Raw genomic sequence first — 56862 nt, 5'->3', positions numbered from 1 at the left:
GCCTCGGGAAGGCGTGGAGATGGCCCTGGACGCCATGGGCTCCGGCCTTGCCGCCGGCAAGATGTCGGAGCTTGCAGATTTTTCGCAGTGTTTCTAATACTGTCCTGCTAACATTGCAGCCGGACGATCCGGTGGGGAGACCCTTCCAAAACACGCCCACGAGTACGTCCATGTAGGGCTTGACGTCAGCCATCCCTGGCTGACGACAGCTTTGGAAGGGGCTCCCCACCGGCTCTCGCATACTTTTTACGGGCCTGATATGACTGACAGACATTTGGATAAAACTCCCACCATTCTGCGGAAAATCGTCGATCGGAAATGGGAGGAAATTGATGAACGCAAACGCACGGTTTCTATCGGCGACCTGAAAGCCATGGCTGGCGACCAACCGCCGGCGCGGGGCTTTGCTAACGCACTGCATGCCCGCATCGAACAGCGGACCCCAGCGGTCATCGCCGAGATCAAGAAAGCCTCCCCCAGCAAGGGCATCCTCCGCGATCCGTTTGTGCCCGAAGCCATCGCCGAAAGCTACGAAAAAGGCGGCGCGGCCTGCCTGTCAGTGCTCACCGACAAAGACTTCTTCCAGGGCCATGAGGACTACCTCAAAGCAGCCCGCGCTGCCTGCAGTCTGCCGGTAATCCGCAAGGACTTCATGGTGGCGCCGTATCAGGTCTACGAAAGCCGGGCCATTGGTGCGGACTGCATCCTGCTGATCGCCGCCTGCCTGACCAGGGACCAGATGCAGGAACTGGAAGGCATCGCCCACGAAATCGGGCTGGGTGTACTGGTGGAAGTGCACGACGGCGAGGAACTGGACGACGCCCTGACCCTGTCCACGCCACTGGTGGGCATCAACAACCGCAACCTGCACACCTTCGACGTCTCTCTGGATACCACTTTCGACCTGCACGAAAGGATCTCTGCCGACCGCCTGACCATCACCGAGAGCGGTATCATGACCCGGGCTGATGTGGAGACCATGACCGACCGGGGCATCTACGGCTTCCTGGTGGGCGAGTCTTTCATGCGGGCCGAGGAGCCTGGCAAGAAACTGGAAGAGCTGTTTTTTTAGGAATGCTGACTCAAATGCCGATCCAGGCCAGAGTCACTTCCCAGGTTCAGCCAACGCCTCCTGCAATAACGCCAGCAAATGCGCCGGCATCCCTTCGGCCAGCTTCAGTGCCGCCTCATGCCCTCGCGGCGACATCTTGCCCCAGGTGCGGCGGACAATTCGCAGCCACTTCTCCCGGTCATAGTCGGCATTCTGCTCATAGAAATCCGCAAAATAACGCTCAAGGAACACCATACAGGCCACATCTTCCAGTAACTGGGTGTCCTCATCCCTGCGCAGCTCCCGCTTGGTAAGGATGGTTTCAACCCGCTCACACTCGGCCTGCGGATAACCACACTCCGCCATGATCTCGGCTGCCCTGCGACCGTGCATGCGGCCACAGGCCTGGCGCCATTCGTAGTAGGCCTTGCGGCCTTCCGGGAAATCCCTACGGGGCATAGTCCAGCGCTCGATGTGCTGGGCCCGGCAGGCAATCTGCATACGCCCGGAGGGTTGCGGCTCAAGCTCGAACAGCCAGCGGGTCATGTGCTGGCTGTAGGCATACTCCTTGGGCAGGGATTCACCGTCCCATTGCTCGGTGTTGGGATCCGCCAGGTTGGCGGTATCAATCTTGTCCAGAGCACAGACCAGGCGATCGGGTTGTGTCATCGGATCACACCTGGGCAGAGGGACGCTGCTTGATGCGATCGTACCAGGCCTGGAGGTTGCTCTGTTCCGGCTTGATGCGGATATCTACCACGCGGGCGAAGGCCACGGTGGTAAAGGCATTGATGTCGGCAGCGGTAAAACGATCGCAACAGATGTAGTCCTTGCCCTCCAGCTGCTTGTCGAGGAAGTGCATGAACTTTTCCACGGTGTTTCGACATTCCTCGCCCCATTCGCTGATCGGGTTCATACGGTCCTTGAAGTAACCGCTGGTGTGCTGAAAACACATCCCGGTGGGCATGAAGAAGGAAAATTCGATCCAGCGCAGCCATTGCTCTATCAGCGCTTTCTCAAGGGGCGTATCCCCCAGCAGGGTTGGAGAATCCGGATAACTTTCCTCAAAGAAGCGGCAGATGGCCATGGTTTCGGAAATGCAGGTGCCGTCATCCAGCTCCATCACCGGCACCTTCTTCATCGGATTCTTGGCGACGTATTCCGGTGTCAGGTTCTCACCCTTCAGGATATCGATCTCCACGAACTCGGCCCGATCCAGCAACCCCTTTTCAGACATGAACATGCGCACCCGGCGAGGGTTCGGGGCGGTTTTGGTCTCAAGAATTTTCATTGTTATTGGCTCCATACGTCGTCATCGGAAGTCAGTGATAAATCCTATGGCAGACTGCCGCGGAACACCTGTTGCGTCAAGCAACCCCGGTTACCGGGGCAGCCAGCGTTTCATCTGACGGATGATCCATTCCGGATCATCCAGGGGAAGGTCGTGGCCGGCGGAGGGATGTACTTTCAGCGTCCACTGCCATCGCTGCTCGAGCACCCTGCTGCATTTCCAGTGAACAATGCGGTCACCCTCGCTGGCCAGCAGCAGCGCATCGGTCAGGGGCCGGTCGGGCAGCGGCCTGAAAGCGACAGCGGCTTTCAGCTGGGCCCAGGCCGTTCGGCGCCTGACCGGGCGCTGGCGCTGGATGCTATACCAGTGTTTCATGGTCTGCAGACTCACTGGCCGGTTACAGCTCAGTCTCAGGATGTCCGCTTCACGATCGAACAGTTCGCGGCGGCATAACAATCGTACGATACGGGGCCATGCGCCCGGCTTCATCCTGTGCCACGGCGGGCTGAAGCCGGAGCTGGTGTTGATCAGAACCAGGTTCTGGATTTCCCCCTCAAGCGCATGCTGCGCCCAGTCCAGTGCCACCATGCCCCCCATGGAGAGCGCCAGCAGGCTGTAAGGGCGCGGAATATGGCGAACACTGTGCCTGACACTCTCGCGAATGGCAGCGATACTCTCGGGACAGGGGTCATTGAAGTGCACGCCGGTGCCCGGGAGATCCACCCGATGAAAATGTTGCTCCGGAAAAGCATCTGCGAGCAGCCTTGGAAACTCTCCCCAGTGCGACTGCTCCCGGGTGAGCCCCCGTAACAGAATCCAGTGCATTGTCAGTGGTGGTCCCTGTACCAATGGGCGATAGCGGCTTCTTTAAGCATGGACTCCTCATCGTCCCTCGGCAACCAGTTTTGATGGTTGGCGGCGGCGCTGACCAGAAAATCGATAAAGCTCAGGTGACTTCGCAACACCCTCCGATGCCGGTGAGGAGCCAACGGGTTAAAAAATCCGTCCAGGCGCAACAACTGTCGTGGCCGTTTCCGGATCCAGCGCCAGGAACCCAGTTCCAGCGTAAGCGGAATGAATGCGCCATCACCGCTGCGGTTAATCTTCTTGTAGAAATAATCCCACAGGTCACCGTGAGTCAGATAGTGCCGGGACTGAGGCTCGAAGCGATAGTTGTGCTCCGGCCACGCCTGTTCCCAGATCAGCTTCAACGCCATCACCGATGCGATCCGTCGCATGGGACGACGGCGATAGGCATAGGGGAACCAGATCTGGTCCTGCCAGCCAAAACCCGAGTGGCAGTCCAGGGCCACACTGAAGGGTCGGCCTGGCAGCAGTCCGGAGATCACTGATTCCAATGCCCGGTTTTCCGCTTCCATACCCTGCTCCGGGTCCCCGATAAACCACGGCAGGCGCGGCGACAACCTCTGGCCGCCAAGCAGAAACGCACTGCGGTCCTGGGCCGTGATCGGCGCGTTGCGCATCAGGTCGACCCCGCTGGGATTGCTGCGCTGATTCAGGTACATGCCGCCGGGGTTCAGTATTGGCAGCAGGGTAACCCGCACCTTTTCCAGCAGCGCCTGAAGGTTATCATCCCAGGCGACCCGGGCCAGCAGGTTGCGCAGCCATGCCATCACCACCTCGCTGCCAATACGCTCGAGCCCGTGGACGCCACCCACCAGCAAAACCACCGGCACATCGGGGGAATCACTGCCCAGATCAACCCGGTAGATGGGCAAGTCAATCTCCTTCAGGGGCACCCGCGCAAGCGCATTCACCGAGACCAGCTCCGGCGCTTCCGCCAGCATCCGCTCCAGCCGAACCATCTCCGGCAAATAGGTTCTCAGCAGTTGCCTTTGGCGGCTATCCCTGCGCTCCTGTTCTGTCGAAATGGCGGAATGGGGGGTCAGTTCACGCAATTCGGTCATGGGGCTCTCCAGTTCCAGGTGACCCTTCAAACTACTGCAGAATTGCTTCATTTTGTTGACAAAACGGTCGCATTTTCAGGCATGGATTGGCACTTCCCCAACGCGGTTTTACATTAATCGCTTGTAACTCAGGCTCAGAGCGTTACCCTTGAAGGTACGTAATAACCGAGGCCATAGCGTTTCTCTTGTCCTTTGATGACGCAGTACCAACAAAGCATGTCACTTCTCGAGGGGTCGTCCCGGCCTCTCTTGCGGACCTGTGTCCGCGTATTTTTAAACCCGATAAGGAGAACCAATCATGCGAAAGCTAACGCCTGTCGCGCTGCTTTGCGCGATGTCTGTTCCCGCCGTTGCCCAGGCTGAATGTGGCGAAGTCTCAATCACTGAAATGGGCTGGGCTTCGAATGCCGTTGTTACCGGCGTTGCCAAATTCATCATGGAGCAGGGCTATGGTTGCGACGTAACCGTGGTTCCCTCGGATACCGTTCCGGCTGTCACCTCGGTTGCAGAGAACGGTGAGCCCGATATTGTCACCGAGCTGTGGCTCAACTCTGCCGGTGAGGCTTATCTTGAGCTGGAAGAACAGGGCAAAATCGAGCGTGTCGCAGAAGTACTGGACCCCGGCGGTGTCGAAGGCTGGTGGATTCCCACCTATCTGGCCGAGGAACACCCGGAGCTGACCACCATCGAAGGGGTCATGGAAAATCCTGAACTGGTAGGCAGTCGGTTTCACAACTGCCCAAGTGGCTGGGGCTGCCGGGTTGTCAGTGACAATCTGATTGAAGCCCTCGACCTGGAAGAATCCGGGATTGAAGTGTTCAATCATGGATCCGGTGAGACCCTTGCCTCCTCCATGGCGTCAGCGGTTCAGTCTGAAGAGCCCTGGTTCGGCTATTACTGGGGTCCGACCGTGCCGCTCGGCAAGTACGACATGACCCGGGTTGAGCTGGGAGAGTACAAGCCCGAAGTCCACACCCGCAACCAGACCCAGGATGTAGAGAACCCGGGGGTGTCGGAGTTCCCCGCCGCGACGATCCTCACGTCCATTACCACCGACTTCAAGGAGCGTCAGCCGGAAGTGGCAGAAATGCTCAGCAATCTGACCTTCAAGACGGAAACCATGAGCCAACTGCTGGCCTGGATGGATTCCAACAACGCCTCTGCCGAGGAAGCGGCGGTGTATTACCTGAGCAACAACAGCGATGAATGGTCAAGCTGGCTCAACGATTCCGCCAGGGAACGCCTGGCTGCGGCAATGGGAGAGTAATCTTCTGCCTACCCTGACAGGGGCCGGCCCTCCCCGGCCCCTGTCAACTCCGATAGCGGAGAACTCGAAACGAGCCTTTAACATCTGATTGCGACGGGAACCAACCGCCCATGGCTACCTACGATTTCATATTTTCAGCGCTGGGACTGGAAGACTGGTGCGCAGAAGGGCAAAGCGACGCGCCCATGTCCATGGCAGCGCTACTGCAAAAAACCCAGGGAACAACCGGCGAACCGGAATCTCTCTGGGATACGCCTTTTCCTTCCATGGACGCGCTCAACGAATCCTGCGCGGCTTTTCCGCAATCCCGGGATCTTACAAAGGGTCTTGAAGAGGGCTTCCTGTCCATCAAGGATAGTCTGAGCGTTGTTCTGGATCCTTTGACCCAGCCCCTGAGCTGGGCCCTGGACGGCACACTCTACGGCATGCTCAACACGCCCTGGTGGATCGTCATACCAGTACTCCTGGCGGTGGTTTTCTTTGTCACCAAGTCCTGGAAACTGGTCGGTTTTGTTGCGGTAAGCCTGTGCCTGCTGGCTTTCATCGACTACTACCGATACGCAATGGAGACGCTATCGATCATTTTTGTCTGCGCCTTCATTTGCGTTCTGCTGGGCGTGCCCATTGGCATCGCCATGTCCCGCAACGATATGATGCAGCGTCTGACCGTTCCGGTTCTGGACATGCTGCAGACGTTGCCGCCTTTCGTATACCTGATTCCACTGATCTTCCTGTTCAGTGTGACCGAATCCAAGCTCTACGGCATCGCCATTATTCTTTACGCCATCGTGCCGGTTATCCGCCTGACCAACCTCGGCATACGACTGGTGGATAAAGACGTGATTGAGGCTGCCGACGCCTTCGGCATGACCAGCCACCAGAAACTGTTCAAGGTCCAGATTCCCCTGGCACTGCCCAATATCATGGCAGGTGTGAACCAGACCATCATGATGAGTCTCGCCATGGTCGTTATCGCTTCCCTGGTTTCGGCCCCGGGCCTCGGGGTCCTGGTACTCCAGGGCATCCGTAATCTGGAACTGGGTGTCGGCCTGGTTGCCGGACTCGGTATCGTGATTCTGGCGGTGATCCTTGACCGGGTAACCAAGGCCTCACTGGCGCGCATCAACGCCTCACAGAACCAATAAGGGAGCGAACCGTGGACCGGAATATCAAGATTTCCATCCGCAACCTCTACAAGATTTTCGGCCCAACCCCCGACATTGCCCTTGCACATGTTCGCAAGGGCATGGGGAAAGCCGAGTTACTGGAAAAGCACAATCATGTGCTGGGCCTACAGGATATCAATGTGGATATCCATGAAGGCGAGATCACCGTCATCATGGGGCTGTCCGGCTCCGGCAAGTCGACTCTCATCCGTCATCTCAACCGGCTCATTGAACCTACCGCCGGGGAAGTAGAGGTGGATGGTGAAAATGTGCTGGCCTACGACGAGGACAAACTGAGGAAACTGAGACGGGAACAGATGTCCATGGTTTTCCAGAAGTTTGCCCTGCTCCCCCACAAAACCGTGCTGGAAAATGCCGGTATGGCGCTGCTGGTTCGGGGTTACTCGGTGCAGGATTTCGAGGGCGAAGCGAAAAAATGGCTCGCCCGGGTGGGGCTGGAAGGCAATGAATACCAGTATCCGCACCAGCTCTCCGGCGGCATGCAACAGCGCGTGGGCATTGCCCGTGCGCTAGCATCGAACTCGCCCATTATGCTGATGGACGAGGCCTTCTCCGCGCTGGACCCGTTGATCCGGTCCGACATGCAGGACCTGCTGCTGGAACTGCAGGACGAGCTGCAGAAAACCGTCGTGTTCATCACCCACGATCTGGACGAGTCTCTGAAACTGGCGGATCACCTGGTCATCCTCAAAGAAGGCCATATCGTCCAGCAGGGGGAGCCCCAGGAGATCCTGATGAACCCCAACGACTCCTACATCACCGACTTTATCAGCGACATTAACCGCGCCCGGGTTCTGCGGGTGCGCTCGATCATGGAAAAAACCAAGGCAGCACCGGAAGAGTGCGCTGGCGATATTTCGGAACGCGATAACCTGGAATCGGTGATCGCCCGCTCCAACGGCGATACCAGTCTTACCTATCGTGTGGTCAGAAAAGGAAACCAGGTGGGCATCCTCAAGATGGAAGAACTCGTAAAAGCGCTGGTACCACTGGATGCCTCCGAGGGTGACGCGCGAAGCCGTTATTGACCGGGCCGCGAACGCATGGCGCGCCGAACTGAAACAGATGACAGGATTGTAAACAAGGGACTATGCTTTAACGGTTGCCGTAACTCCACGGCTTACCGGACAACGATGATGTCCAGACTTGTCATTACAGTGTTTGCGGTGCTGTTTTTCATGGGCTGCTCCCAGCCGGACGGCAGCTCGGGTGAGGCGGTTGCGGAAACCTCCGGCGGGGTATCCGCCGGTGAAGCGGCCCTCCCGCCCCTCATCGACAGCCAGCGGCGGGCAGACACCATCGTGATCGCCGCAGACCCGTGGTGCCCTCACAACTGCGAAGCCGGCAGTGATCACGAGGGCTATATGGTGGATCTGACCCGGGATATCCTTGGCGAGTCGGGGTACACCGTGGAGTACGTCAACCTCAGTTGGGCCAGAGCTCTTCAGATGACCCGGGATGGCCAGCTGGACGGGGTAGTCGGAGCCTTTGTCACCGATGCACCGGACTTCGTTTTCCCCGACACTCCCCAGGGCCACTCATCCATAGCAGTGTTTACCCACCCGGACAACAGCTGGCGTTATGCCGGCATCGAATCCCTTTATGACCAGCAGCTGCTGGTAATTAATGGTTACTCGTACACCCCGGAGCTGGATCGCTACATTGACCAGTATCAGGCCGACCAGAACAAGGTATGGGTGATTTCCGGCACATCCCCCCTGGACCGCGCCATTGAAATGCTGGAGCAGGACCGTACCGACCTTTATGTCGAAGACGAGTACGTCATGGCCTGGTGGGCCAGGAGCACCGGGAACACCGCAAGCCAGCCCCGCGGGGCGGGACGTATCGGCGAGATCAACACCTTTGTGGCGTTCTCCCCTACCCGAAAGGATTCACAGGAACTGGCAGCGCTGTTGTCGCAGGGCACACGCCAGCGAATCAATGATGGTCGCGCGCAGCAGATCCTCGACAACTACGGTCTCACTCTGTGGATTGAAAAGCCCTGAGGGTTGCGGCAACCTGTTTCGACCAGTGCCGGTTTTGATGCACAGCGGTTACCATTTCCTGCCTCAAAGCATTACCCTTGGCCCATTAAACAGGCAGGAGAACACTGCACTATGGCCATCAGACTTTACCAGTTTGCGATATCCCATTACTGCGAAAAGGCTCGCTGGGCGCTGGATTACAAAGGGCTGAGCTATGAGAGCATCAGCCTGCTGCCCGGGCAGCACGTCAAAACCATCCGCAAGCTCACCGGCAGGGATTCATCAGTCCCGGTGCTGGACCATGACGGCCACCGGGTGCAGGGATCCAGGGAAATCATCGACTACCTTGACGACACCTTCCCCGATCACCCACTGACACCGGCCGACCCCCAGGCACGCGAAGCTGCGCTGGCCTGGGAGCAGCGACTGGACGACGAGGTCGGCCCTGCAGTGCGCTGTTATTCTTACCACCATTTTTTGCAGCGTCCCAAGGTGGTGGTTCCCCTGCTGGCGGCAGGCACTCCCTTCTATAACCGGATTTTGCTGAAACTGGCTTTCAGCCGCGTCGACGAGATCATGCGCACGTGGATGAAAATCAATGAAAAGACATCAGAGCGATCGCGGGAAACCATGGAGGCCTACCTGACGGAACTGGCCCAAGCCTACCAGCAAAAACCCTATCTGGCCGGCGACAGCTTCTCCCGCGCTGATCTCACCGCTGCCGCGCTGTTTGCACCCATGTTTCAACCGGAACAGTATCCGGTGCCCTGGCCCAAACCCACAAAAATCCCTCGCGAAATCAAGGCCTGGCTGGCCAAGTGGCAGCCACAGATCCAGCCTTTGGAGAAGGTTTACGCCGCTAATCGCTGAGCGCCTGCCGCCGTTCCCTGCCCGGGGGTTTGCCGGTCCAGCGTCGATAGGCCCGGGTAAAAGCGCTCTGCTCGGAGAAGCCCAGCAACAGGGCGATGTCTGTCAGGGTCAGTGACGGATCCGCCAGATATTGCCGGGCCAGCTGTTCCCGGCTGCGGTCCAGCCACTGTTGCCAGCTCAGCTGGTGCCTGGCCAGCCGCCGCTGCAGGGTACGCGGCGCCATGTGCATATCGCTCGCCGCTCTGGCCAGGGTAGGCTCGCCGTCAGTCAGCAGCTTGAGCAACACCTGCTGTAACTGGCGATCGGTGCCGGAGTTGTTTCCGCGCCTCTGGCCAGGCTTAGCGTCAACTTCTGCAGGCAGTACCCGCACCAGCGCCCTTGCCTGCCGGTCCAGCAACTCCCGCAAAGTGGGATCCCGCCGGGGCATCGGGATACTCAGATGATGCAGCGGAAACCGCACCCGCACGTGGCTGTCTTTCCAGGTCACCGGGCAGCCAAAAAATGCCTCATAGGCCCTGGCGGTTTCGCCATCAACGCTCTCGAGAAAACTCACCGCGGAAGGCGGAGGTGGCTGATCAATCTGACGGCGCATGAACGTCACCAGCGCTGCAATGGCTGCGCCATCCGCCTGCTGGCCCAGTTTGGTGTCCAAGGGTGGCCAGCGCATCTCGACGGTATCGCCGATCACCTCGATCTCTGCAAGGCTGGCACCATAGAACAGGGCTTCATAACGCTGGTAAGCCAGCAGGGCTTCCCCCAGCGTATCAGACGCCAGCACCAGGTAGCCCAGAACGCCGACATGGCCCGGGAGCACGCAGGTTCCCACGCCCAGCTCCGGCGCAACCCGACCCGGCATCAGCGCCAGTCCCTGGGACAGCAGATTCCGCCACACTGGTACCGGGACACTGTCCCGTGATGCCCAGCGTGCCAGTGCTATTCGCAACGGGGCAGCGTCAAGTCCCTCCCGGTCCAGCCAGTCCCCAAGCAATCCGGTCCAGGCGCCGGTTACCCGGATCACCCTGGCCACTGTTGATCCACCATCAAGCTCCTGACCTCCACAATAATGGCGTCGATGATCAATTTAATGGCGTAGATTGTCAATTTTTACCCGGGCGATCGGAACAGAATAAACGTCGGCCAACAAATACAATACGGATAGAGCATGGCTTTGAAAGACATGGTGGTGTCGGTTCTGGAGGGCAGCGGCCTGCTACCGCTCTGGAATATGCTGGCCCCCTGGCTGGCACTGGATGAACGACAACTGATCTTTGTGGCAGCAACACCTGTGTTCATTGCTGTCACCCTATGGGAATACCTGCGCATTCGCCATGACCCCGCGCGCATGGACCTGCCGGAAGCCATCCGCAACTTTGCCCTGGGTGCCGGTTATCAGGTGACAGAACTGCTGTTCGCCGGCCTGATCGCCTTTCCCGTGTACGCCTTTGTCTATCATCACCGGCTTCTGGATCTGGAGCTGACCTGGGTGACCGGCTTCCTGACCTTTGTGGGCGTGGACTTCTGTTTCTACTGGATGCATCGCTCCAGCCATCGCATACGCTGGTTCTGGGCTGCCCACGTGGTACATCATTCGTCGGAGCGGATGAATTTCTCCACCGCCATGCGCCAGAACGCCACCAACATTTTCAACGGCATGTGGATGTTCTATCTTCCCCTGGCGCTTCTCGGTTTCAACCCGGTTTGGATTGGCATTGCCTATGCTCTGTCGCTGGTTTACCAGTTTTTCATCCATACCACCCTCGTGGGCCAATTGCCGCGCTGGGTGGAAGGGGTGTTCAACACCCCCAGCCACCACCGGGTTCACCATGGCCGCAATCCGGGCTATATTGATCGCAACTACGGTGGCACGCTTATCCTCTGGGACCGGCTGTTCGGAACCTTCGTGGCCGAGGATGAACAGGCCCCGCCGGAATACGGCATTACCCGTCCGGTGCATTCCCATAATCTGCTGGTGTTGTGGACCCATGAATACGTGGATCTGTTTCGGGCCATGGCCCGGCCTGGCGGTGGCCTGCTTTCCCGCCTGAAACATCTGTGGAAACCACCGGAATGGGACCGGGACAGGGAGTGAGCAGACCCATGCCATCAACCGGGGCATGACGTCACCCGGCCAGGAGCGGTATGATCACGGCTCATCTATCGAATGACAGGAGTGAGCCTCCTCCGTGAAGATCATCATCCTTTCATTACTGGCCCTGAGCCTGCCAATGACCGCTGCAACGGCCCGCGCCGGAGAAGTCAGGCTGGCCATTGCCACCAATTTTCACGATGCCGCCGAACGCCTCGCCGCGCACTTTTCAGAGACGACGGGCCATAGCACCCGAATCAGCTACGGCTCTACCGGCAAGCTTTACGCCCAGATTCGCCATGGTGCGCCATTTGATGCCTACCTGGCAGCGGACGAGGAGCGGCCGCACCTGATGGAGCGGGAGGGTTCCGGAGTGCCTGGCACACGTTTCACCTATGCCATCGGCAAACTGGTGCTCTGGAGCCCGGACGCGGAAGCCTTCAGAGAGCCGCAGGCGCTCCTTGAAGCAGATACCCTGCGCCGCCTCGCCATTGCCAACCCGAAAACCGCTCCCTACGGCCTGGCCGCCAAACAGACCCTGGAACACCTCGGACTCTGGAAAACACTGGAAAGCCGGCTGGTCAGGGGGGAATCCATCGCCCAAACCTTCCAGTTTGTGGCCACCGGCAACGCAAAAGCTGGGTTCGTGGCGCTGGCCCAGCTCCGGGATGACCATCAAGGCGGTGCCCGCTGGGAAGTCCCCAACACGCATCATGAGCCCATCGCACAGCAGGCCATACTTTTGGACCGGGGCCGCAGCAACGAGGCAGCCAGGGCATGGCTGAACTTCCTTGCCAGTGCTGAAGCACAGGACATAATCCGGGAATACGGCTACGATATCCCGGACCTGCCTGAATAACCCATGGAGCATTAATGAGCCCGGAATGGCAAACCGTCTGGCTGACTCTTAAACTCGCCGGCATTACGACCACCGTTCTGATGGTTATCGGCACACCTATTGCGTGGTGGCTTGCCCGCAGCAGCCATTGGCTGAAGCAGCCGGTAGCTGCCATTGTAGCGCTGCCTCTGGTTCTACCCCCGACGGTGCTGGGTTTTTATCTGCTCTTGCTGATGGGTCCGGAAGGCATTGTAGGCACGCTGACACAAACCCTGGGGCTGGGCACCCTGCCCTTCACCTTTGCCGGACTGGTCGTCGCTTCGGTGATCTATTCGCTGCCTTTCACTGTGCAGCCATTGCAGAACGTATTTGCCACCGTCAACGAACGCATGCTGGAAGTGGCCGCCACCCTGCGGGCGTCCCCGCTGGATCGCTTTTTCTCCGTAGTCATTCCCCTGGCCCGTCCCGGCTTTCTCACCGCGGCGGTGCTCACCTTCGCCCATACACTGGGTGAATTCGGCGTGGTACTGATGATTGGCGGAAATATTCCTGGCGAAACACGGGTGCTGTCGGTGGCCATCTACGACCACGTGGAAACCCTGGAATATGGCAAGGCCCACCTGCTGGCCGGGGGCATGCTGGTGTTTTCCTTTATCGTTTTACTGGCCCTCTATCTGATCAACGGACGCCTGAATAACGGGAACCTGAAGTCATGAAAGTACCCGGAATCCATGCCCGTCTGAGCACCGGTTTCGAGCGCTTCCAGCTGGATGTGGCCCTGGAATTGCCGGGCGATGGGGTTACCGCCCTGTTCGGCCATTCCGGCTGCGGCAAAACCACCTTGCTGCGATGCATTGCCGGCCTGCAGCCGTGCACCGGGCGGCTATCCGTGAATGGTAATGTGTGGCAGGACGATGACACCAGCCTGCCCGTGCATAAGCGCCCCCTGGCCTATGTATTCCAGGAGACCAGCCTGTTCCCCCATCTGTCGGTCAACGGCAACCTGAATTATGGCTACCGCCGCACACCCATGGCACAACGCCGGATTCATCCTTCGCAGGTTATCGACTGGCTGGGGCTCTCGCATTTCATGGACCGCAGACCAGAGCGGCTGTCCGGCGGCGAGCGCCAGCGCGTGGCGATCGCCCGGGCCCTGCTTACAAGCCCCCGCCTGTTGCTGATGGACGAACCCCTGTCGGCACTGGACCAGACCAGCAAGCGGGAGATTCTGCCCTACCTGGAAAACCTGCGGGACACCCTCGATATCCCCATCATCTATGTGTCCCATTCCGCCGCCGAAGTGGCCCGGCTGGCCGATTACATCGTGATGATGGATCAGGGCCGGGTGGTCGCCGAAGGCGGAATCCAGGAGACACTGGCCCGCCCTGACCAGCCGTTCGCCCTGGAGGAGGGTGCAGCGGTGATCGTACCGGCCGTCATTCGGGAACGGGATCCGCAGTGGCATCTCTGCCGTGCCGAGTTCGATGGGGGCAGCCTGTGGCTGAGGGATGACCGTCAGCCCGAACCAGGGAGCCGGGTCAGGCTGCAGATACTGGCCAGAGATGTGAGCATCGCCCTGGCCGCAAATCATAACCAGAGCATCCAGAACCTGCTTCCGGCCCGGGTGATGGATATGGCCGCGGAACAGCGCCCGGGCATGACCACCGTGCGACTGCAGGCGGGCCAGACGTCTTTCCTGTCACGGATTACCAGCCGCTCGGCCCATCAACTGGGCCTGGGCTGTGGCATGGACGTCTGCATGCAGATCAAGAGCGTGGCAATCGTGGAGTAAACCGGCCTGACTAGCGGGTACCGTACACCACCATGGTTTTACCTTTCACGCGGACCAGGCCCTGATCCTCCAGCGTTTTCAGGACTCGCCCGACCATCTCGCGGGAGCAGCCCACGATACGACCGATTTCCTGGCGGGTGATCTTGATCTGCATGCCATCCGGATGGGTCATGGCATCGGGTTCCTTGCACAGGTCCAGCAGGGTACGGGCGACCCGACCGGTCACGTCCAGAAACGCCAGATCACCGACCTTGCGTGTAGTCTGGCGTAACCGCGAGGCCATCTGCTCGCCAATGAAGTAGAGTACCCTGGGGTCCTCCTGGGCAATTTCCCGGAACTTGGTGTAGCTGATTTCGGCAACTTCACACTCGGTCTTGGCCTTTACCCAGGCACTGCGGGAGTCCATATTGTCAAACAGCCCCATTTCGCCGAAAAAATCCCCGGCGTTCAGGTAGGCCATGATCATCTCGCGACCGTCATCATCCTCGATAATAACGGTAACGGACCCTTTGACGATGTAAAACAGGGAATCGCTTTTATCCCCGGCATAAATGATGGTGCTCTTGGCTGGGTAACGCCGGCGATGACATTGTGAAAGAAAATAGTCCAGGTGCTTGGTTTTCTGCTCAACCGGCTTGACGATGGTAGCCATAGTGCGAGTCATGCCTCCTTAAAACTGGCGGGATCCCGATGTTTTTATTCACCCTGCTTTCCCTGCGGGTTCATTCATTATGAACGCAACTTATAACAAGAAGGCCTGGTTTCGGCAACCTGAATGAGTATAGACCAGCTCCGCCGCGCTGCTTTTTTGCGAAGCTGCCGGATAAAGCCGTATATGCTAGCATTCGGGCCCAGTATACGTTACACCCCATCCGGAGCAGGAAAACAGATGAAAGCAACCATTGACTGGACCGGCGACGCCAGCTTCAGGGCAACCAGTGGCAGCGGCCACGACATTCAGATGGACGGTCCGCCGGACCACGGCGGCAAGGACCTTGGACCACGCCCCATGGAAATGATGCTGATGGGCCTGGGCGGTTGTTCGTCCTTTGATGTCATGAGCATCCTGCAGAAAAGCCGCCAGGACGTGACCGCCTGCCATGCCGAGCTGGAAGCGGAACGGGCGGATGCGGTGCCGGCGGTGTTTACCCGCATCCACCTGCATTTCGTGGTCACCGGGCGCAATCTGAAGGAAAATCAGGTGAAAAGGGCCGTCAGCCTGTCGGCGGAAAAATACTGCTCCGCGTCCATCATGCTGGAAAAGGCCGGGGTGGCAATCACCCACAGCCATGAGATCCGCGAGGTGTCCTGAACCGGGGCCTATGCGGATGCTACAATGTTGCGTTGAACTCTACCCAAATCCAGGGTCGGTGTGCATAATACGCACCCTCTCCGCCGGTCTGCGCAAAAGGTAAACATCCCGGTCAGTTATCGGTGGCGGCCTTGGTGGCATGCATGGAACAGGCTGCATGACCACCGACATTCATCTCCAGACACTTTGGGGAGGCTGAACATGGAAACCAAACTACAACTGCATGGTTTCAATAACCTGACCAAATCGTTGAGCTTCAACATCTACGACATCTGTTATGCGCAGACCGAAGAACAGCGTAAAGCCTATATTGATTATATCGACGAGATGTACAACGCCGAGCGTCTGACCCAGATCCTTACCGATGTGGTCAAGATTATTGGCGCCAACGTGCTCAATATTGCACGCCAGGACTACGAGCCTCACGGGGCCTCTGTCACCATGCTGATTGCGGAGCACGAGCTCAGTGATGGTGAGGCGGACAACGAGGAGTCCCCGGGCCCGCTTCCAGATGCCATCGTGGCGCACCTGGACAAGAGCCACGTCACGGTACACACCTACCCGGAGAGCCACCCCCACGATGGCGTGAGCACTTTCCGCGCCGACATCGACGTATCCACCTGTGGCCTGATCTCACCGTTGAAGGTCCTCAACTACCTGATCCACAGCTTTGACTCCGACGTGGTCACTGTCGATTACCGGGTGCGGGGATTCACCCGTGATGTGGACGGCACCAAGCACTACATTGACCACGACATCAACTCGATCCAGAACTATCTGACCGAGGATACCCAGAACGCCTACCAGATGATTGACGTCAACGTGTACCAGGAGAACCTGTTTCACACCAAAATGATGCTCAAGAACTTCGAACTGGATAATTATGTGTTCGGGGTCAATGCCAGCGACCTGGACCCACAAGAAGCGCAGTCCATCGAGGACCGCCTGAGGCGGGAAATGCTGGAAATTTTCTACTCCCGTAACGTGGAGTAATTGCGCCCGGTACCGGTGATGCTTGCCATCACCGGACCTTCAGTTTTTTTGATGCCTCCTTCCAGAATTCTCCGGTTTATTCCCCCGGCTTGCAGAGCGTCTAATAGACCTCATAGCCCATGAGGAGGAATACGCCATGCCCCTGCGATCCATAAAACAGATCATTCCCGCACTCGAAACGTCCGATGGTGCCGGCGTCCGCATCAAGCGTTCTCTCGGCCAGCACCAGACTGTGCGCCTCGATCCGTTCCTGATGCTGGACGAATTCGGGTCCGACCAGCCCCGGGACTACATTGCCGGGTTCCCGTCACATCCCCATCGCGGGTTTGAGACAGTCACCTATATGATCGAGGGCCACATGCTCCACGAGGACCACCTGGGTAACCGTGGCAATCTGAAAAACGGCGGTGTCCAGTGGATGACCGCCGGACGCGGTATTGTCCACTCGGAAATGCCCCAGCAGGAAGACGGACAGATGCGCGGCTTCCAGCTCTGGCTGAATCTGCCCGCTGCGGAAAAGATGAAGCCGGCAGGTTACCGTGACATCCAGCCGGACGACATCCCTGCCATTTCCGTCGACGGCGGCCTGGTCAAACTGATTGCCGGTACCGTCACCCTTGAGGGACAGGAACATATCGGTGCCGTCAGCGGCGGCAGCACCAGACCTCTGTACGCGGACATTCATCTGGAGCCGGGGAAAGAAACGCTGCTACCGGTGGACCCGGAGCTGGCTGGCCTGCTGTACCTTTACGCCGGCCAAGCTTCACTGGTTTCCGACGACGGCACGCAGGTTCTTCAGGCCGCAGCCGCCAGCGTACTGGCATCGGGAGACAGCATCCGTATCGGCGCCGGTGAAAACGGCGCGCGCCTGCTGCTGATCGCCGGCAAGCCTATTGGCGAACCGGTGGTGCAGTATGGTCCGTTCGTCATGAATACCCGCGAAGAGATCGAGCAGACCCTGCGGGACTACCGCGACGGAAGCCTGACCGCCTGACCCGGCGTTCAGGCAAAGGGTTTGTGGGCCATCAGCTCGGACACCAGTGGCCGCATTATAAGATCCATCGCCAGTGACAGCTTGGTGCCGGGAATGACGATGGTGTCGTGGCGCGACAGGCTGCTGCCGCCAATCATCTGCAGCAGGTAAGGCAGGTCCACATCCGAGGGATCACGGAAATGAATCACGACCAGGCTCTCGTCTTCCGTGGGCACCTCGCGCACCACGAAGGGATTGGAGGTATCCACCAGGGGAATGCGCTGGAAGTTGATGTGGGTGTGGGCGAACTGGGGGACGATATCGTGCACGTAATCGTCCATGCGATTGACGATGGTCTGCACCACCGCCTCCTGTGGATAGCCACGCTTGTTGGTGTCGCGATGGATTTTCTGGATCCACTCAAGATTGACGATTGGCACCACCCCCACCAGTAAATCCACGTACTGGGCAATGTTGTAGGCTTCGCTGACCACCCCACCGTGCAGACCTTCATAGAATAGCAGGTCAGTATCCGGGGCCAGAGGGCCCCAGGGGGTGAAGGTGCCGGGCTTGTAACCAGCCTCGATCAGCTGCCTTTCCTCGTCGTGAACGTACTGGCGAAACTGGCCGCTGCCGGTATGGCCATAATCGTAAAACAGGGCCTCCAGTCTATCGATGTGGTTCGCCGTCAGCGCAAAGTGATTGCGTTCACCAAACTGGCCCTTGGCGGCAAGACGTGCCATCTGCTCACGATTGTACCGGTGAAAACTGTCACCACTGACCATGGCCGCCCGGAACCCTTCACCCGCGAAGAGACGGCTGAATATCTCGCCGGTGGTGGTGGTTCCGGCCCCAGATGAACCGGTAACCGCGATGATCGGGTGGCGCTTTGACATGGCAGATGGTCCGGCAGGTCAGTCCAGGCTGTTGAGTAGCCGCGGCTTTTCGATAACGAAACCCTGAGCATAGTCCACACCCAGGCTGCTCAACCTGTCAAGAACGCCGCGGGTTTCAACCTGTGAGGCAATGACTTCCCGTTTCATGTAGTGGGCCATGTCCACCATCGACTTCACCATGGCACGGTCCGTTTCACTGGTCTCCAGCTGGCTGGTGAAGGCGCTGTCCAGCTTGATGAAGTCCACAGGGAGGCTGCGCATGAACTGGAACGACGTCGGCCCGCTGCCGAAATCACCCAGGCAGAACCGGCATCCAAGTTCCTTCATTTCCTCGATAAACTCGGAAATACCCTGAAGGTCGTTGATGGCCGCGGCCTCGGTGATTTCGAACCAGAGTCTTTCAATGGGAGCGTCTTTCTGGCTCAGCTTGTCATAAATGAATTCCATCAACGACTGGTCGTTCAGCGAATGCCCGGACAGGTTAATACAGATACCGCCCATATGCTCCGGCGCGGGCGCCCTGTCACGCAGCCAGTCAAGCATCTGCCCCACCACCCAGCGATCGACTGCCTGCATGCGGTCGTAGCGCTCAGCCATTCGGACGAAATCCTTGCCGGTAATCAGGTTACCGTCGTCATCGTACATGCTGATCAGAATTTCGTACTGCGGCGTCATGGTGGTGTGGGGGTGAAGCGGGATAACCTTCTGGCATCGTAGCAACATCCGCTCTTCATTGAGATCCCCCAGGTTGGCCACCTTGGCGGCAATCTGCTCCTGCCGGGCATGATCCTGAGCGTCCAGGGAATACTCCATCACCTTGCCATGGCCCCGTTGTTTGGCCGCCTTCATGGCCTGCTCCGCCGCCTTCAGCCAACGCTCGGAATTGGCCAGAGCGGGCATTTCCTGTGCCAGCCCGGCGCTGGCCGAGAGGTGATAACTGCCGCTTTCAAAGCGGAACTCCATGGCCTCAATGGCTGAGACGATTCCTCGGGAAGCTTCCATGGCATTTTCCGCCGGCAGCATCAGCGCAAACTCATTGCCGGAAAGCCGCGCCAGTGGCATGCCATCCCCCACGTGACTACGAAGCACATCCGCTACCATGCGCAGAGCCTGATCCCCGGCCTGGTAGCCGGCGGTATCATTGAGCAGGCGGAACTGGCGCAGGTCCAGACGCACCAGTGCACGCTCATCCTCATGCCGGGCCAGTTGCTGCTCCAACATGCGCTCAAACTCACGACGACCCAGCAAACCGGTCAGCTCATCGTGGGTGGAAGCCCAGGACAGCTGGTCGTAGACCTTGCGCACCATACGGTCGATGCTCTCGTCCACCAGGGGCCGCTCGTACTGAGCGTCCGGCACGATAATACCCTTACGCATCTGCTGGGCCAGGGATTCCAGATCCAGCTCCACAACCCGCATGCCCTGATGGTTCACGAATACAAAGCGGCTGAAACCCCGGGCTATCCAGACCAGGCGAATAAACTGCGGTTCGTCCGGTTTTTCCTGATCCCTGAGCCAGTCACCGGTTCGCAGCTGCTGCACGCGGTTGATCCAGCGCTGGAGGCTACGCTGGTCACGCTCGGAAAGGGTCTGCTTGTCGTCGTCTTCGCTCTTCGCCCGGGGAATTTCCACCATCTCAGGGGAGCTTTCAGGGCGGCGCACAAGGAACTGCTTGAGCTCGTCGCGAATCTGGGATGACGGCATATGATTACTGGATATGGAGGCGAGACCATCCTGTATGACCCGCAGTAATTCCGGCAGGTTGATGGTGTTTTCGGGGTCGTCTGCAAAGGTCATCAGCGAATCAATGACCGACAGGTAGTCCTGCCACAGCGGGCTGTCCTGGCCCTGGCGAATCCAGGTCAGCGACAACAGGTCGCGCCAGCCCCCGTCCAGCAGGCTGACCACCGCCCTGGGCACCTTCCTGCCCGCCAGTTTCTGTTCAAGCACGGCAGCAACCGCCGCCTTCGATTCGGACACCTTCTGGGCGCCCTCGGCGGCGGCTGTTACCCGCTCGACGTTACGCCGGTAGACAAGATTCTGGCGGTCAATCAGGCCATCCAGCTCCTGGACCGCGCTCTCGAACACACCGGTGTCCTGCTCGAAATCGGTGGCGATGCGCTGAACCAGTTCGTCGATCCGTCGCTGTACCACCGGGTTGATGCGGCCACCCTTCACGCCCAGCTGGGCCAGCCGGTTCATGACGCCGCGTACCGGGCTGGCCTGATCGTCAAAAAACTCCGGGTCCCGCATGACCACTTTCAGCACCGGCACTTCCAGCTGGCGCATCCGTGACTGGGCATATTCACTGAGTTTAGGGCTTTCCACGACACTGCTGAAAAAACGGTCTACCACATCGAGGGTGCTTTGCTCCTCCTTTCCGAGAGCATGTTCGCCACTCTCCCTGACTCGCTCCACTACACGTTCACGGAGGGACGGCTGCTCCGGGCCGGCGGTTGCAGCCTGCAACTGAAGCTCCTGCAGCTGCCTTTGCAATTCACCCGCGGAAAGTTCCCTTGCCCCGGGCGAGAATTCCACCGGTTCCATATCGCCACGGGCCAGGCGGCTGGCCGTCAGGGTGCCAAGCAGATTTTTCACGGTTGCAAAGGCTGTCTGGGCTGCCGCGGCATAACTGCGAAATTCAGACGAGGATTTCCGGCCAGGGGCACGGGGAATGTTGCGCTCCGCAGGCGGAGACTCGCTGACGGGCGCAGCTGACTCTTGTTGAGCCTGCTTCAGCGGCCCCTTCATCACCGGCGATTTTTTATCGGCTTCAACGGCTGCCGCAGGTGAGTATTCGCTCAGATACTTGCTCAGATCCAGGTCCGGTAACACGCCGTGGCGCACCAGAATATTGTTCAACTCCCGGTAAAGGGGGCCAAGGTTCATCAGTACCGATTTTTCGAACACCTTGAGGCAAACCTTCTCCACCTCCCGCTCAGCCTTGAGCAGACTCAACCCGGAATGGAAGGACTCGCAAATCAGCGACGGGCCCAGCGGGTTGTGGTGCCCCGTGGAATTGGCAATGCCCAGTTTGTCGAGACGCAGTTTCAGCTGGAGAAGATCACCCCGATACTGGGTATCGGCCTTTGTCACCATCACGCGGATCGTCAGCCAGTCTTCAAATTCGCCCTTGTCCACCACCGACAGCTCCGCACCGGGAGCTCCCCTGGGCGCCGGCTTCAGGGGCAACTCCAGACTCCGTGCCATCTGTTGCCAGACAGCCCGTTGGCGGGCCTGGAGCTGGCCGGCGGCATCCATGAATTCGTTTGCCTGCTGATCATTGCCCGCTTTTTGCGCTGCCTCACGCAAAGCGGTAACCATCTGCACGAAACACGCCTCCATCAGCGGTTCGATATACTGGACAACGGCTTTCGCCGACTGGTGCAGAACAAACTGGACCTTGTCACTGGGTGCGCGCAGTGAGGCCCGCCCCTGATTACGATTGGCACCACACTGCTCCAGCATGGCGTTGACAGCTTCCGGATTGGAACGGGTAAAGGCAACGCCCATGGCGCCATCGATCCGGCGCATGACGCTTACATGCAATTCGTGACGTTTGCGGCCATCAGGGCTGCGAAAACGGACCACCAGTTCCGGTGTGTCGCGGGCGAGTACCTGATCCAGCTTTCTTGAGGTTTCCCCGGAGTAACGCACGAACAGGCCCTCGGCGCAGAAGTCTGCAATCTGACAGGGCAGATTTTCTCCGCTGCCGCCATCCAGCTGGGCAGCGAGTTTGATGGGTTGGCGGGGGCTCGAACGACGTTCTTTCGGATCCATGAACTACCTGATATCTGGCCGGTATCCCTGAAAGGCAGCGACAGCTACCTGCTACTTGGGGGAACATGGCTGTAATATACTCTCTGGCCCGCTTGCCAGCCAGCCACAAATCACAGCCTGAACCATGACACAGCTTAGTCAGATATATCTCGTTATGCTACTTATAACGACACTTTCCGGATGCACAACCCTGGACTATTACAGCCAGGCGGTCAGTGGTCATCTGTCACTGATGATGTCCACGCAGCCGGTGGTGCAGTTGCTCAACGCGCCTTCAACTCCGGAGGCCCTGCAACACAAACTCAATGTCGCAAACAACGCCCGTGAATTTGCCGCAGACCAACTTGCGCTGCCCGTGGGCGATGCCTTTTCCGGCTACGCCGAGCTTGGCCGGCCCTGGGTGGTGGTCAACCTGGTTGCAGCGCCGGAATTCTCGCTCCAGCCCCATCGCTGGTGCTACCCCGTCGTTGGCTGCCAGGCCTACCGAGGGTATTACCAGCTTGAGCAGGCAAAAAGGGAGCAACAGACATTCAGCGCCCGGGGCTATGATACGTTTATCGGTGGTGTCACCGCCTACTCTACCCTTGGCTGGTTCGACGACCCGCTCCACACCGGTTTTACCGATCTTGCGGACGATCGTATGGTGGCGCTGATGTTCCACGAGCTGGCACACCGTGTGGTTTACATCAGCGACGACACGGCCTTTAACGAGAGCTTCGCCACTGCAGTGGAACTCGAGGGGCTGCGGCTGTGGCTGAACGAGCGGGATGATCAGGAAGGTTTCCGCGACGCGCTGGTGCGTCTGCGCCAGCGTAACCAGACCCTCAGCCTGGTTGAGGCCACCTCCGCTCGACTGGAGGCACTCTACAAGCAACGGGAGACGCTGCCCAGGGCCGAGCTCAGGCAGAAAAAGTCGCGGATATTCGAGACACTTGGGGACGATTATCAGACGCTGTCAGCAGACTGGGACCAGACCGGCCCCTTGGGCGAGAATCCGACGGCGCTGAACAATGCCCACCTGGCCCTGTTCAGTCAGTACAATCAGCACGTACCCGCCTTCCGGCAACTGCTCCGCGAGCACGATGGCGATTTCAGGGCCTTCTACGCGGCGGTGGAGCGCCTGTCCGCGCAGTCACCTCAAAGCCGGCAAAAAGCCCTGGCCCGGCTAGGCCAGCACTTTCACGAAAACCTTTGAGTTGCGCTGGGTGTTGTAGGACGCCAGTTTCAGGCCCGGCAGCTCGCGTACATTCGAGGGCTGGAAGCCGCGCTCCCGGAACCAGTGCTCGGTCTGAGTCGTCAGCGCAAACAACCGCTGGATACCCTGCCCCCTTGCGAGCTTCTCGATCATGGCCAGGATCTCGTCGCCGCGGCCGGCACGGCGATAGGCCTGATCCACCGCGAAACAGGACAGTTCACCGGCGCTTTCATCCGGATAGTGATAAAGCGCCGCGCACCCGACAATCGTGCCGTCCCGCTCTGCCACCACAAAACTGCCGATTTCCGTTTCCAGCATTTCGCGGGAGCGGCGCACCAACACCCCCTGCTCTTCCAGCGGCTGGATCAGTTCGAGGATACCACCGATATCCTCCACCCTGGCCTGGCGGATCTGCTCGTAGTTGTCACTGCTGACCAGGGTACCGGAGCCATCACGGGTGAAAAGTTCTTCCAGCAATGCGCCATCCTCGACGTAGCTGATGATGTGGGCCCGGCGCACGCCTCTCACACAGGCATCACAGGCAGCCCGTAACAGATCCCCATCGTGCCCCTGAACCATACCCGCCGACAGCCGGCCAGAAGCCTGCCGCGCGGACAGCTCCCGCATCAGCCCGCCGTGCTCGTCCATCAACCCCTGGTTCTCGGTAAACATGATCAGTTTTTCGGCCTGCAGTGCAGCCGCAACCTGGCTTCCCACGTCCTCGTAGGACAGATTGAACGCATCCCCCGTGGGCGAGTAGCCAAGCGGTGGCAACAGCACAATGTGCCCCAGCTCCAGCAGCTTTTCGATGCCACCCAGATCCACACGGCGCACCCGGCCGGTATGGCCGAAATCAATTCCGTCAAGGACACCCACCGGCCTGGCGGTTACATAGTTGCCGCTACTCACCCTTATGCGGGCGTTATGCATGGGCGAATTAACCAGGCCCATTGAGAGCTGACTTTCAAGGAACGCCCGCAACCCACCGATAGCCTCCAGCACCAGTGGTAATTGCTGCTCCGGAGTTACCCTCAATCCCCGGTGAAAGCTGGACTCCTCGCCCGCACTATCCAGCCTCATCTGGATCTGAGGCCTGGCGCCATAAGCGACAACAAGGCGAATTCCCAAGCTGCTGAGCAATGCTATGTCATGAATAATATTGATCAGGTTGCCATGGGCGATGGCATCACCCCCAATGGTCAACACCACCGTACGACCCCGATGGGCATTGATATAGGGCGATGAGTGGCGAAATCCATGCAACCATTCGTTCGATTTCAAACGCTTCTCCTGCGAGTCTTCAGCTTTTGGAGTTTTCCCAGAGATTAAAGACAGAACTCTTTGATTAGTCCCTTGAGGATTCTTACCGCCGGATCCAGTTGTGATAACTCCAGGAATTCATCGGGTTGATGGGCCTGGTCGATATAGCCAGGGCCCATGACCAGAGTTTCCAGTCCCAGTTTCTGTAACCATGGCGCTTCCGTCGCAAATGCGACTGCCTCCGCCGTGTGGCCGGTGAGTTTTTCACAGGCCCTCACCAGGTCGGCATCGGCCGGAGTTTCAAAGGGCGGAACGCCGTCGAATAGCGGCTCGAACTCCATTGCGAGCTCACGCTTTTTCGCCAGTGGCTGCAGCTTATGGAGAATCTCCTGGCGCAGTGCGTTCATGTCCATGCCCGGTAACGGCCGCAGATCGAAATGCAGTTCACAGCGGGCACAGATGCGATTGGGGTTGTCGCCACCGTGGATGCAGCCCAGGTTCATGGTAGGGACCTGAACCTTGAAATTGGGATTGCTGTATTTTGCCTGCCAGCCTGAGCGCATGGCCAACAGTTCGCCAAGGGCCTCGTGCATGCCCTCCATGGCGTTACGACCCAGGGATGGATCAGAGGAATGACCGGACTGGCCTTCGAATATCAGCCGCTCCATCATGATGCCCTTGTGCATGCGCACGGGTCTGAGACCGGTGGGCTCGCCAATCACTGCATAGCGTGCCTTGGGGCGGCCGGCTTCGGCGAGCGCGCGGGCACCGTTCATGGAGCTTTCTTCGTCAGCAGTGGCAAGGATGATCAATGGCTGCTTCAGTTCCTCGCCGACGAAGGCCCTGGCCGCTTCGATGGCCAGTGGAAAAAAGCCCTTCATATCGCAGGTACCAAGTCCATACCAGCGATCGTCCCGCTCGGTCAGGGTAAACGGGTCACTCTGCCAGCGTTTGTCGTCAAAAGGCACGGTGTCCGTGTGGCCGGAAAGCACCAGGCCGCCGGAGCCGCTGCCAAGGGTGGCAATCATGTTGTACTTGCCGGCCATGCCGGGCACTTCAAGCAGCTCGACATTGAAGCCCATGGGCTCCAGCCATTGGGCCAGTGTGCGCACCACCGGCTCGTTGCTGTGGTCCCAGTCAGCCGAGGCACTGCTGATCGAAGGTTGGGAGATCAGCTTCGTCAGCATTTCACGAATGCCGGGCAAATGTTGTGTGGATCCGGACATAGACATTTCTCCGGCCCGTTTCCGGGCTAGCGGGACTGGCCGCGACGCCAGACCTCAAACGTTGCAATCAGGCGGATGGCAATGGGATAGGCAACCTCGCCCCCATCCATCAGCCGTGCGATTTCCATCCGCGAGTCGTCGATGCTCACCAGACGGCCCTCGACCACATTACCATTCTCCAGGGTGACTCTCACCGTTTGTCCGAGCCAGGATTCGGCATCCTCCGTGTCCGCGGAATTCCAGCCCGCGACGAGTTCGCCGCCACCGGCGCCAGTGACAACCGGCTCCAGCATGGCCTGCGGCCGTACCGGCAACTCCGGTTCTACCCGGGTCAGATAGATATCCGGCACTTCCGAGCGGTTATAGCGGGCGTTCAGGCTGGCGCCCGGGGCTTCTGTGCTCGCCCGAACAGGTATGCCCCAAACCGGAGCCGACGGGTCCAGCTCCAGGGTCAGCTCGCCCCCCTCAGTCAGCCACTGGCGATAAAGTGCGAGCAACTGGCCACTGGCACTGAAGCCGCGGGCCTTGAGTGCATCGCTGAAAGTCTCCACAACAATGCCGGCCCATTCGCTGGTATCGACTCCGGACTCCCGGGAACAGTAGGCCGCCACCCGGCGCATCAGCCCGCCGTCTCTCAGCGTCACCGTCATCGGCGACGCTGAAGAGCCAGGCAGGCTGGACAGCTCCAGAGGGTTGAGATGCGCGCCCGGCCAGTCCACTTCCACACTGCCGGTATTGGCAGTTGTCAGCTCCCCGTAGACACCATCACGGCTCTGTATAATGAGCGACTCACCGGATACCCCGGAAACACCGAGCCGAAGCAGGTCACCGCTGCCGAGGCGCTGGCGATGGTCCGGGCCGCAAACCGGAGCAAACAGGGCGGGCGTCATGTCACCGGCTGCGGTTACCCAGTTCCGGAACATGTTGGTATCCAGCACCATACGCAGGTTCTCGGCCTGCAGCGACCAGTGGCCAGGCAGATCCGCCGGATTCAGCAAAGCGGTTACTAACGCCAACGGTGAGCCGGCATCGAACATCACCCGGTCAAACTCCACCGGCTGCGTCAGGCGGAAATCCTGGTAACTGCCATCCCCCAGCACCAGGCGGCCTTCGATACCGGAACGGATCTCCCCGCGGTCGATCACGCCCACGTTTTCCGCCGCCTTGCGGGCCTCGGCAAGTCTTTGATCCGCCAGCCACCAGACTGCACCCTTGAATGACAGGTAGCCAATCAGGGCCACGACGACCAGAAAGGTAAGCAGGCGCTTCATGATTCGTTCCTCTCGAACGGCTGAGGTCAGTTACGGGAAATCAGTGTACCCACACCTTCATCGGTGAAGATTTCCAGCAAGGTGGCATGAGCCACGCGGCCGTCTATGATATGGGAGGTCCGAACGCCGTGCTCCACCGCATTCAGGGCGCAGCGGATCTTCGGCAACATGCCACCGTGGATGGTGCCATCCTCAATCAGTTCGTTGACCTGTTTCGCGGTCAGCCCGGTAAGCACGTTGCCGTCTCTGCTCTTGAGACCGGAGACGTTGGTCAGCAGAATCAGCTTTTCAGCCTTCATGGCCTCGGCGACCTTGCCGGCCACCAGGTCGGCATTGATGTTGTATGACGTGCCATCGGCACCAACGCCAATCGGTGCAATCACCGGAATCACGTTGCTGCGGGTCAGCATTTCAATGACTTCGACGTTTACGCTGTCCACCTCGCCGACATGGCCGATATCAATGATTTCTGGGCGCTCGAGCTCGGGAGAGCGGTTCATGACCTCCAGTTTGCGGGCGCGGATCAGGTTGGCATCCTTGCCCGTCAGGCCCACGGCCGTGCCGCCATGGGAATTGATCAGGGAGACAATCTGTTTGTTGACCAGGCCACCCAGGACCATTTCCACCACATCCATGGTCTGGCTGTCGGTGACCCGCATGCCGTTCACGAAGTTGGACTTGATGTTGAGGCGCTCCAGCAACTCACCAATCTGGGGGCCGCCGCCGTGAACCACAATGGGATTGATGCCCACCAGTTTCATCAGCACCACGTCACGGGCGAAGCTGCTTTTCAGCTCCTCGTTTTCCATGGCGTTGCCGCCGTACTTGATTACCACTGTCTTGCCGGTAAACCGCTGAATATAGGGCAGGCCCTTACTCAGTACTGCTGCCACCTGCATTGCTGTTTCACGATCCAGAGCCATTCATGCTGCCTTGTTAGTCAGAAAAGTCCGTTGCAATTATTCCAGAGCCGTCAGAAATCCGCGACAAGATCCGGTGCCACTTTCTGCAGCTGTTCCCGGAAAACGGCCTTGATGCGCTCCAGTGCCTCTTCGGTCTCAGCCTCGAAGCGCAGCACCAGTGCCGGCGTGGTGTTGGAAGCACGGCACAGGCCCCAGCCATCGGTATATTCCACCCGAATACCATCGATGGTACTGATGTTGGCATCACCAAAATTGCCTTCTGCACCCAGTCGCTCCATCAACTCGAATTTGCGGTCGTCCGACACCGCCACATTCAGTTCCGGGGTGCTGATATCCTCGGGGAAATCCTCGAAGACTTCATCACTGTGACGGTCCTCGATGCCCAGGATTTCCAGCAGCCTGGCGGCGGAATAGAGTCCATCGTCGAAACCGAACCAGCGTTCACCAAAGAAGATGTGCCCGCTCATCTCTCCGGCCAGAAGAGCACCGGTTTCCTTCATTTTCGCCTTCATCAGGGAGTGGCCGGATTTCCACATGACCGGCCGGCCACCGGCTTCGGAAATCACACCCGCCAGACGCCGGCTGCATTTCACATCGTAAAGCACATCGGCACCCGGATTACGGGAGACCACATCCCTGGCGAAAAGCATCAGCAGTCGGTCGGGCCAGATAATCTTGCCGGTGTTGGTCACCACGCCCAGGCGGTCACCGTCGCCGTCGAAGGCCAGCCCGATGTCTGCTCCTTCGGCCTGCACCCGCGCAATCAGGTCTGCCAGATTTTCGGGTTTGCCAGGATCCGGATGGTGATTGGGGAAGTCGCCATCCACTTCGCAGTACAGTGGAATTACTTCGCAGCCCAGCTCTTCGATCAGCAGCGGCGCCAACTCACCCGCAATGCCATTGCCGGCGTCCAGTACCACTTTCAGGGGTGCTGCCACCGCAATATCGTCAACGATGCGATCAAGATACGCCCGGCGCACGTCTTCCGAGGACTGGGCACCATGGCCACTGGCAAAATCTCCGGTGCGGATCCGCTGCAACAGTTTCTGGATCGCCTGGCCGGAGAGGGTCTCACCCCCCAGCATGATCTTGAGGCCATTGTAGTTGGCCGGGTTGTGGCTGCCGGTAACCATGACCCCGGACCCGGTACCCAGTTCGTGGGTTGCGAAATAGAGCACAGGGGTCGGTACCGCGCCCACATGAATCACATTGCAACCGGTTGCCATGACACCCCCTGCCAGGGCGTCCGCAAGCTCGGGGCTGGAATGACGGCCATCGTAGCCGATACAGAGGCTGTCCATACCCCGGGCAATGGCCTCGCTGCCGATAGCGCGACCGATCACCGCCACAATATCGGGTGTGAGGGTGTCGCCCACGATGCCCCGGATATCGTAGGCACGGAATATGGTATCGGAAACGTCGGCTTCCGGCAGCTGTACCTCTTCGACACCGGGCGTATCTTCAGCACCATCGGCACCACCAAACCCCAGCACGTCGTCATCACCGTCCAGCATATCGATATCGAGCATATCCTTGTCCTGGAACAGGGGCTCGTCGGCGGCGGGCTTTGCGTTCTGGGCGCCCGGGCCCGGCTTCGGACGTGCCGATTCGCCAGCCTTGGCGAGCCGTTTTTCCACCACCTGGGAAAGCCGGTGGAGCACTTCAGCCGTCGAGGCCACCATATCCCACCTGAAAGTGGGTGGTTTTATTTTTTCACCACCAAATACTTTATGTGCCCACTGGATCAGCACGGTCATGTCCTGCCGCAGGCCTCGCTGCGCGCCTCCCATAAGCAGCCAGACCAGGATCGCTGCAATCACCGCAGGCACCAGCACAAGAGCCAGCAGCAGGGAACTGTTGAAAAGCGAGGGCGGGGCCGACGCCGGCCGGTAACGAAGCTCCCAGTTGGGGCTGACAAGATCACGGGTCTGGACCGGTCCATTGCCACTACCCCGGCTGATGACGGTGCGCTCGGAACCGTTAACGGACTGAACCAGGGAGAACTGCCCTCCCAGCTCCTGATTGACGACTGACATCAGCGGCTGCAACTGCGCGGCACTGAAAACAACCAGCACGCTGCCGGCAACCGCACGGCTCTGGGGATTGCGGACCGGGGTGGCCATCTGCAGGTACCATTGGCCGTCCCGCGGGAAGGCATCCGGATAAAGTCGCTGGCCGGTTTCAGCGCGCCGGGCCAGGTCCAGGCCGGCAAAGCCCAGGGTGGGTTCGCTGGCGGTGCGAGGAATATCACCGTAAGGAAACAGGTAAACCGCCGCTATTTCCGGCAAGGTGCCGACCAGGTCTGTGGCCGCATCCTCAGTGGATGCCTCACCACGCAGCGCTGCCAGCACATGGTCCTGGCCGGCTATTCCCTCAACCGCAGACTGCAGGAGCGATAGCTGCTGGTTGAACCTGACCGCGGCAGCGTCCGCTTCCAGCGCCGCCTGCATGTCATAGCGTCGGGCCTCAGAGGGCGCGGCGACCAGAAAATACACCAGAGCGGCTGAAACCGCTCCCGCCAGGACGACAATCAGGACCTGGCTAATGGCAACTGAGCCTAACCGCTTATGATGCCCGCCGCCTGCTGCTTTCTTGTCTTTGCTCTGTTTTTTTGCCTGCTTCCTGTCTGAATTCCTGTCAGGTGCAACTTCGTCAGAGTTCTTCTTTTTGCCAAGCCTCATAGTCCATCCTGCTGGTGTTATTTTCGCCCGGATTTCTTTAATCGATCAGGGAAGTATAGACCCTGAGCGCTGTAATGCGTTTGCGCGGTCAGCGGGTGCCCGTTGAGCCGAACCCGCCCTCTCCTCGCAGGCTGGCATCAAAACAGGAGACCACTTCAAAGTCCGCCTGCACCACCGGCACCAGAACCAGTTGGGCAATGCGTTCGCCCACCTCAAGGGTGAATTCGGTCTGCCCGCGATTCCAGCAGGACACCATCAGCTCGCCCTGATAATCCGAGTCAATCAGGCCCACCAGGTTCCCCAGCACGATGCCATGCTTATGTCCCAGCCCGCTACGGGGGAGAATCATTGCCGCCAGTGACGGATCGGCAATATGTATTGATAGTCCGGTTTTTATCAGTTCAGCCTGACCCGGCTTCAGGGTCAGAGGAGCGTCAAGACAGGCACGCAGGTCGAGGCCTGCGGAGCCTTCGGTTGCGTAGTGGGGAAAAGGCACCGTATCGCCGATACGGTCATCCAGAATCCGTACCTGAAATGTCTTGCGGGTCATCGGATTTCCTTGTCAGATAGCGCCGGCGGGGCCGGCCTTGTCAGTGAGTTGGTCTGCAATCAGGGCAATCAGCCGTTGCGCAAGGACTGCCTTCGGGCCCGGGCCAATAGCCTCACGTCCCTGGGGCCAGAACACGGTGACGGCGTTATTGTCGCTGTTGAACCCCAGCCCCGGCGCCGAGACGTCGTTGGCAACAATCATATTGAGCTTTTTCCGTGCCAGCTTGTCGAGGGCATAGTGCTCAACGTCGCGAGTTTCTGCGGCAAAACCAACCGTGAACGGGGCATCGCTCCGGCCGGCTATGGTCGCGAGGGTGTCAGGGTTGCGCACCAGTGACAGATTCATGCTCTCATTCGATTTCTTGATTTTGTCGCCGGCAAAGGTGTCCGGCCGATAGTCCGCCACCGCCGCTGTGGCAATAAAGAGGTCACAGCCTTCGTCAACAGCCCTGCCAGCTTCTTCCAACATATCCTGCGCAGTCATTATGCCGCGCACTTCCACACCGGCCGGCGCCGCAACCGCCACCGGACCGCTGACCAGAACCACCTCGGCACCGGCCGCCCGGGCAGCGGCAGCAAGGGCATAACCCATTTTTCCAGAGCTGTGATTGCTTATATAGCGCACCGGGTCGATCGGCTCCCGGGTAGGGCCGGCAGTAATAACCACGCGCCTGCCCGCAAGCGACGCCGAAGCAGTCCCGCCAACCAGGTCATGCAGCCTGGCGGCCTCCAGCATTCTGCCAGGGCCTACGTCACCACAGGCCTGCGCGCCCTGATCGGGGCCCCAGAGGCTGACCTGCGGGTCTGATTCCAGCAGGGCGATATTGCGCTGTGTCCGCGCATTGCTCCACATTGCCTGGTTCATCGCCGGAGCTACCGCAATCGGGGCCTCGGTGGCGCAGCAGAGTGTGGTCAGCAAATCGTCCGCCATACCCTGGGCCAGGCGCGCAATAAAATCGGCGGAGGCGGGCGCAATCACAATCTGGTCGGCCCATTTTGCCAGCTCGATATGCCCCATGCCGGCCTCTGCTTCCGGATCCAGCAATGACGTCCTGACCGGTTCGCCACTCAGCGCCTGGAAGGTCAGCGGTGTTACAAAGGCTTCCGCGCCCCGGGTCATCACTACCCTCACCTCATGGCCGGATTTTTTCAGCAGGCGGACCAGCTCCGCACTTTTATAAGCGGCAATACCACCGGTCACGCCCAGCAGGATTCGTCTAGCGGCCATAACGGCTCCGTATCCATCACAAAATGAAAGGCTTATAAGATAGCATGCCAGAGCGCTGCGGGCAGCCTGTCAGGCGTGGTAGAATTGTGCCGGCGACGCAAGCGCAGGAAGCGCAAACAACGACTGAAAGGATTCACCTCATGCCTGATGCCGACTGGCCAAACGACGAACGCCCACGGGAACGACTGCTGGCCCACGGGCCCGGAAGTCTGTCCGACGCCGAACTACTGGCCATTTTTTTACGCACCGGCACGCCGGGAATGCCGGTTATGGCGCTGGCCCGTTATTTGACGGAGAGCTTCGGCGGCCTGCGCGGCCTGATGACCGCCTCCAGGCGGCAATTCTGCGGCGTCAAGGGTCTCGGAACAGCGAAGTACGCCCAGGTGCAGGCTGCCATGGAAATGGCGCGCCGGGTAATGGACGAACCTCTGCGCCAGGGCGACCCGTTGCGTTCGCCGGAAGACACCCGCCGCTTCCTGTGCAGCCGGCTTGGCACCTACCCCCATGAAGTTTTCTCGGGGCTTTTCCTCGACAACCGTCATCGGGTGATTCAATACCGGGAACTGTTCCGGGGCACCATAGACGGTGCCGCCGTCTATCCCCGCGAGGTGGTCAGGCAGGCACTGGAGTTCAATGCCGCGGCGGTGATATTCGCCCACAACCATCCCTCCGGGGTGGCAGAGCCCAGCCAGGCCGACATTTCCCTGACCAGACGACTCAAGGAGGCACTGGGTCTGGTGGATATCAGGGTTCTTGACCATATGGTTATCGGCCATGGTGAGGTAATATCCCTGGCTGAACGTGGACTGATGTAGATCAGGCCCCGTTTCATCGGGAAACTGACCAATTTCCCAACAATTTTTTGCGTTGGGGCGGCAGTTCTGGTATAAAAGCGTCCCTTTACTGGCGGCGTCTGGCGGGCAGCGTGCAATTTCAAGGCGCAGGTAGCGACCAGAGACGCAATTAAACGAATCAAATACGCATTTTCAGGACCAAAGCTCAGGTCGGAGGCAAGTATGTCCAGAGTCTGTCAGGTTACCGGTAAGCGGCCGGTCACCGGTAACAACGTTTCTCACGCGATGAACCACTCACGTCGTCGTTTTCTTCCCAACCTGCAGAACCATCGCTTCTGGGTTGAATCGGAGAAGCGCTTCGTAAGGCTGCGCGTATCCACCAAGGGTATGCGTGTTATCGATAAAAAAGGCATTGACGCTGTGCTGGCCGATCTTCGTGCCCGCGGCGAGAAATTTTAAGGAGCCGCATCATGCGCGAAAAAATCAAGCTGGTTTCATCAGCAGGTACGGGTCACTTCTACACGACCCACAAGAACAAGCGTAACACCCCGGAAAAAATCGAGATCAAAAAGTACGATCCGGTTGTCCGCAAGCACGTTGCGTACAAGGAATCCAAGATCAAGTAAGATCATGGCGTCCGCAAAAAACCCGGCCTCGGCCGGGTTTTTTTGTGCCTAGAATGTTTCCAGATAGCCCTGAGGCAACCTGATGTCCATGGCAATGGGCAGATGATCGGATGCCGCGTAGCTGACCACCTCCGAGCGCCGTATCTCCAGGCTCGGACTCACCAGAATATGATCCAGCGCCCGCTCCGGGCGCCAGCTGGGGAAGCTGTGGGCGGTGTCCGGCAGAGGCACCAGATTGGAGTGCTTCAGGGGTGTATTGGTCAGCAATTCTTCGGCGTGATTATTGAGATCACCCATCAGGACCACGTGCTGATACCGGGAAATCAGCTCCTGGATGTAAGCCAGCTGACGCTGCTGCGCGGCTTTGCTCAGCGACAGATGCATCATCACCAGGACCAGAGGATCTTCCTCCACGCCGTAACGGGCGACGATAGCGCCGCGTCCTGGGATCAGCCCCGGCAACCGGTGCTCCGTCACATCCAGCGGCCGGTACCGGCTAAGCAGACCATTGCTGTGCTGGGCAAGCGGGCCCAGGTTACGGTTGAGCTGCTGGTGCCAGTAGGGAATGCCCGACGCCTCGGCGAGGTACTGTACCTGATTGATGTAACCACTGCGCAGGCTACCGCCGTCGCACTCCTGCAGCGCGACCACATCGTAATTCCGCAGCAGGGTGGCAATGCGGTCCAGGTTCTGGTTTCGCTTGCTATGGGGGAGAAAGTGCTGCCAGCTGCGAGTCACGTAGTGGCGGTAGGAAGAAGTACTGATACCGACCTGGATATTGAAGGTCAGCAGCCGGATGTGGCGGTGGGCCTCGAATTCCGGAACATGATCATCACCAGAACAGGCCCCACGGGGGCCCTCCGGTGACTTAAGAATACCATTTAGCTGCTTGCGGATACGGTTATACATTGTGATGGCAGCTCTGACACAGGGTGCGGCCCGGCCAGAATAAATTCACCGGGCCCGTTCAGTTACTTGTTCTGATCGGCACGCTCTTTCTCGACCAGGTAATCCACAACTTCCAGAACCGCTTCATGACTACCGGCCATCGAGGCGGTGATCCGATACTTGCCATTAACAAGCATAGTCGGTGTACCGGTAACGCGCGCGCCGCGGATTTTGGCCTGGGCCTGCTGCATTTTGGCATTCACCCCAAAGCTGTTGTAATGCTTGAGAAACTCTTCGCCGTCGACGCCATGATTGGCCACGAAGTCAGCCAGGGCCTCACCGGAGTTCAATGGGCGACGCTCACCCGCCAGCGCCTCAAACAGCGCGTCGTGAACCTTGTCCAGCTCACCCATCGCCTGCAGGGCGTAAAAAGCCTTGGCATGGGGCTCCCAGGAGCTACCCAGGGCAGCAGGTATGTTGACGTAGTTAACGTGCCCCGGGGCGCTTTCCACCCAACTCTCAACCAGGGGCTTGAAGGTGTAGCAGTGCGGACATCCGTACCAGAACACTTCCGCCACTTCGACGCCGCTGTCACTCTCTGTTCTGACCGGGTTATCCAGTTGCTGGTAGTGTTTTCCCTCTTCCCAGGGGGCAGCGCTGGCCTGGACCATGAAAGACATGGCCAGTATGGACAATGCGGCGTTCCGGATTATTCCGATCATTCTTTATCTCCGGTTATCAAGTTGGTTGACTAGGGGGGATTATGACCCACCAGCCGGGGAAAGTTCCACAGGGGCAGGATTAAAGCGCAGCAACCAACAAAAACCCCGCCAGAGCGGGGCTTTACAACAAGACAGGACCCGCTTAGTTCAGGCCCGACAGGTAACTTGAAACCGCTTTTATCTCAGCGTCTGTCAGCTTGGCGGCCACATCCATCATGATGGATGCGTTTCTGCCAGCGTCACGCTCGCCATCGCGATATGCCTTGAGCTGCGCTTCAACATACCCGGCATTCTGTCCGCTGAGTCTGGGATAACCCGCAGGTTCATTGCCGATGCCCCGGGGGCTGTGACACCCGGCGCAGGCAGGAACGCCGGAAGCCATATTACCACCCCGATAGAGCGCCTCTCCCTCGTCTACAAGATCGGGATCAGCCTGTCCGATCGTCATGTCCTGTTCATTGAAGTATGCGGCGAGATCCTGCAGGTCCTGATCGGACATGTTGTCCAACAGACCAGTCATCGATGCGATTTCGCGCTCCATAGGCTTTATCAGTTTCAGCTGCTGATAAAGATACTTTTCCCCAATACCGGAAAGCTTGGGGTAAGTGCCCATGATCGGCTTTGCTCCGCCCTCGCCATGACAACTCGCACACACCGCTGCGTTTGCTTCGCCCGCTTCAGGATCTCCTGCCCCGTGAGCCATCGCTGTGAGGCCAACACCGAGAACAACTCCTGCGATCAGTTTTTTCATGCTCGCTCCGCTTCTCTCATCCAAAAGTATTCTTCGTTATGCAGCCGGCAGGCGCGGGCCCAAATAGGCACAAACCGGGGCTGGTAAGCAGCAACGCTCAGCGTGCTGCCCTGATTTGGTGTAGCATTATACATTAATCCCTGATAACTGAAATCCAATAGGAATGCCAACACCCGTGTCACCTGACCTGACTCAAAAAAGCATCTCGTTCAACAGCGCCCGATTTCTGACCAGCGCCTCGCGACTTGAGGAATGCCCTCCGGACCATGGCGCCGAGGTTGCCTTCGCCGGCCGCTCGAATGCGGGCAAATCCAGCGCCATCAATTGCATCACCACCAATGGCAAACTGGCCCGTACCAGTAAAACTCCGGGGCGCACCCGCCTGATCAACTTTTTTTCACTCAACCGCGAGAACTGCCGGTTAGTCGACTTGCCCGGCTATGGCTACGCCAAGGTCTCCCGGGACATGAAAGACGACTGGCAAAAGCACTTGGGCCACTATCTGAACGACCGCCGCTGTTTGCGGGGACTGGTTCTGGTCATGGACATCCGGCACCCGCTAACGGATTTTGACCAGATGATGGTGGAATGGTGTGAACATAACAAGCTTCCGCTGATGATTCTTGCCACCAAAGCCGACAAACTGAAATTTGGCCAGGCCAAGACGGCGATGCTCAACATTGGCAGGAAGCTGGAGGGTCTTGAATGCCTGCAACACCTGGTCATGTTCTCCGCCACCTCAAAACGAGGCCTGGAGGAATCACAGGATGCGCTTACGCATTGGCTGGAAGGGGGTTCTGCGGAACCGGTGTAACTATTCTGCTCCGCCCATAAAAAAACCGGCCTGCATGACAGGCCGGCGAAACGTCAGGGTTTGCGACGTGCTAAAACCTGAGAACTCACTCAGGTGACACCGTGAATGTCCGAATTCCCGATGTCTTAATTATTGACACGCCTATTGATCAAAAGTTCCTCAACGGCTATCAATCGTCTAACCGCCAGCTGATCCTGTCATCTCCACGGATTCCGGGAGCCGGGGCCGGTACTTCTCTCGCAAGGCCATGACCTGCTCACGGTAGCTCTCCGTAAGGTAGGGAATCTCCAGGGTCAGCACCTGATAGATTCCCTGCTTGAGTTCGGTCAGCGTCAGGCTCGTGGACTCTTCAAGTGCGTGGGCAGTTTTCAGAAACGCCATCCAGTTGGTGATCACCAGCCAGACATTCAGCGACATTGCGGAACGGAGCTCGTCGGGCTGGGGCTGGATAATGCCGGCATCGGCCAGCTTCTCGAAGATCCTGCTGATCGCGTCCAGGCAGCGGTTGGTGAATTCCCGGTAGTCCTGGCGCAGGCGCCGGTCGCTGTCGAGCAGGTACTCCAGATCCCGGTGAAAAAAGCGGTAACTCCAGAGCCCGTCAAACACTGACTCCAGATAAAAGGTCAGGTCTTCCAGAGAAATAGGCCGTTCTTCCGGAATATCCAGGTAAAAGTCCACCAACTTTTCATACTCGAGAAAAATCTCGTAAATGATGTCGGACTTGTTGCGGAAGTGGTAATACAGGTTGCCCGGAGAGATCGCCAGGTGGGCGGCAATGTGATTGGTAGTGATATTGCGCTCTCCCCTTCCGTTGAACAGCTCCAGGCTTGCAAGAAGAATCTTGTCTCGGGTTTTCATAGGCTCTGCAATGCGTTGTTGTGTTGGGGATGGCCCGATCCGCCATCCGGTCGCCTTGACTCACTAGAGTATATACTCTAATAATAGCGCCCAGCGCAAACTGAATGTTTTTTCGCCAATGCCATTCCCGGCCCAGCCAGCACGGCCGTTGCCAATGAACAAGACCACCCGGTTACCAGCCCGGGGTCGCGAGGAGAGAGCCAAATGGTTGCCACCGTTGTCCAGTTGACCGAAAGCAAAAAGCAGATCCAGCACACTCACCGGGTATTCGACGACCAGAAGAAAGCATTCCGCAACAATCCGATGCCATCACTCACTGAACGCCAGGAGAACCTGAAGCGGCTCAAACGTGTGCTGATGACCAACCAGGACAAGTTGCTGGACGCCATTGACCGGGATTTCAGTTGTCGTTCAAAGGACGAGTCCCTGATTGCCGAGGTCATGCCCTCTATCCAGGGTATCAATTATGCCCTGAAGAACCTCGAGGGCTGGATGAAGCCGTCCAAACGGCATGTGTCATTGCTGTTTCAGCCGGCCAGCAATCGTGTTCACTACCAGCCCAAGGGGGTGGTGGGTGTCATCGTACCCTGGAACTATCCGCTGTATCTGGCTGTTGGCCCGTTGGTGGCATCTCTCGCGGCGGGCAACCGCACCATGATCAAAATGTCGGAATATACGCCCCACACCTCTGCCCTTTTCCGGGAGATCATCGAGTCTGCGTTTCCGGAGGACCTGGTCAGCGTCATCAATGGTGAAGCCGATGTGGCGGCAGACTTCTCCGGTCGGCCCTTTGACCACCTGCTGTTCACCGGCTCCACCTCGGTGGGCAAACTGGTGATGCGTGCAGCGGCCGAGAATTTGACACCGGTGACCCTGGAGCTGGGCGGCAAATCGCCGGCCATTGTTTCCCCGGACGTGCCCATGGAGGATGCCGCCCAGCGCATTGCCTTCGGCAAGGCCCTGAATGCCGGCCAGACCTGCGTGGCACCGGACTACGTGCTGTGCCCGGCTGACCGGGTGCAGGCGTTCGTGGATGAGTACCGCAACCAGTTTGCGAAGATGTACCCGAGCCTGCGGGACAATGACGATTACACGGCCATTATCAACGAACGACAGTATGACCGTTTGCAGGGCTATCTTGACGATGCCCGCAGCAAGGGAGCTGAGCTGATCGAGATCAACCCGGCGCAGGAGGATATGAAGGATGGCACTCGCAAGATGCCAATTACACTGGCACTGAACACCACGCCGGATATGAAGATCATGCAGGACGAGATTTTCGGGCCGATTCTGCCGGTGGTCAGTTATGGCAAGCTGGACGAGGCCATTCATTACATCAATGACCGTCCGCGCCCGCTGGCGCTGTATTTCTTCGGTTACGACAAGTCGATGCAGGAGCATGTGGTCAACAGCACGCTTTCCGGTGGTGTTTGCATCAACGATGCGCTGATGCATGTCGCCCAGGATGACTTGCCATTCGGTGGCGTGGGGGACTCCGGCATGGGCCATTATCACGGCAAGGAAGGCTTTTTGACCTTTACTCACCACCGGGCCATCTTCAGCAAGCAGAAGTTCAACAGCGGCAAGTTTGTGTATGCGCCTCACGGTACTGCGGCACACAAGATGGTCTACAAGTTGTTTATCCGGTGATTTGGCGGCATGAAATAGCACTAGGCCGGCGCAACGGCTGAGTACATCACAGGCGGGAAGGCTGCTATCCTGTCCGCTTCCGGTGAAAAGGAGCTAAGAATGCCAAAAGTCATCTACCCGGGTACATTTGACCCAATCACCAATGGCCACACCGATCTGATCGAACGCGCGGGCCGTCTCTTTGACGAGGTGGTTGTCGCCATCGCCTACAACCCCAAGAAGTCGCCGCTGTTGACTCTGGAGGAGCGCTGCGAGCTGGTCGCCCAGGCCACCTCGCACCTCCCCAACGTCAGCGTCACCGGATTCAGCAATCTGCTCGCCGACTTCGTAAAGCAGCAGGGCGCCACAGTGATTCTGCGCGGGCTGCGAGCCGTGTCCGACTTCGAGTACGAATTCCAGCTTGCCGATATGAACCGTCGCCTGGCGCCGGACGTGGAAAGCATGTTCCTGACCCCTGCCAACCATCTGTCGTACATCTCCTCCACCCTGATCCGGGAAATCGCATCCCTGGGCGGGGATGTATCCGAATTCGTTGATCCGGCGGTAGAAGCGGCTCTCAAGGAAAAATTTGCCAGGCATTAGTCCGGGCAGGATTGGACAGGAAGGGCCGCTGCCCACAGGCGGACAGCGGCCGATAACAGATTCAGAACAGCGGCGGCAACGGAACCACATTGCCGTTGATATCCAGGGCGAGGTCTTCAAGCTTGCCCTCGAGCCGCAACCGGTCCCCGTCCTGCTGAACCATTCCCTGCTTGATCAGCGGCGCCACCTGCATGCCCAACGCCGGATACTGTTCCACCAGAGCCAGGGGCATGCTCACATCCAGGTTACCGGTCAGGCGCTGCATCACCATCATCATCTGGTCTTTCTCGCTGGCGGACAGCGACGGGTGCTGCAGCATGATTTCGCCATTGACCGGACCGTAAGGCGTGGCAAACGACATCTCCGGAAAGCCCAACGAAAAGCCGTCAGCGGCCAGACCAAGCATGGCCTGGTTGATGCGGTTCATGGACTCCATCTGCTGCTGCATGACCGCACCTGAGTCTCCCCTCTCGCTGCCAAGGGTGGCAGTCTGCATATCGGCCAAAGCCGATGTCAGCTCACTCCAGCTTTCAACGTCAAGGCCGTTGAACACGAACGCCACCCGGTGGGGCCCGAAACTCTTATCGTCTGCCGACACCGTCTCCAGGGTCACCACCGCTTCCGAATCAATGCTCTCGCCTTCATCCCCGGAAGTCGTCTCAGTTCTCAGGGCGAACTGGTCGAAGCGAAGTGCCGGCTCGTTCCTGGCCGCAACCTCCAGGCGCGCCAACGACATATCGCCTTCTCCCAGCCAGACTTCATCGGCCAGATGCTCCATGGTCTGCTCAAGACGGAAGTCCTCAATGCTGACGCGCAGATCCGGCGACCGCACCACCGCACCCGGCCAGAGCATGAGGATGTCAGCGTGGCTGCCATTGCCGCTGATGTCGGCCCGGGCGTAGCTTTCCGACATATCGAACGATTCACCGGTCTCTTCATCGATCACGCTGACTGCCGGTATCGAGAGCTCGATGATGGCCGTGCCCCAAAGGCGGGTTTCCAGAGTCAGTCTGGGCTTTTCATCCGGGAAGACCTTGTCGATTTCGGTGCCGACCTGACTGGGCGGGGAGAAGTCCATCAGGCTGCCGGTGACTCCGTGGCTCACCCTGGCCTGGTAGTCGAATTCGTGCTCATCGCCTGTTTCGGGATGCTGGACCGTGACGGTACCGGTGAAATCCGCCCCCAGATAGCCCCGGTTATAGTCCCGTGTTTCCAGCTGGAACAGGGGCTGGGACTGATTTACTTCCGAAGTGACGCTTTGCCACTGTTGTTCGGTGACATAACCCACGGCCCAGGGGGCCAATACGCCAACCGCCAGTACTGCGGCACCAGCAACCATCCATTGTTTTTTCAACAGCCTGTTCTCCCTTACAACGCCCGCATCGTCTGAACAATCGTTGTCAGGCGATGCGGGCTTTCATTATTTACCGGTCAGGCGTTCCAGCAGAACCAGTTGCGATGCCAGACGATCCTCACCCTCGGCGGGCTGATTCTGGATGTAACTGCCATCCGGCTGCAACACCCAGGACTGGCAATTGTCGGCCAGGTAGGTATCAAGGTCTTCACGGACCCGTGCAATCAGCGCCGGGTCCTCAATCGGGAAGGCGGTCTCCACGCGGCTCAGCAGATTACGCTCCATGCCATCGGCACTGGAGCCATAGACTTCCGTGCGGCCATCGTTACCGAAATAGTAAACTCGCGTATGTTCCAGGAACCGGCCAATGATGGAGCGAACCCGGATGTTGTCGGAAAGCCCGGGCACTTCCGGCCGCAGGCAGCAGATACCGCGGATGATCAGGTCAATCTGCACCCCGGCCTGGGACGCACGGTACAATGCCTTGATCAGCTCGCGTTCGGTCAGGGCATTGAACTTGAAAATGATGCGCCCCTTGGGGCCCAGTTCCGCTTCCCGCTCCACCAGTCCCAGCAGGCGGGTGTGAAGGGTGAAGGGTGAATGGAACAGTTTCTTGATTTTCAACGCCTTGCCCATGCCGGTCAGCTGCTGGAACAGCTTGTTGACGTCGTCACCGATGGATTCGTCACAGGTCATATAGCTGTAATCGGTGTAGAGACGGGCGTTGCCGGCATGGTAGTTACCGGTGCCCAGGTGGACATACCGGCGCAGCTTTCCTTCCTCCCGGCGTACAATCAGGATCATCTTGGCGTGGGTCTTGTAGCCCACAACGCCATAAACCACGATAACGCCCGCCTCCTGCAGGCGGCTGGCCAACTCGAGATTCTCCGCTTCGCTGAAGCGGGCCCGCAGTTCGATGATGGCGGTAACTTCCTTGCCACGGCGGGCCGCATCCATCAGTGCCTCAACGATTTCCGAGTCAGCACCGGTGCGATACAGGGTCTGGCGAATGGCCAATACCTGGGGGTCCTTGGCCGCTTGCCGTAACAGGTCAACGACCGGACTGAAATTTTCGTAAGGATGCAGCAACAGCAGCGGACGCTTGCGGATCGCGTCGAACATGGATTCCTTGATGCGGATCTGGCGCGGAATCGAAGGTGAGAACCCGGAATAGGTCAGGTCCTGACGATCCACCAGCCCGCCAACCGCCATCAGACGGGTGAGGTTAACCGGTCCGTGAACCTTGTACAGGTCCCGGTCAGTCAGACCAAACTCCCGCAGCAGAAAATGGACCAGCTCTTCCGGACAATTGTCCGCCACTTCCAGCCGCACACCATCACCAAAGCGGCGACTCAGCAGCTCGCCACGGAGGGCCGACGCCAGGTCTTCAAGATCGTCTTCCAGCTCAAGGTCGGCGTTGCGGGTCAGGCGGAACTGGTAGCAACCCTTCACTTCCATGCCCGGGAACAGCTCGTCGGTATGAGCGTGGATCATTGACGACAGGAATACCAGATTATCACCGCCATTGCAGACATCGTCGGGCAAGCGCACAAGACGCGGCAATGAGCGCGGAGCTGGCACAATGGCCATGCCGGTTTCACGACCAAAGGCATCCTTGCCGTCAAGCTCGACAATAAAGTTCAGGCTCTTGTTGACCAGCCTGGGAAAGGGATGCGAAGGGTCCAGACCGATGGGACTGACCACCGGCAGGATTTCCTCGTCAAAGTAGCGGCGTACCCACTCGGCCTGGGCTTCTGTCCACTCGCGGCGGCGAACAAAATGGATGTTTTCCTGCTCCATCTCGGGAATCAGCACATTATTGATAATGTCGTACTGTTCCCGGATGTACTCATGGGCCACACGGCTGATTTCGCCCAGGACCTGTTCCGGCATCATGCCATCGGAACCCAGGGTTTCCCGCCCGTACTTGATCTGCTGGCGCAGGCCGGCAACACGGATTTCAAAAAACTCGTCCATGTTGCTGCTGAAAATGCAGCAGAACATCAGCCGGTTAAGCAGCGGGTGCGTGGTATCCAGCGCCTGCTTGAGCACCCGGTAGTTGAACTGGAGCTGGCTCAGTTCGCGGTTGAAGTAGTTTTCCTGGGCCGCCACATCAATGTCGTTGCCCGGCGCAGGCACTTCCACAGGGGCCGGCACGTTCTGGGCATCGACGTCCTTCAGATTGTTTGCTGATTCAGTACTCATTGCTAACGGCTTCCATTATCAGGGTGCTGGCACAGCGCCCCGCATGTGACTGGGGCTTGTCAAGGGCGGTTGCTGCGCATCAGCCGCGCCGCCCTGACGGCAAAATAGGTAAGAATGGCGTCGGCACCGGCACGGCGCATGGCCATCAGGCTTTCCATCATCACCGCATCGCCGTCGAGCCAGCCGTTTTCCGCCGCCGCCATGTGCATGGCGTATTCACCGCTCACCTGGTAGACAAAGGTTGGCACCTTCAGTTCGTGCTTCACCCGGTAAACGATGTCGAGATAGGGCATGCCCGGCTTGATCATCACCATGTCTGCGCCTTCGGCAAGATCCATGGCAACCTCCTGCAGTGCCTCATTGCTGTTGGCCGGATCCATCTGGTAGGTGGCCTTGTTACCCTTGCCCAGATTGCCCGCCGAGCCGACTGCGTCCCGAAAAGGCCCGTAATAGCTGGATGCGTACTTCGCAGAGTAGGCCAGAATCCGTGTGTTCACATGGCCCGCAGACTCCAGGGCATGCCGGATGGAGGCAACCCGGCCATCCATCATGTCAGACGGAGCGACAATATCGGCACCGGCCTCGGCGTGGGACAATGCCTGATTGACAAGCGCCTCTACAGTGACGTCGTTCAGCACGTAGCCGTCGTTGTCGATGATGCCGTCCTGCCCGTGTGTGGTAAAGGGATCCAGTGCCACATCGGTAATAACACCCAGCTCGGGCCGGGCTTTTTTCAGGGCTCTCACAGCACGCTGGGCCAGGCCATCGGAATCCCATGCGCCCGAGCCGGACAGGTTCTTGTGCTTTGCCGGTACAACCGGAAACAGCGCCACCGCCGGAATACCCAGATCAACCAGTTCCGCAGCCTGTTCCACCAGCAGATCGATGCTCAACCGCTCGACGCCCGGCATCGACGGCACCGTTTCCCGCTGGCCCTCACCTTCCAGCACGAACACCGGGAAAATCAGGTTATCAGCGCTGAGCTGATGCTCCCGCACCAGCCGGCGGGAAAAACTGTCAACCCGGTTACGGCGCAGACGAGTGGCGGGGAAAAGACGGTTTGCCGAAGAGCTCACAAAATACCTCCTGTGAAAAATGGAGCACGATTGCGGACCATCATACACTCCCGCAAGCGGCGGTGGCAGGGCCCACAAGTGATCCGCCGGCTCAGGCTACCATGCCCGGATGAATGGAATGTTACCGGATGGAATCAAGGGCTTCCGCCCGCAGCTTTTCTGCACCCTTGAAATAGTCATCCCGCAGCGAGTCAATGGCGGCCTCGTGCTCGGGGCCGGCAAGTCCAAGATCCTCGAGCTCTGCCAGTTCCTTACTGTAGGCCTGCCACCTGTTATCCCAGGCTCGCTGGTCGGCCTCCACTTGCTCCAGCTGTCGGGCGGCCTTTTCGCCGAAGCGATCTTGCCGCCAGGCCTGAAGCGCCTCCGGATCCTCGGCAAATTCTGCACGGGCCTGCTGGTATTCGGTAAACTTGCGGGTTTCCCGGCGAGCCTGGCGCACCGGTTCCGGCAACGCCTGTTCAGCTCTGGACACTGCCTGCCGCCGTTCCTCGTCGGACAGCGACGGGTCGGTGCTGACGCGCAGTTGCTCGATCTGGAATCGGTCCAGGGCTTCGTCAGTGGCGAAAAAGGCGTCCGCCGTTCGCGCGTCCATCCAGGTACGCCGCAACGCCCGGATTTCGGCCATTTGTCGCTGCAGTCGGTCGGCGTCCAGGGCTGTAGACTCGCCGTAGGAGGCTTCCAGGTCGCCCAGCGCCAGCTTGTAATCCAGATAATTCCCCAATGTCGCCAGGGCCTGCGAGCGAGCAGGTTCCTCAAGTCGCCCGAGCGCCTTTTCTATTCGCGCGATCAGTTGCGGCAGTGTCTCCTCTCCCAGGGCGGCAAGGTAGTATTCGAATAGTTGCCGCAGTTGTGGTGTGGGAACAAGAGCGCCATTACTATCGGTTATCGTCCAGCCCCCGGGCAGACTGGTTCCCACCAGGGATTCCGGCAACTCTTCCGGCACCACCACACCAGCTTCTCCCACCAACCGTGACGGAGGTTCGGCCAGCTCGCGCCGGGGCACAGCTCCGACCGCAGGTTCAGCCACGGCTCCGTCCTCCGCCGACATCGGCGGATTCCCGCCCAGGAACACAGCGGTACCGGCAAAGACCGCCGCCAGAGCGAGCAGTGCCACTGTTGCAAAACGAAGGATTGCTCTCATGAATCAGGCCTGTTTAATGGTCAAATGTGGCATGAATAACGGTTATAGAAGGATTAACAAGCTATCCTGCTGATAACAGCATAGAGCAATGCGGAGGACGGCCGCAGCCTTGGGGCTGCGGCCTGACGAATTCAGAGAGCGCGATTGTTGAAGCCGACATCCACCTTGCGGGAGGAATCCGAACGGAATGCCGTATCGACTTCCTGAATTTTGCCACCCTGGCTCAGAAACGATTCCATATCCTGCTGGAGCTGGGCACGAATGCGCGCACGGCCGGCAATAGAATGTGTATCGTCGCTGTCAAAGGTCCAGCTTCCTGAATGCTCAAGATTGCTTTCGTCGAATTCACTCATGATTTTCTCCATCAACGAAAACAGTACCAAGAGCGCACCAAACCTATTCCGGCGGGCCGCTCCATCTCAGCGGGTGAGCCTTAATACCCCGCCTTGGCGTCTTTATAATCTGCTTTCGGTTGCAGCGCTATTTCCCGACAATGCCTTTTTTGTAAATTTTTGTAACTATTTTTACGACGCTGTTTTAAATGAATATTATCAATAATACGGCTGAGCCGACTGGTTGACATAAAGAATGAATAATGATTCACTACTTATAGGGAGCCGGCATGGCATACCGGGAAACTGAAAAAATGCGCAACCGCAAGGCGGAGGCCCGCAAACGCATCATCGAGTGCGCCCATGAATGCGTCGCCGGGGGTGGCTTCAGGAGTGCCCAGATCACCCGTGTCGCCGCTTGCGCCGGTGTCGCCACGGGAACCATCTATCGGCACTTCGAGTCCAAGGAAGACCTGTTTGCAGAAATCTTCCGGCTTGCCACACAGCAGGAAGTGGACCGGGTTGCCGCAGCGCTGGCTATAGAAGGTGATGCGATCACACGCCTGGAAACGGCCCTGCGACAGTTCGCAGACCGTGCGCTGAGAGGCCCTGTGATGGCGTGGTCACTGATCGCCGAGCCGGTAGATCCGAAAGTAGAGGAAGAACGCCTGAAGTTTCGCAGGGCCTACGCGGAACTGTTTGAGCAGGCAATAAGAGAGGGCATCGAGGAAGCCAGCCTTCCCCACCAGGACGCCAGGCAAAGCAGTACCTGCCTGGTCGGAGCCATAGCCGAGAGCCTGGTAGGGCCACTTTCGCCGGCCCAGACAGGCAATGCAGACCAGCCAGATAACAATGACCATGATCCGCTGGTCGACTCCATCATTTGCTTTTGCATGCAGGGGTTGACTGGCACCAGGAGGTAAACATGAACGCCCCCCAGCCACTGTCGCAGGACAAAACACAACACCCTGGCGACGACCCCTATCTGGCCGTAACCCACGAGGTCTTCAACCAGCCCACGGCACTGGAGAACTACAACCTGTTTGCGCAGGACAGGGCTCTGCAGGAAGCGATTGACCGGGAGGGCGCAGGGGCAGCCACCGGCGACCTCAAGCAATTCGGCGCCCTGGCCGGCGCTGCGGAAACCATTGAACTCGGATTCCGGGCCAACGAGAACAAGCCGGTATTCAATACCCATGACCGCTTTGGACACCGTATTGACCAGGTGGACTTCCATCCCGCCTACCATCAGCTGATGTCCATCGCCATGGAAAATGGCCTGCACAGCAGCCCCTGGACCAATCCCGGAACCGGCGCCCACGTGGCACGGGCTGCCAAATACTACATGCATTCCCAGGTGGAAGCGGCCCACTGCTGCCCCATCACCATGACGTTCGCGGCGATACCGTCCATTCGCAAACAGCCGGAACTGGCGGCCATCTGGGAAAACAAGATCCTCGCCAACAGCTATGATCCGCGCAATCTGCCGGATGGCGAAAAACAGTCTGTCACCATCGGCATGGCGATGACCGAAAAGCAGGGCGGCAGCGACGTCAGGGCCAACACCACCCGCGCCTACCCCATTGGCGCCGAAGGTCCGGGCCAGGCCTATGAGCTGGTCGGACACAAATGGTTTGTGTCGGCTCCCATGTGCGACGCTTTCCTGGTTCTGGCCCAGACCAAAAGCGGCCTGTCCTGCTTCCTGATGCCACGCTGGCGACCGGACGGCAGCAAGAATCCCTGGCAGGTACAGCGCCTGAAAAACAAGATGGGCAACATTGCCAATGCGTCCAGCGAAGCGGAGCTGCGCGGCGCCCTGGCGTGGATGGTCGGCGAAGAAGGCCGCGGCGTGCCCACCATCATTGAAATGGTAGCCATGACCCGCTTCGACTGCATGATCGGCAGCTCCGCCGGCATGCGCCAGGCCCTGGCCCAGGCCAGCCATCACTGCCACCACCGCAGCGCCTTTGGCAATCGCCTCAGCGACCAGCCATTAATGCAGAACGTGCTGGCCGACCTGGCACTGGAAAGCGAAGCGGCCCTGGCCTACACCATGCGCATCGCCCGTTCACTGGACAGCCAGCACCTGGAACACGAGCGCCTGCTGGCCCGACTGGCTACCCCGGTGGGCAAATACTGGATCTGCAAACGGGTACCGAACCACGCCTACGAATCCATGGAGTGCATCGGCGGCAGTGGCGTAATGGAAGACTGCATCATGCCCCGCCTGCTGCGTGAATCACCGGTTAACGCCATCTGGGAAGGCAGCGGCAACGTCCAGTGCCTGGATACCCTGCGCGCCCTGCACAAAGAGCCGGATACCCTGGATGCCTTTTTCAGCGAAGCCGCCGAGGCCCGCGGCAGCGATGCCCGCTTCGACCGCTTCCTGGCCCAGCTACAGAACGACTTCGCCGATATCAGCGACTTCGAATACCGTGCCCGCAACCTGGTGGACCGGCTGGCCCTGCTGATGCAGGCATCGCTGCTGCTCAGAAACTCCGACCCGGCCGTAGCCGACGCCTTCTGCGCCTCAAGGCTGGAACACAAGGGCGGCCTGAACTACGGCAACCTGCCCTCAGGCACAGACCCGGCAGCCATTATCAAACGGGCAACGCCTGTAGTAGAGTAAGTAAAAGGCCCAGAGCTTCCGGTGGCGCTTGCCCAAGCCCGGCTGGGCGGTCAGGAGCAGCGTCCCGAAAGCGTCGAAAACCAGGGACGGTTTTCGTCGAGCGTACAGGGACGTATTCACAGCGTCTTTCGGGACGCTGCTCCTGATTGCCCACACTCCTTACCATGGCGCCACGATCTATGTCCGAAGCCCTCAGAAAACTCCTGAACCAAGGCAACCCCCAACAACCGGTTATCACACCTCACGTAGGCGTGCTGACCCTGCACTTCCAGCTCTACGCCTGCGAAGACCTCAAAGCCAAACGCAAAGCCTTCACCGCCATGAAAGCGGTCTGGGGCAAAGAACCCGACCTGGCCGTCGCTGAGACCGCCGATCACGACGCCCTTGACTGCGCTACCTGGACCATCGCTGCCCTTGGTGAGTCCTCCCAGCAGATATCCCAACGCCTTGACCAGGTGGAAAAAGCCATACAGGAACGCATAGACGCTGCCATACTGGATGTACACCGGGAGATACTTTGATCCTCCCGCCAGGCAGGAGCCATGCTGTAGCGTATGGTTTCACGACACCGTATACTACGCTCCCTCAGGGAGAACAGAGCGCCAGGGCGTAGCCCCGATGGCAAGTCAACGACGCCGGGGGCCCCGTGCTTCCGACCGTATCCGCAGTGCATCCGGAACAGGCCCTGCGGATGACCACTGATAGTGTGTGGCACCTATGACCGGAAAGAAAAAATCCGCCCAGGCCTCGGTAGAGGCCATGTACCGTGTATTCACCGTGCCCGAGGCACCTGAATCCACCCTGAGCCGGATTGACCAGAACATATCCCGTAACCTTGCCGGGTTCCTGCAGGAACACATCGTTGCGGTCGAGCGGGATCTTTCCGACGTCGAGAAAGACTTCTCGGACTACGCCATACCTGAAAAACCGATTTTTGTCTCCGAACAGACCCAGTTCCTGCTCGACAAACTGGTGGCCAACTCCGTACATACGGCGTCTCCCAGCTTTATCGGCCATATGACCTCGGCACTACCCTATTTCATGCTGCCGCTGTCCAAAATCATGATTGCCCTCAACCAGAATCTGGTGAAAACCGAAACCTCCAAGGCCTTCACTCCCATGGAGCGTCAGGTGCTGGGCATGATCCACCGGCTGGTCTACGAACAGGACGGCGCCTTTTACCGCAAATGGATGCACGATCCCCGCCACGCCCTCGGCGCCATGTGTTCAGGCGGCACCGTAGCCAACCTGACGGCACTGTGGGTAGCCCGGAACAACGCCTTTCCCGCCGAAGGCAGCTTCCGCGGCATCCATGAGGAGGGGCTGTTCCGTGCCCTGCGCTATTACGGCTGTGAAGGCGCTGCCATCCTGGTCTCCCGCCGCGGCCACTACTCCCTGCGCAAGGCCGCCGACGTACTGGGCCTGGGCCGGGATTTCCTGGTAGCCGTCGACACTGATGACGATAACCGCATCAACACCGACGCCCTGCGGGAGAAATGCCTGGAACTGCACCGCCAGAAAATCCGGGTTATGGCCATTTGCGGCATCGCCGGAACCACTGAAACCGGTAACGTCGACCCCCTGGACGCCATGGCAGACATCGCCCGGGAATTTGGTGCCCATTTCCACGTAGACGCCGCATGGGGCGGACCAACGCTTTTTTCCCGCACCCATCGACACCTGATGAGGGGCATCGAAAAAGCAGACTCGGTCACCTTCGACGCCCATAAACAGCTCTACGTGCCCATGGGTGCGGGCCTGGTGGTGTTCCGTGACCCTGGCCTGGCCAGTGCCGTTGAGCACCACGCCCAGTACATTATCCGTAAAGGCTCGCGAGATCTGGGCAGCACTACCCTGGAAGGTTCCAGGCCCGGCATGTCGATGCTGATCCAGTCGGGCCTTAAGATCCTGGCCCGGGAGGGGTATGAAATCCTTATCGATCAGGGTATCGACAAGGCCAAAACCTTCGCAGAGATGATTGATGCAGAGGCGGATTTCGAACTGATCACCCGGCCCGAGCTCAATATTCTGACGTATCGCTATTGCCCGGAAAAGGTGCAGAAAGCGCTCTCGGTGGCGAACCCCTTGCAGGCCGAGCGCCTGAACACGTCCCTGAACCGTATCACCAAGTTCCTGCAGAAAACCCAGCGCGAACGGGGCAAGGCGTTTGTCTCCCGGACCCGCCTGGAGCCATCACGTTACTTCCATTTCCCCTGCATCGTATTCCGCGTAGTGCTGGCGAATCCGTTGACCACACGAGAAATTCTGGCAGACATTCTGAAGGAGCAGCGGGAGCTGTCAGCGGATGAAGGCATCCAGGACGAACTCGGCATCCTCGACCAGATGGCCGACGCTGTGCTGAAACTGCATCAGCCCGGGATTCGCCGGGCCTGAGGCACCGCAGGGGCTACGGCGCATAGTCAGGCTCCAGACCTAGTAAAGCGCCTCTTCATCATCCAGCACTTCGTCCAGAATCTCGAGAAACATGTGATCGGCGCTGCTCCAGTTCTCCGGAATGCGGATCGTTGTGTTGGCGCTTATCTCCCGCGCAATAAGCTCATTGGCATTGGGCTGATTGCGGTATTTGCGGGCAATTTCCACCGACTTCACGGCAATTGTCGGGTCGCTCAGAACCTTCTTGATAAACACCCTGAGCTCGTCAATGACCTTTGCCTGACGGCTTTGTTCTGCTGAACTCATGATCAATCCCCGGAGTGGTTGCAATATTGAGGGGGCGAGCGCCCCCGTATCAGAAATAGTATGGATCAAACCGGCCGCTGGCAACCAGCGGACGCGATCCCTTACATCAGAAAACCGCGCAACGTGTAGAACAGGATCGCCGCCATGCAGGCCGACACCGGCACGGTGATTATCCAGGCAGCAGCGATACGAGTCAGATGGGAGCGCTTGACCATCTCCTCGCGATAGATCTTCTTGAGGCGCTTCCGCTCTTTCTTCGACAGGGGCACCTGCTTCTTCTGCTTGGCCTGGGTGAGCAGGTTTTCCATTTCCTCGACCGAGGCGTTGCGGAAATCCTCCAGAAACGGGCGCAGACGCTCGCGCTCCTCTTCCTCATGGCTCTCCATGATGTTGTGGAGCTGGGTCGCGTAGTTTGACTTCAGGTACTCCCTGAGGAAACCAACCCCGAACACACCGCCCACGGCAATGTGTGTTGAGCTGACCGGCAGCCCCAGCTGTGAGGCGATGATGACCGTGAGGGCGGCGGAAAGAGCAATACAGAAGGCGCGGGTTTTATCCAGTTCGGTAATTTCGCTGCCCACGGTCTTGATCAGCCGTGGACCGAAGAGCATCAGGCCCACCACCAGCCCGATTGCGCCCACCAGCATAACCCACAGTGGAATGGCAGCGGAGGTTACCACCGCTTCGGCAGAGAGTGCATCGTTGATCGCCGCCAGGGGGCCGATGGCGTTGGCAACGTCGTTGGCGCCGTGGGCAAAACTGAGCAGCGCAGCTGCAAAAATCATTGGCCAGACAAAGAGTTCATTCACGCCCGCGGAGCTGTTTTCCATGGTGGCGGCACGGCGCCCGACCAGGATTCTCATGGCGAGAAAAACGACGATCGCCAGTGCCAGACCCACCAGAGAGGCACCAAGGAAGTCGACACTGATGATCTTCTTCATCCCTTTGACCATCAGGTAGGTACCAAACGCCCATGCCATAATGGCCACAAGCCAGGGCACGAAAGTTCTGGCGGCAGAAACCACATTCTGCCGGTACAGCACCGTCTTCTTGATGACAAACAGGAACAGGGCAGCCAGCACGCCTCCCATGACCGGCGAAATAACCCAGCTGGCGACAATCTTGCTCATCACGCCCCAGTCAGCGATACCCCATCCGCCAGCGGCAATACCCGCCCCAAGAACACCCCCCACAATGGAGTGGGTGGTGGAAACCGGCGCGCCCATCCAGGTGGCGAGGTTCAGCCACAGAGCGCCGGCCAGCAGGGCCGCGGTCATCAGCCAGACAAAGGTGCTTACGTCGTCCAGCCGGTCTGCTGCGATAATGCCACCCTTGATAGTGGAGACCACATCACCGCCGGCAATAATGGCGCCAGCCGCTTCGAAGACAGCGGCAATAACAACGGCACCGCCCAACGACAGCGCCCCGGAACCCACGGCGGGGCCGACGTTGTTGGCCACGTCGTTGGCCCCGATATTGATGGCCATATAACCGCCAATAACCGCTGCCGCCATCAGCAGCATGCTGTTTGGCATGCCGCTGCTGATCTGCCCTACTGCAAGGAAGATAAAGAACAGGAACAGAAAACTGATTCCGACGCGGTAGCGCTCGGTAGAGGGACTGGTCAGGATGGTATCAAGGAATCCGATTTTGCTGGCCATAACACATCAGGTCTCGCAACAGAGGACAGGTGGAGCCGAATTTCAGCATTCGTAGGGGCGCAACTATAATTTTTTTGTCACGAAAATGAAACAAAACCGTCATGATCGCGGACCCCTCGTCCCAGGGTGGGCACAGCTCTCTCCCAGGCGGACATCTTCCAACGCCAGCGCTTGAGGCAAAAGCATCCACTCGCTATGATCGTCCGGCAATTCAATGAACGGGACGACCCATGGCATCAATCCGGATTCTGGTTGGCAGCGTTTACGGTGGCGCATTGCTGACGGCGCGGGCACTGAAAAAACACCTGGAGCAGGAGGGGCATCGGATCATCGTCCATGAGAACCCTGAGCTGGAGGACATATCCGGCAACAACGACCCGGTATTGATCTGCACGTCCACCACCGGACAGGGCGAAGTCCCCCCCAACCTGCTGCCTTTCTACCTCAGGCTCCGCGAGGAACTGCCCCAGCAACCGGGACGCCCTTTCGGTGTCATCGTGCTGGGCGACAGCTCCTACGGTGATACCTTTTGCGGTGCCGGCGAGCTGATGGAAGAAGCTTTTCACGAAACCTCGGCGCGGAAGGTCGGTGACACTCTGCGCATTGACGCCCTGGAAACCACGGACCCCGAAAGCGAAGCGGAGCCCTGGGCGCGGCAGTGGGCCAAAGGTCTTTAATCCGCGCCAGCCGGGGCTGACCGGCTAACTCCGGTGGCGAATCAACGCTTCCTGTGTTGTTGATGCCACCAGCTTGCCCTGCTGATTGAAAAAGTTACCGCGATTGAAACCGCGTCCGCCGGAGGCGCTGGGGCTGTCCTTGTCGTACAGCAACCACTCGTCCATGCGGAACTCGCGATGAAACCAGATGGAATGGTCCAGGCTGGCCACCTGCAGTTTTTTATCCATGAAGGTCACGCCATGGGGGTTCAGGGACGTCCCCAGAAACGCGAAATCAGAGGCGTACGTCAGCAGGCACCGGTGAAGCACCGGGTCATCCGGAAGATGGCCCTGGGTGCGGAACCAGCTCTGTTTGTAGGGCGGACGGGGCTCCGGCTTCAGCGGATTGACCGGGTCCACGGGACGGATTTCAATGGGGCGGTCACGGGTCAGGGTGTCACGAAGGTGCTCCGGCACATGGGGCGCCAGTTGCTCACCGTATTCCTGCTCGGACTTCAGACCTTCAGGGTCCGGCGCAGAGGGCATATCCAGCTGATGCTCGAAACCGTCCTCAGCTACCTGGAAGGACATGGAACCGGTCAGGATTTCCTTGCCATTCTGGCGCGCAATCACCCGCCGAACGGAAAAACTGCCACCGTCACGAACCCGCTGGACCTCGTAGTCGATGGGCATGCTGTGATTGCCCGGCCGCAGGAAGTAAGCGTGCAGGGAATGGGGCAGACGTCCCTCAACGGTGCGACTGGCCGCCATCAGCGCCTGCCCCAGAACCTGCCCCCCAAACACACTGGGAAAGCCGAGGTCTTCGCTGTCACCCTGGAAGTGATCATCACCAATAGGGGAAAGATCCAGCAGATCCACCAGTTTTCTGGTTACTTCCAGCATGCCCGCTCCTGTCAATTTAGTTAGCTCACGAATTACTTTCTACCGCAAGCCGGGGGTTTTCGCAATCCCGATACCACCGATCAATTATGGATTGGTGGCACTTCTTTTGACAGGGCCTGCTTCTCAACCGCGTAACGGCCGGTCACGGCAAAACCCAGGATCTCGCCAGATTCGCTCCTGAACAGGGCCCGCACATCCTCGCCGTCAGCATCCACATCCCAGGTGCCGGGGGCATCCGGCGGAGGCGGACACACAGCGGTCGGACAACAGGGTGTCTTGATCATCACCGGCATGGTGCCATAGGTCACCTCGGTGCGCTCCCCAGCCAGGGTTTTCGCCAGTGCGCGGGCGCAGGTCATCAACGGCATCACATAGAGCAGAACGTGACCATCCACTTCCGCACAGTCACCCAGGGCATAGATATCCGGTGCCGAGGTCTCCAGCGCCCGATTCACCACAATGCCCCGGTTGGTGGCCAGACCAGCCGCCTCAGCCAGCTCTTTGCGGGGCCGCAATCCTACGGCGGAAATCACCAGGTCGGCATCCAGGTGTTCGCCATTGGCCAGGGTCAGATCCACGCCATGTCCCTGGGCGGCGATATGATCGACCACCGTTTCCAAATGAAACCGGACACCGAGATTCTCAAGTCTGCTCTGTACCGCCTTCGCAGCAGCCGGGGGTAACAACCCGGGCATCAGGGTGTCGGAAGGGGCAATCACATCGACCTGGTAATCGCCATTACGCAGGTCATTGGCAAATTCGCAACCAATCAGGCCAGCCCCCATGATCGCCACCCGCTTTTTACCCTGCAGTGCCTTGCGGAAGGCCCGGTAGTCCATCAGGTCGTTAATGGAGAACACGTGTTCCTGACCGTCTCCGGGAATGGCAAGGCGAATCACGTCCGCACCCCAGGCCAATACCAGCTTGCTGTAGCCCAGACGCTCGTCACCCAGCACCAGTTCATGGGCGTCTGCATCAATACCGGTGACCGTGGTGTAGGCGCGAAGCTCGAGGTTCAACTGCTCGACCATGGCATCGGCGGAGGCCTGGGCCAACTCGTCGGCTTCCTTGCCCTTGGTAAAGCCGGTCGAGAGCATGGGCTTGGAATAACTGGAGCCATCATCCGCTGTAACCATGACAATTGCCGTGTCCCTGTCCTGCTTACGGATCTCTCTTGCCAGGGTGTAACCCGACAGTCCGGTTCCCACGATCACGATAGGTGCTGCTGTACTCATAACCCGCTCCCCGACACGGTTTTGCCTGATGGCGTTATCAATCCATCTCGATCATTTCAAAATCTTCCTTGCCCACGCCGCAGTCGGGGCATTCCCAGTCCTCGGGCACGTCTTCCCAGGCGGTCCCGGGCTCAATACCGTCATCCGGCCAGCCTTCGGCTTCATCGTAAATAAATCCGCATACAACGCACTGCCACTTCTTCATGCCACTCCTCCAGAATTTTTCAGGGCGAAATCATAATTGTCGGACAATCATGCCTGCAAATCTTTCATACACCACACTGATGCCTTTTTAACGGCAAACCATCATACCCACCACCGCCGTATTGACCAATGGCGGCGCCGACGATCATTTGACAGGTTTTTTTGCCAATAGCCACAACTACCGACCGGCCTGACCGGCAACGCCCCTCCCTTCGACGACCCACCTCCGGTATAATGCCCCGTTTTACGACAGGACCCGACCGATATGACCGACACCGTCGCCGAACTTAACCAGGTAATGGCCGAAGCCGACTGCCTGGCGAGCGAACAGCAGGTACAGGCTGCCGTTCAGTCCCTTGCGGACGCGATCACCGGGCGCCTGGAAGACACCAACCCCCTGCTGTTCTGCGTGATGAACGGCGGCCTGATTCTCACCGGCCAGCTGTTACCGCGGCTGAAGTTCCCGGTGCAGGCGGAGTATCTCCATGCCACCCGCTAT

General features: G+C 58.9%; 55 protein-coding genes and 1 pseudogene (2 of these 56 running past the window's edge). 27 read left to right on the top strand and 29 right to left on the bottom strand.

What is annotated here, in order from left to right:
* Both trpD and trpC read left to right on the top strand, forming a co-directional pair.
* On the top strand, positions 1–97 hold the 3' portion of the coding sequence (gene trpD / locus DIT71_RS01065) for an anthranilate phosphoribosyltransferase (protein ID WP_114611768.1). The gene continues 932 nt to the left of window position 1, outside the view; the window shows 97 of its 1029 coding nt (coding positions 933–1029); the start codon falls outside the window, past its left edge; its stop codon occupies positions 95–97.
* Between the two features lie 162 nt (positions 98–259).
* Positions 260–1072, top strand: coding sequence for an indole-3-glycerol phosphate synthase TrpC (gene trpC, locus DIT71_RS01060; protein ID WP_114611352.1), 813 nt, complete (start codon positions 260–262; stop codon positions 1070–1072).
* 33 nt (positions 1073–1105) lie between these two features.
* Here the strand turns inward: trpC and DIT71_RS01055 are convergent, their stop codons facing one another.
* From DIT71_RS01055 to DIT71_RS01040, 4 genes are all read right to left on the bottom strand, one after another.
* Positions 1106–1720, bottom strand: a complete 615-nt coding sequence (locus tag DIT71_RS01055; RefSeq protein ID WP_114611351.1) for a DUF4202 domain-containing protein — start codon at positions 1718–1720, stop codon at positions 1106–1108.
* A gap of 4 nt (positions 1721–1724) precedes the next feature.
* A complete protein-coding gene (locus DIT71_RS01050) occupies positions 1725–2342 on the bottom strand; it encodes a glutathione S-transferase family protein (protein WP_114611350.1) in 618 nt (205 codons plus the stop codon).
* Between the two features lie 90 nt (positions 2343–2432).
* Positions 2433–3167, bottom strand: coding sequence for an alpha/beta fold hydrolase (locus DIT71_RS01045; RefSeq protein ID WP_114611349.1), 735 nt, complete (start codon positions 3165–3167; stop codon positions 2433–2435).
* Between the two features lie 2 nt (positions 3168–3169).
* Positions 3170–4270, bottom strand: coding sequence for a M14 family zinc carboxypeptidase (locus DIT71_RS01040; RefSeq protein WP_114611348.1), 1101 nt, complete (start codon positions 4268–4270; stop codon positions 3170–3172).
* A gap of 298 nt (positions 4271–4568) precedes the next feature.
* Here DIT71_RS01040 and DIT71_RS01035 point away from each other — a divergent pair, with 298 nt between their 5' ends.
* The 5 genes from DIT71_RS01035 (at position 4569) to DIT71_RS01015 (ending at position 9579) form a co-directional block, all read left to right on the top strand.
* The gene (locus DIT71_RS01035) at positions 4569–5537 is read left to right on the top strand and encodes an ABC transporter substrate-binding protein (RefSeq protein WP_114611347.1); all 969 of its coding nucleotides are present in this window, start codon (positions 4569–4571) and stop codon (positions 5535–5537) included.
* A 110-nt stretch (positions 5538–5647) separates the two neighbouring features.
* Positions 5648–6682 carry an ABC transporter permease gene (locus DIT71_RS01030; RefSeq protein WP_114611346.1) on the top strand — a complete coding sequence of 345 codons (1035 nt, stop codon included), beginning with the start codon at positions 5648–5650 and terminating at the stop codon, positions 6680–6682.
* 11 nt (positions 6683–6693) lie between these two features.
* The gene (locus tag DIT71_RS01025) at positions 6694–7752 is read left to right on the top strand and encodes a betaine/proline/choline family ABC transporter ATP-binding protein (protein ID WP_114611345.1); all 1059 of its coding nucleotides are present in this window, start codon (positions 6694–6696) and stop codon (positions 7750–7752) included.
* 105 nt (positions 7753–7857) lie between these two features.
* Positions 7858–8730: a substrate-binding periplasmic protein gene (locus tag DIT71_RS01020; protein WP_114611344.1), complete on the top strand. Its 873-nt coding sequence runs from the start codon at positions 7858–7860 to the stop codon at positions 8728–8730.
* Between the two features lie 111 nt (positions 8731–8841).
* Positions 8842–9579, top strand: a complete 738-nt coding sequence (locus DIT71_RS01015) for a glutathione S-transferase family protein (protein WP_114611343.1) — start codon at positions 8842–8844, stop codon at positions 9577–9579.
* On the opposite strand, the gene DIT71_RS01010 is transcribed toward DIT71_RS01015, so the two are convergent.
* Positions 9569–10606: an AraC family transcriptional regulator gene (locus DIT71_RS01010; RefSeq protein ID WP_114611342.1), complete on the bottom strand. Its 1038-nt coding sequence runs from the start codon at positions 10604–10606 to the stop codon at positions 9569–9571. The genes DIT71_RS01015 and DIT71_RS01010 overlap by 11 nt on opposite strands.
* 135 nt (positions 10607–10741) lie before the next feature.
* Here DIT71_RS01010 and DIT71_RS01005 point away from each other — a divergent pair.
* The 4 genes and pseudogenes from DIT71_RS01005 to modC all read left to right on the top strand — a co-directional run.
* Positions 10742–11464: pseudogene (locus DIT71_RS01005) on the top strand (sterol desaturase family protein); the annotation flags it as partial.
* A 298-nt stretch (positions 11465–11762) separates the two neighbouring features.
* Complete coding sequence (modA, locus tag DIT71_RS01000) at positions 11763–12524, top strand: molybdate ABC transporter substrate-binding protein (protein ID WP_227537895.1); 762 nt, start codon at positions 11763–11765, stop codon at positions 12522–12524.
* Between the two features lie 14 nt (positions 12525–12538).
* Positions 12539–13219 carry a molybdate ABC transporter permease subunit gene (gene modB, locus DIT71_RS00995; RefSeq protein WP_114611340.1) on the top strand — a complete coding sequence of 227 codons (681 nt, stop codon included), beginning with the start codon at positions 12539–12541 and terminating at the stop codon, positions 13217–13219.
* Positions 13216–14295, top strand: a complete 1080-nt coding sequence (modC, locus tag DIT71_RS00990; protein ID WP_114611339.1) for a molybdenum ABC transporter ATP-binding protein — start codon at positions 13216–13218, stop codon at positions 14293–14295. The genes modB and modC overlap by 4 nt, the downstream gene beginning before the upstream one ends.
* A gap of 10 nt (positions 14296–14305) precedes the next feature.
* Here the strand turns inward: modC and crp are convergent, their stop codons facing one another.
* Positions 14306–14947, bottom strand: a complete 642-nt coding sequence (crp, locus tag DIT71_RS00985; RefSeq protein ID WP_114611338.1) for a cAMP-activated global transcriptional regulator CRP — start codon at positions 14945–14947, stop codon at positions 14306–14308.
* Between the two features lie 237 nt (positions 14948–15184).
* Here crp and DIT71_RS00980 point away from each other — a divergent pair, with 237 nt between their 5' ends.
* The 3 genes from DIT71_RS00980 to DIT71_RS00970 all read left to right on the top strand — a co-directional run bounded on the left by DIT71_RS00980 (position 15185) and on the right by DIT71_RS00970 (position 17594).
* Positions 15185–15607: an OsmC family protein gene (locus DIT71_RS00980; protein ID WP_114611337.1), complete on the top strand. Its 423-nt coding sequence runs from the start codon at positions 15185–15187 to the stop codon at positions 15605–15607.
* A 201-nt stretch (positions 15608–15808) separates the two neighbouring features.
* Positions 15809–16600 carry an adenosylmethionine decarboxylase gene (gene speD / locus DIT71_RS00975; protein ID WP_114611336.1) on the top strand — a complete coding sequence of 264 codons (792 nt, stop codon included), beginning with the start codon at positions 15809–15811 and terminating at the stop codon, positions 16598–16600.
* Between the two features lie 136 nt (positions 16601–16736).
* Positions 16737–17594: a pirin family protein gene (locus tag DIT71_RS00970; protein WP_114611335.1), complete on the top strand. Its 858-nt coding sequence runs from the start codon at positions 16737–16739 to the stop codon at positions 17592–17594.
* A gap of 8 nt (positions 17595–17602) precedes the next feature.
* On the opposite strand, the gene DIT71_RS00965 is transcribed toward DIT71_RS00970, so the two are convergent.
* The gene (locus DIT71_RS00965) at positions 17603–18469 is read right to left on the bottom strand and encodes a phosphoribulokinase (RefSeq protein ID WP_114611334.1); all 867 of its coding nucleotides are present in this window, start codon (positions 18467–18469) and stop codon (positions 17603–17605) included.
* 18 nt (positions 18470–18487) lie between these two features.
* Entirely contained in the window at positions 18488–22249 is a 3762-nt protein-coding gene (locus DIT71_RS00960) for a DUF1631 family protein (RefSeq protein WP_114611333.1), read from the bottom strand.
* Positions 22250–22403: 154 nt separating this feature from the next.
* Between DIT71_RS00960 and DIT71_RS00955 the strand changes: the two genes are divergently transcribed.
* Positions 22404–23444: an aminopeptidase gene (locus DIT71_RS00955; protein ID WP_227537894.1), complete on the top strand. Its 1041-nt coding sequence runs from the start codon at positions 22404–22406 to the stop codon at positions 23442–23444.
* On the opposite strand, the gene argA is transcribed toward DIT71_RS00955, so the two are convergent.
* The 7 genes from argA to coaBC form a co-directional block, all read right to left on the bottom strand.
* Positions 23415–24725, bottom strand: a complete 1311-nt coding sequence (argA, locus tag DIT71_RS00950; RefSeq protein WP_114611331.1) for an amino-acid N-acetyltransferase — start codon at positions 24723–24725, stop codon at positions 23415–23417. The two genes, DIT71_RS00955 and argA, sit on opposite strands and share 30 nt — an antisense overlap.
* A 44-nt stretch (positions 24726–24769) precedes the next feature.
* Positions 24770–25936: an acetylornithine deacetylase gene (gene argE / locus DIT71_RS00945; protein ID WP_114611330.1), complete on the bottom strand. Its 1167-nt coding sequence runs from the start codon at positions 25934–25936 to the stop codon at positions 24770–24772.
* A gap of 20 nt (positions 25937–25956) precedes the next feature.
* The gene (locus DIT71_RS00940) at positions 25957–27201 is read right to left on the bottom strand and encodes an LSm family protein (protein WP_114611329.1); all 1245 of its coding nucleotides are present in this window, start codon (positions 27199–27201) and stop codon (positions 25957–25959) included.
* A 26-nt stretch (positions 27202–27227) separates the two neighbouring features.
* Positions 27228–28124, bottom strand: a complete 897-nt coding sequence (gene argB, locus DIT71_RS00935) for an acetylglutamate kinase (protein WP_114611328.1) — start codon at positions 28122–28124, stop codon at positions 27228–27230.
* 50 nt (positions 28125–28174) lie between these two features.
* Positions 28175–30805: a phosphomannomutase/phosphoglucomutase gene (locus DIT71_RS18470; protein ID WP_114611327.1), complete on the bottom strand. Its 2631-nt coding sequence runs from the start codon at positions 30803–30805 to the stop codon at positions 28175–28177.
* Positions 30806–30893: 88 nt separating this feature from the next.
* Positions 30894–31355 (bottom strand): dUTP diphosphatase, encoded by a 462-nt coding sequence (dut, locus tag DIT71_RS00925; protein WP_114611326.1) that lies wholly within the window; start codon positions 31353–31355, stop codon positions 30894–30896.
* Between the two features lie 12 nt (positions 31356–31367).
* Positions 31368–32582 carry a bifunctional phosphopantothenoylcysteine decarboxylase/phosphopantothenate--cysteine ligase CoaBC gene (gene coaBC, locus DIT71_RS00920; protein ID WP_114611325.1) on the bottom strand — a complete coding sequence of 405 codons (1215 nt, stop codon included), beginning with the start codon at positions 32580–32582 and terminating at the stop codon, positions 31368–31370.
* 140 nt (positions 32583–32722) lie between these two features.
* Between coaBC and radC the strand changes: the two genes are divergently transcribed.
* The 3 genes from radC (at position 32723) to rpmG (ending at position 34002) form a co-directional block, all read left to right on the top strand.
* Positions 32723–33397: a RadC family protein gene (gene radC, locus DIT71_RS00915; protein ID WP_114611324.1), complete on the top strand. Its 675-nt coding sequence runs from the start codon at positions 32723–32725 to the stop codon at positions 33395–33397.
* A 201-nt stretch (positions 33398–33598) separates the two neighbouring features.
* Positions 33599–33835 carry a 50S ribosomal protein L28 gene (gene rpmB / locus DIT71_RS00910; protein ID WP_007153740.1) on the top strand — a complete coding sequence of 79 codons (237 nt, stop codon included), beginning with the start codon at positions 33599–33601 and terminating at the stop codon, positions 33833–33835.
* A gap of 11 nt (positions 33836–33846) precedes the next feature.
* On the top strand, positions 33847–34002 hold the full coding sequence (gene rpmG, locus DIT71_RS00905) for a 50S ribosomal protein L33 (RefSeq protein ID WP_114611323.1): 156 nt from the start codon (positions 33847–33849) through the stop codon (positions 34000–34002).
* Positions 34003–34050: 48 nt separating this feature from the next.
* Here the strand turns inward: rpmG and DIT71_RS00900 are convergent, their stop codons facing one another.
* The 3 genes from DIT71_RS00900 to DIT71_RS00890 form a co-directional block, all read right to left on the bottom strand.
* Positions 34051–34911, bottom strand: a complete 861-nt coding sequence (locus tag DIT71_RS00900; protein WP_114611322.1) for an endonuclease/exonuclease/phosphatase family protein — start codon at positions 34909–34911, stop codon at positions 34051–34053.
* 62 nt (positions 34912–34973) lie between these two features.
* Positions 34974–35612 (bottom strand): thiol:disulfide interchange protein DsbA/DsbL, encoded by a 639-nt coding sequence (locus DIT71_RS00895; RefSeq protein WP_114611321.1) that lies wholly within the window; start codon positions 35610–35612, stop codon positions 34974–34976.
* A gap of 142 nt (positions 35613–35754) precedes the next feature.
* Positions 35755–36363, bottom strand: coding sequence for a c-type cytochrome (locus DIT71_RS00890; protein ID WP_114611320.1), 609 nt, complete (start codon positions 36361–36363; stop codon positions 35755–35757).
* A gap of 175 nt (positions 36364–36538) precedes the next feature.
* On the opposite strand from DIT71_RS00890, the gene yihA reads away from it, so the two are divergent.
* Positions 36539–37177, top strand: coding sequence for a ribosome biogenesis GTP-binding protein YihA/YsxC (yihA, locus tag DIT71_RS00885; protein ID WP_114611319.1), 639 nt, complete (start codon positions 36539–36541; stop codon positions 37175–37177).
* A gap of 177 nt (positions 37178–37354) precedes the next feature.
* On the opposite strand, the gene DIT71_RS00880 is transcribed toward yihA, so the two are convergent.
* Positions 37355–38035, bottom strand: a complete 681-nt coding sequence (locus DIT71_RS00880; protein ID WP_114611318.1) for a TetR/AcrR family transcriptional regulator — start codon at positions 38033–38035, stop codon at positions 37355–37357.
* Between the two features lie 204 nt (positions 38036–38239).
* Here DIT71_RS00880 and DIT71_RS00875 point away from each other — a divergent pair, with 204 nt between their 5' ends.
* Together DIT71_RS00875 and coaD are read left to right on the top strand one after the other, a co-directional pair.
* Positions 38240–39685 carry a coniferyl aldehyde dehydrogenase gene (locus DIT71_RS00875; RefSeq protein WP_114611317.1) on the top strand — a complete coding sequence of 482 codons (1446 nt, stop codon included), beginning with the start codon at positions 38240–38242 and terminating at the stop codon, positions 39683–39685.
* Between the two features lie 99 nt (positions 39686–39784).
* The gene (coaD, locus tag DIT71_RS00870) at positions 39785–40267 is read left to right on the top strand and encodes a pantetheine-phosphate adenylyltransferase (RefSeq protein WP_114611316.1); all 483 of its coding nucleotides are present in this window, start codon (positions 39785–39787) and stop codon (positions 40265–40267) included.
* Positions 40268–40328: 61 nt separating this feature from the next.
* Here the strand turns inward: coaD and DIT71_RS00865 are convergent, their stop codons facing one another.
* The 5 genes from DIT71_RS00865 to DIT71_RS00845 all read right to left on the bottom strand — a co-directional run bounded on the left by DIT71_RS00865 (position 40329) and on the right by DIT71_RS00845 (position 46396).
* A complete protein-coding gene (locus tag DIT71_RS00865) occupies positions 40329–41621 on the bottom strand; it encodes a DUF945 family protein (protein ID WP_227537892.1) in 1293 nt (430 codons plus the stop codon).
* A gap of 66 nt (positions 41622–41687) precedes the next feature.
* Positions 41688–43826, bottom strand: coding sequence for a polyphosphate kinase 1 (gene ppk1 / locus DIT71_RS00860; RefSeq protein WP_114611314.1), 2139 nt, complete (start codon positions 43824–43826; stop codon positions 41688–41690).
* Between the two features lie 59 nt (positions 43827–43885).
* Positions 43886–44902 (bottom strand): porphobilinogen synthase, encoded by a 1017-nt coding sequence (gene hemB / locus DIT71_RS00855; protein ID WP_114611313.1) that lies wholly within the window; start codon positions 44900–44902, stop codon positions 43886–43888.
* 121 nt (positions 44903–45023) lie between these two features.
* Positions 45024–46043 (bottom strand): lipase secretion chaperone, encoded by a 1020-nt coding sequence (locus DIT71_RS00850; RefSeq protein ID WP_114611312.1) that lies wholly within the window; start codon positions 46041–46043, stop codon positions 45024–45026.
* Positions 46044–46174: 131 nt separating this feature from the next.
* A complete protein-coding gene (locus DIT71_RS00845) occupies positions 46175–46396 on the bottom strand; it encodes a hypothetical protein (RefSeq protein ID WP_114611766.1) in 222 nt (73 codons plus the stop codon).
* 269 nt (positions 46397–46665) lie between these two features.
* Here DIT71_RS00845 and DIT71_RS00840 point away from each other — a divergent pair, with 269 nt between their 5' ends.
* The 4 genes from DIT71_RS00840 (at position 46666) to panP (ending at position 51398) form a co-directional block, all read left to right on the top strand.
* Positions 46666–47298: a TetR/AcrR family transcriptional regulator gene (locus DIT71_RS00840; RefSeq protein WP_114611311.1), complete on the top strand. Its 633-nt coding sequence runs from the start codon at positions 46666–46668 to the stop codon at positions 47296–47298.
* 2 nt (positions 47299–47300) lie between these two features.
* Positions 47301–49004 (top strand): isovaleryl-CoA dehydrogenase, encoded by a 1704-nt coding sequence (locus tag DIT71_RS00835; protein WP_114611310.1) that lies wholly within the window; start codon positions 47301–47303, stop codon positions 49002–49004.
* Between the two features lie 179 nt (positions 49005–49183).
* The gene (locus DIT71_RS00830) at positions 49184–49525 is read left to right on the top strand and encodes a DUF503 domain-containing protein (protein WP_114611309.1); all 342 of its coding nucleotides are present in this window, start codon (positions 49184–49186) and stop codon (positions 49523–49525) included.
* Between the two features lie 196 nt (positions 49526–49721).
* Positions 49722–51398, top strand: a complete 1677-nt coding sequence (gene panP / locus DIT71_RS00825; RefSeq protein WP_114611308.1) for a pyridoxal-dependent aspartate 1-decarboxylase PanP — start codon at positions 49722–49724, stop codon at positions 51396–51398.
* Positions 51399–51437: 39 nt separating this feature from the next.
* Here panP and DIT71_RS00820 read toward each other — a convergent pair whose 3' ends face one another.
* Positions 51438–51704, bottom strand: coding sequence for a hypothetical protein (locus DIT71_RS00820; protein ID WP_114611307.1), 267 nt, complete (start codon positions 51702–51704; stop codon positions 51438–51440).
* A 101-nt stretch (positions 51705–51805) separates the two neighbouring features.
* The gene (locus DIT71_RS00815; RefSeq protein WP_114611306.1) at positions 51806–53365 is read right to left on the bottom strand and encodes an inorganic phosphate transporter; all 1560 of its coding nucleotides are present in this window, start codon (positions 53363–53365) and stop codon (positions 51806–51808) included.
* Between the two features lie 230 nt (positions 53366–53595).
* Here DIT71_RS00815 and DIT71_RS00810 point away from each other — a divergent pair, with 230 nt between their 5' ends.
* Positions 53596–54042: a flavodoxin gene (locus DIT71_RS00810; RefSeq protein ID WP_114611305.1), complete on the top strand. Its 447-nt coding sequence runs from the start codon at positions 53596–53598 to the stop codon at positions 54040–54042.
* 24 nt (positions 54043–54066) lie between these two features.
* Here the strand turns inward: DIT71_RS00810 and tesB are convergent, their stop codons facing one another.
* The 3 genes from tesB to DIT71_RS00795 form a co-directional block, all read right to left on the bottom strand.
* The gene (gene tesB, locus DIT71_RS00805) at positions 54067–54924 is read right to left on the bottom strand and encodes an acyl-CoA thioesterase II (protein WP_114611304.1); all 858 of its coding nucleotides are present in this window, start codon (positions 54922–54924) and stop codon (positions 54067–54069) included.
* 80 nt (positions 54925–55004) lie between these two features.
* Positions 55005–56159, bottom strand: a complete 1155-nt coding sequence (locus DIT71_RS00800; protein ID WP_114611303.1) for an NAD(P)/FAD-dependent oxidoreductase — start codon at positions 56157–56159, stop codon at positions 55005–55007.
* 37 nt (positions 56160–56196) lie between these two features.
* Positions 56197–56364 carry a rubredoxin gene (locus DIT71_RS00795; protein ID WP_114611302.1) on the bottom strand — a complete coding sequence of 56 codons (168 nt, stop codon included), beginning with the start codon at positions 56362–56364 and terminating at the stop codon, positions 56197–56199.
* Between the two features lie 264 nt (positions 56365–56628).
* Here DIT71_RS00795 and DIT71_RS00790 point away from each other — a divergent pair, with 264 nt between their 5' ends.
* On the top strand, positions 56629–56862 hold the 5' end (the start) of the coding sequence (locus tag DIT71_RS00790) for a hypoxanthine-guanine phosphoribosyltransferase (protein WP_114611301.1). 324 nt of this gene lie beyond the right edge of the window; 234 of the gene's 558 nt are visible here — the first part of the coding sequence; it begins with the start codon at positions 56629–56631; its stop codon lies beyond the right edge, outside the window.

The sequence above is a fragment of the Marinobacter vulgaris genome (genome assembly GCF_003344045.1).
In the GTDB taxonomy this organism is placed as follows: Bacteria; Pseudomonadota; Gammaproteobacteria; order Pseudomonadales; family Oleiphilaceae; genus Marinobacter; species Marinobacter vulgaris.
This window is presented reverse-complemented; position numbering and strand designations above follow the sequence as displayed.

Excerpts from the sequence above, each read along its gene's own strand:
- trpC (WP_114611352.1), top strand. The coding sequence starts at position 260 with ATGACTGACAGACATTTGGATAAAACTCCCACCATTCTGCGGAAAATC.
- DIT71_RS01055 (WP_114611351.1), bottom strand. The coding sequence starts at position 1,720 with ATGACACAACCCGATCGCCTGGTCTGTGCTCTGGACAAGATTGATACC.
- DIT71_RS01050 (WP_114611350.1), bottom strand. The coding sequence starts at position 2,342 with ATGAAAATTCTTGAGACCAAAACCGCCCCGAACCCTCGCCGGGTGCGC.
- DIT71_RS01045 (WP_114611349.1), bottom strand. The coding sequence starts at position 3,167 with ATGCACTGGATTCTGTTACGGGGGCTCACCCGGGAGCAGTCGCACTGG.
- DIT71_RS01040 (WP_114611348.1), bottom strand. The coding sequence starts at position 4,270 with ATGACCGAATTGCGTGAACTGACCCCCCATTCCGCCATTTCGACAGAA.
- DIT71_RS01035 (WP_114611347.1), top strand. The coding sequence starts at position 4,569 with ATGCGAAAGCTAACGCCTGTCGCGCTGCTTTGCGCGATGTCTGTTCCC.
- DIT71_RS01030 (WP_114611346.1), top strand. The coding sequence starts at position 5,648 with ATGGCTACCTACGATTTCATATTTTCAGCGCTGGGACTGGAAGACTGG.
- DIT71_RS01020 (WP_114611344.1), top strand. The coding sequence starts at position 7,858 with ATGATGTCCAGACTTGTCATTACAGTGTTTGCGGTGCTGTTTTTCATG.
- DIT71_RS01015 (WP_114611343.1), top strand. The coding sequence starts at position 8,842 with ATGGCCATCAGACTTTACCAGTTTGCGATATCCCATTACTGCGAAAAG.
- modB (WP_114611340.1), top strand. The coding sequence starts at position 12,539 with ATGAGCCCGGAATGGCAAACCGTCTGGCTGACTCTTAAACTCGCCGGC.
- modC (WP_114611339.1), top strand. The coding sequence starts at position 13,216 with ATGAAAGTACCCGGAATCCATGCCCGTCTGAGCACCGGTTTCGAGCGC.
- crp (WP_114611338.1), bottom strand. The coding sequence starts at position 14,947 with ATGGCTACCATCGTCAAGCCGGTTGAGCAGAAAACCAAGCACCTGGAC.
- DIT71_RS00980 (WP_114611337.1), top strand. The coding sequence starts at position 15,185 with ATGAAAGCAACCATTGACTGGACCGGCGACGCCAGCTTCAGGGCAACC.
- speD (WP_114611336.1), top strand. The coding sequence starts at position 15,809 with ATGGAAACCAAACTACAACTGCATGGTTTCAATAACCTGACCAAATCG.
- DIT71_RS00970 (WP_114611335.1), top strand. The coding sequence starts at position 16,737 with ATGCCCCTGCGATCCATAAAACAGATCATTCCCGCACTCGAAACGTCC.
- DIT71_RS00965 (WP_114611334.1), bottom strand. The coding sequence starts at position 18,469 with ATGTCAAAGCGCCACCCGATCATCGCGGTTACCGGTTCATCTGGGGCC.
- DIT71_RS00960 (WP_114611333.1), bottom strand. The coding sequence starts at position 22,249 with ATGGATCCGAAAGAACGTCGTTCGAGCCCCCGCCAACCCATCAAACTC.
- DIT71_RS00955 (WP_227537894.1), top strand. The coding sequence starts at position 22,404 with ATGCTACTTATAACGACACTTTCCGGATGCACAACCCTGGACTATTAC.
- argE (WP_114611330.1), bottom strand. The coding sequence starts at position 25,936 with ATGTCTATGTCCGGATCCACACAACATTTGCCCGGCATTCGTGAAATG.
- DIT71_RS00940 (WP_114611329.1), bottom strand. The coding sequence starts at position 27,201 with ATGAAGCGCCTGCTTACCTTTCTGGTCGTCGTGGCCCTGATTGGCTAC.
- argB (WP_114611328.1), bottom strand. The coding sequence starts at position 28,124 with ATGGCTCTGGATCGTGAAACAGCAATGCAGGTGGCAGCAGTACTGAGT.
- DIT71_RS18470 (WP_114611327.1), bottom strand. The coding sequence starts at position 30,805 with ATGAGGCTTGGCAAAAAGAAGAACTCTGACGAAGTTGCACCTGACAGG.
- dut (WP_114611326.1), bottom strand. The coding sequence starts at position 31,355 with ATGACCCGCAAGACATTTCAGGTACGGATTCTGGATGACCGTATCGGC.
- coaBC (WP_114611325.1), bottom strand. The coding sequence starts at position 32,582 with ATGGCCGCTAGACGAATCCTGCTGGGCGTGACCGGTGGTATTGCCGCT.
- radC (WP_114611324.1), top strand. The coding sequence starts at position 32,723 with ATGCCTGATGCCGACTGGCCAAACGACGAACGCCCACGGGAACGACTG.
- rpmB (WP_007153740.1), top strand. The coding sequence starts at position 33,599 with ATGTCCAGAGTCTGTCAGGTTACCGGTAAGCGGCCGGTCACCGGTAAC.
- rpmG (WP_114611323.1), top strand. The coding sequence starts at position 33,847 with ATGCGCGAAAAAATCAAGCTGGTTTCATCAGCAGGTACGGGTCACTTC.
- DIT71_RS00900 (WP_114611322.1), bottom strand. The coding sequence starts at position 34,911 with ATGTATAACCGTATCCGCAAGCAGCTAAATGGTATTCTTAAGTCACCG.
- DIT71_RS00895 (WP_114611321.1), bottom strand. The coding sequence starts at position 35,612 with ATGATCGGAATAATCCGGAACGCCGCATTGTCCATACTGGCCATGTCT.
- DIT71_RS00890 (WP_114611320.1), bottom strand. The coding sequence starts at position 36,363 with ATGAAAAAACTGATCGCAGGAGTTGTTCTCGGTGTTGGCCTCACAGCG.
- DIT71_RS00880 (WP_114611318.1), bottom strand. The coding sequence starts at position 38,035 with ATGAAAACCCGAGACAAGATTCTTCTTGCAAGCCTGGAGCTGTTCAAC.
- DIT71_RS00875 (WP_114611317.1), top strand. The coding sequence starts at position 38,240 with ATGGTTGCCACCGTTGTCCAGTTGACCGAAAGCAAAAAGCAGATCCAG.
- coaD (WP_114611316.1), top strand. The coding sequence starts at position 39,785 with ATGCCAAAAGTCATCTACCCGGGTACATTTGACCCAATCACCAATGGC.
- ppk1 (WP_114611314.1), bottom strand. The coding sequence starts at position 43,826 with ATGAGTACTGAATCAGCAAACAATCTGAAGGACGTCGATGCCCAGAAC.
- DIT71_RS00850 (WP_114611312.1), bottom strand. The coding sequence starts at position 46,043 with ATGAGAGCAATCCTTCGTTTTGCAACAGTGGCACTGCTCGCTCTGGCG.
- DIT71_RS00845 (WP_114611766.1), bottom strand. The coding sequence starts at position 46,396 with ATGAGTGAATTCGACGAAAGCAATCTTGAGCATTCAGGAAGCTGGACC.
- DIT71_RS00840 (WP_114611311.1), top strand. The coding sequence starts at position 46,666 with ATGGCATACCGGGAAACTGAAAAAATGCGCAACCGCAAGGCGGAGGCC.
- DIT71_RS00835 (WP_114611310.1), top strand. The coding sequence starts at position 47,301 with ATGAACGCCCCCCAGCCACTGTCGCAGGACAAAACACAACACCCTGGC.
- DIT71_RS00830 (WP_114611309.1), top strand. The coding sequence starts at position 49,184 with ATGTCCGAAGCCCTCAGAAAACTCCTGAACCAAGGCAACCCCCAACAA.
- panP (WP_114611308.1), top strand. The coding sequence starts at position 49,722 with ATGACCGGAAAGAAAAAATCCGCCCAGGCCTCGGTAGAGGCCATGTAC.
- DIT71_RS00820 (WP_114611307.1), bottom strand. The coding sequence starts at position 51,704 with ATGAGTTCAGCAGAACAAAGCCGTCAGGCAAAGGTCATTGACGAGCTC.
- DIT71_RS00815 (WP_114611306.1), bottom strand. The coding sequence starts at position 53,365 with ATGGCCAGCAAAATCGGATTCCTTGATACCATCCTGACCAGTCCCTCT.
- DIT71_RS00810 (WP_114611305.1), top strand. The coding sequence starts at position 53,596 with ATGGCATCAATCCGGATTCTGGTTGGCAGCGTTTACGGTGGCGCATTG.
- tesB (WP_114611304.1), bottom strand. The coding sequence starts at position 54,924 with ATGCTGGAAGTAACCAGAAAACTGGTGGATCTGCTGGATCTTTCCCCT.
- DIT71_RS00800 (WP_114611303.1), bottom strand. The coding sequence starts at position 56,159 with ATGAGTACAGCAGCACCTATCGTGATCGTGGGAACCGGACTGTCGGGT.
- DIT71_RS00795 (WP_114611302.1), bottom strand. The coding sequence starts at position 56,364 with ATGAAGAAGTGGCAGTGCGTTGTATGCGGATTTATTTACGATGAAGCC.